We start from the raw sequence: 55,158 nt of genomic DNA on the forward strand, positions 1-55,158 counted from the left end.
GCATGGACTTCGGTGTCGTCCTCCAGACCAACCCGCCTGTCTGGCGGGTCGTCGACCTGGCGAAGCGGGCCGAGGCGTACGGCTTCGTGAGAGTGGCCTATAGGTCACTCTCAGCTTCACAACCCTGCGGACCATGTCGGTCCGACCGCTGGATACTGGTGCGGAGATCGCGCGTGCACTGCCACCATCTGCCGCATGGGAAAGGTTCATCCGCGCGTCGAGGGTCGCCTGCGAGAGTTCGTCGATCGTCAGGTCGTCTTCTTCGTAGCCACCGCGCCGCTGGCCGATGATGGCCACGTCAATGTGTCGCCGCGGGGCATCCCAGGCACCTTCGGGATGCTGGACGAGCTCACCTTCGCGTGGCTCGACGGCACCGGGAGCGGCAGCGAGACCATCGCGCACCTGCGCGAGAACGGCCGGATCACGGTGATGTTCTGCGCCTTCGACGGGGCGCCGAACATCGTCCGCTTCCACGGCCGTGGCCGGGTCGTCACCCGCTACGACGAGGAGTACGCCGCCCTGGCCGGCCGCTTCACCGAACTCCCCGGCGCCCGCGCGGTCGTCGTCGTGGACATCGAACGGGTCTCCGACTCCTGTGGCTACGCCGTCCCGCTGATGTCGTACGTCGGCGAGCGCGAGCTGCTCCCGGCGTACTTCGAGCGCAAAGGGGTGGACGGCTCCGCCGAGTACCGGCGCCGGAAGAACCCCGTCAGTCTCGACGGTCTCCCCGCCTTCGACTTCGACCCGGCGCCGGAGTAGTCACCGCTCGTCGTGTCGAAGTCGGCGTGCTCGCCGTCGGTGCGGCTCGACGCTCGCTCGCCACGGTGAATGCGGCGGCCTGCTGACCAGCGGTCACGGCGGTCGGCGAGAATGACGGCCGTGACCGACTTCTCCTATCCCGTGGGTGACCTCGTCGAGGCATGGCAGGCGCGGCCGTGGCCGGAGCCTGTGTCTCTGGAGGGCCGCTACGTCCGGGTCGCGCCGCTCTCGTCGGCGCAGTACTCGGACCTCTACGCCGCGGTCTGCGGATCCGGGGACGCCGACCTGTGGACCTACCGGCCGATCCCGATGCCCACCTCGCTGCAGGAGCTGTGGATGCACCTGGCGGGCCTCGTCGATGCCGACGATGTCGTGCCGTTCGCGTTCGTCCCGAAGGAGGGGGAGCGCGACGGCCGGGCGAGCGGCGTCGCGGGCTACCACGCCATCAACCCCGCACACGGGAGCATCGAGGTCGGCGGCGTGCTCTTCGGGCCGTCGCTGGCCCGGACGCGGATGGCGACCGAGGCGATCCACCTGCTCATGCGGCACGCGTTCGACACGCTGGGCTACCGGCGGTTCGAGTGGAAGCTCGACTCGTTCAACGAGCCGTCACGGCGGGCGGCGGAGCGACTGGGGTTCAGCTATGAGGGCCGGTTCCGCAACCACATGGTCGTCAAGGGCCGCAACCGGGACACCGACTGGTTCTCCGTCACCGCCGAGGAGTGGCCGGCCGTGCGGGAGCGGCACGAGCGCTGGCTCGATCCCGCGAACTTCGACGAGCACGGCCGCCAGCGCAGCTCGCTCCGGCCCTAGCAGGACTAGAGCGCGTCCACCGCCACGACGTGGTGGCGTCCCATCGGCAGCATGAGCGGCTTGGCCGAGACCGGGTCCTGGATGACCGTGCTGCGCATCCCGAAGACGTCCTGGACGAGCTCCGGCACCAAGACCTCATGGGGTCGGCCGGCCGAATGCAGGCGGCCGTCGTGCAGGGCGATGAGGTTGTCGGCGTAGCGCGCGGCGAGGTTGAGGTCGTGCAGCACCATCACGATCGTGGTGCCGGCGCTGCGGTTGAGGTCGGTCAGCAGGTCGAGCACCTCGACCTGATGGCTGATGTCGAGGAAGGTGGTGGGCTCGTCGAGGAGCAGCACCTCGGTCTCCTGCGCGAGCGCCATCGCGATCCAGACCCGCTGCCGCTGGCCACCGGAGAGCTCGTCGACGGAGCGACCGATCAGCTCCACGGTGTCCGTGGCACGAAGCGCCGCGGTCACCGCGCGGTCGTCCGCCTCCGACCAGCGAGTCATGACTCGCTGGTGCGGGTGCCGGCCACGGCCCACCAGCTCGCCGACGGTGATCCCCTCCGGCGCGATCGGCGACTGCGGCAGCAGGCCCATTCGCCGGGCGAGCTGCTTGGCCGGCGTCGCGTGCACCTCCTTGCCGTCCAGGAGCACGCGGCCGGTCCGGGGCGGCAGCAGCCGTGTCATCGAGCGAAGCAGCGTGGACTTGCCGCACGCGTTCGGACCGACGATGGCGGTGACCTCGCCCGGAGCGATGACGAGATCCAGATCGTGCACGACCTCCCGGTCGCCGTAGCCGAGAGTCAGCTTCTCGATCTCCAAGCGCGGCCGGCTGTTGGGCTGGTCAGCGGGCTTGTTGAGGGTCACAGGGTGCCTCCGACTCTGTTGACGCGGACGATGAGGTAGAGCAGGTACGGAGCGCCGAGGATGCCCGTGACCACGCCGACCGGCATCCGGGTGCCGAAGGCGTACTGGCCCGCGAAGTCGGCGACGAGGGTGAGGAGCGCGCCGACCAGGGCCGCCGGAACCAGGAGGGAGCCCCGGGAGCCGACGATCCGGGCGGCGATGGGCCCGGACAGCAGAGCGAGGAACGCGATCGGTCCGGATGCCGCCGTCGCCACGCACACCAGTCCGACCGCGGCGACGATCGTGAGCAGCCGCGTCCGTTCGATGCGTACGCCGAGGGCGGAGGCCGCATCGTCACCGAGCTGCGCCGCGGCGAGGGCACGCGTCTGGAGAAGCACGGCGCCGCCCAGCACGACGACCGCCGTGAGGACCACGAGGACGTCGCGCCACAGCGCTCCGTTCAGGCTGCCGGTGAGCCAGCGCAGCGCCTCGGCGAGCTGGAAGTTGGTGGCGCGCTCGAGCTGCCAGGAGATGACGCTCTGCATCATCGCGGCCATCCCGATGCCGATGAGGATCAGACGTGTACCGGCCGCGGTGCCGCGCCGATAGGCCAGCAGGTAGATGGTGAGTGCGACGCCCACCCCGGCCGTGACCGCGACCCAGGAGACGAGGAGGCCGCCGAGCGAGAAGCTGACGATGGCGACGGCCGCGGCAGCGCTCGCGCCCTCGGTCACGCCGATGACGTCAGGGCTCGCGAGCGGGTTGCGCAGCAGGGTCTGGAAGGTGACGCCCGCCAGGCCGAAGGCCATCCCCGCCACCAGCGCGAGGGTGGCCCGGGGCAACCGCAGCCGTCCGACGATGAACTCGGCACCACCGGCATCGTCGCCGAACACGGCCGAGGCCACCTCGCCGAGTCCGTAGGTGGTCGATCCCAGCATCAGGCTGCCGAGGTAGGCGGCTGCGACGAGTGTGGTCAGGAGGGCGATCAGCTGGCGACGCCTGCGCTCGCGGCCCCGGCGGGCGGCGACGACCAGGCGTAGGTCCGCGGCGGCGTCGGTGGCGTCGGCAGTGGACCCGATGACGTACGGAGATAGCGTCACAGCTCACGCACCTTGGCCTGGCGCACGACGGCGATGAGGACCGGTGCTCCGACGATGGCGGTGATGATCCCGACGTCCACCTCGGTCGGCGGGGCGACGACGCGTCCGAGGACGTCCGCGACCAACAGCAGCACCGCGCCGCCCATCACGCTGAAGGGCAGCAGCCAGCGGTGGTCGGTCCCGATCAGGAGGCGACCGACGTGCGGCACGACCAGCCCGACGAAGGCGATCGGTCCGGTGATCGCGGTGGTGGCCCCGGCGAGCGTGACGGCGCCGGCGGCTGCCAGCAGCCTGGTCCGGGTCACGTGCTCACCGAGCCCGGAGGCGAGGTCGTCGCCGAGCCCGAGCATGTTGAGTCCACGGGCGCACCAGACGCACAGCAGGGCGCCGACGAGGAGGAACGGTGCGACCAGCCACAGCTTGTCGTCGGTGGCTCCGCCGACGCCGCCGACCTGCCAGGAGACGACGTTCTCCGAGATGTCGGGTCTGGGCAGGACGACCGCGGTGACGAAGGACGACAGCGCGGCAGCGGTGGCGGCGCCGGCGAGGGTGAGCTTGAGCGGGGTGGCGCCCCCTCGGCCGAGAGACCCGACCGTCCACACGAACGCTGATGCGAGGGCCGCGCCGAGGATGGCGACCCAGATGTAGCTGATCGGGGAGACCAGGCCGAACCAGGCGATACCGGCGACGACGGCCAGCGATGAGCCCGTGTTGACCCCCAGGATTCCGGGGTCGGCCAGCGGATTGCGGGTGATGCCCTGCAACACCAGGCCCGACACGGCCAGCGCGGCTCCCGCGACGGCAGCCAGCACCGTTCGTGGCACCCGCTTGGCGACCGCGGCTTGGGCGAACCCCTCCGCCTGACCGGATACGCCGGCCCAGATGTCGGCCCAGGACGCCTCGCGCGAGCCCAGGACGATGGACGTGGCCGCGGCCGCCAGGACGGCGGCCGCGAGCACGAGCAGCGCCAGGCTCCGCGTCCGCCGGGTGCCGCGCAGCTGAGCTGCGGGGTCGGCGGGCGCGGAACCTGGGTGGCTGGTCAGAGACGTCGTCATCTCACGTCGATCTGTCGTCGTGCGACGGTCACTTGGTGGTGTACTCGGCCGCGTCGGCCAGCAGGCCGACATAGTCCTCCGCGAGGGCCGGAACCGACAGCGCGGTCGGGTTGGCCGCCGTGCCCATCGCCTCGGCACCGTCGAGGGTGACGATCGCCTTGTTCTTCACGGCCGGCAGTTGGGAGAGCACGGGGTCACCCTCGAGGGCGTCGATGAGCTCCTGGCCGCCGTAGGTGATGATGACGTCGACGTCGGCGAGCTCGTCGGCCCGCTCGGTGCTGATCGAGCCGGAGTAGTCGCCGCTGTCGCCGGTGGCCTCGATGATGCTCGGAGCGACCTCCATGCCGAGGTCGGCGAGGTACTTCGACCGCGTGTCAGCGGCGCTGTAGAAGTTGATCTCGCTCAGGTCGGCCGGGTCGACATGGGTCATGAACATGCCGGTCGTGCCCTCGAGCTCGGGTCGCGTCGCCGCGGCGTCGGCGATGGTCTGCTCCAGGTCGGCGACCAGTTCCTTGCCCTCGGACTCCATACCGAGGCCCTTGGCGTTCTGGAGGACGGAGTCGCGCCACTCGGTCGCCCACGGGTCGTCCGGGAAGGCGACCACCGGGGCGATCTCGCTGAGGGTGTTGTAGTCGTCCTCGGTCAGACCCGAGTAACCGGCGAGGATGACGTCGGGGTCCGTGCCGGCGACGGCCTCGAAGTCGTAGCCGTCGGTCTCGTCGAACAGCACAGGCGTCTCGGCGCCGAGCTCCTTCAGCTTGTCCTCGGTCCACTGCTGGACGCCGTCGCCGTCGTCGTCGCCCCAGGTCATCTTCGACATGCCCACGGGGACGATCCCGAGCGAGAGCGGGACCTCCTGGTTGGCGAAGTCGACGGTGGCCACCCGCTCGGGCTTCTCCTCGATGACCGTCTCACCGAAAGCGTGCTGCACGGTGACGGGCTTCCAGCTCCCACCCGCAGCGCTCTTCGAGGAACCTTCGGCGTCAGAACCACACGCCGCCAAGCCTGCCGCGACCGCGACCAGTGCGACGGGCACCGCCGCCTTCCGTGCGATGAACATCTCGTCCCGCCTTCTGTAGTTAGGTTAGCTATACCTTACTGTACGTCTTTACCCTACGCGGGATTGCGTAGCCCGTCCCCGCTTCTGAGCCGATGTGCCGGTGGCTCGGGCACAGCAGTCTGGAGGGCACACAGAGCCCAACAGATTGGACAGAACGATGAGCATCAACGAGACGATGGCAACCCTGGCCGTGACCGGCGACGGCTGGGGTCCGTGGCGCGAGACCGGCCCGTGGCACGACGGGGGAGGGCCGCCGGCGTTCTGGCCGATCTTCCCCCTCCTGTGGTTCCTCGTGATCGCGGCGATCATCACCGCGATCGTCGTCTTCGGCAGCAATCGGGCGGCCGAGGGGCCGCGGCGCGCGGGTGAGGCGAGGCTGGCCGAGAGGTACGCCGCGGGCGAGATCGACGAGAACGAGTACCGCGCCCGCCGCGACGTCCTGCGGCAGAAGCCGGGCCGCACGAAGGACGCCTGAACCCCGCTGGTCTGTGGCAGCCTTGGCTGCCATGGACCAGCGCATCAGCTTCATCACGCTCGCCGTCGCCGACGTCGCGGTGAGCCGGGCGTTCTACATCGACGGACTCGGCTGGGTCCCGGAGCTCGAGGCCGACGGGGTGCTCATGATCCGCGTCGGTGAGCACGTCATCCTCTCGTTGTGGGACCGGCGCGAGTTCGAGGAGGAGGTCGGCACGATCGCCGTCGCCGACGGCGTCGCGCCGTTCACCCTCGCCCACAACGTCGCCACCCGCGAGGAGGTCGACAGCGTCCTGGCGCTCGCCCGGTCGCTCGGGAGGGACGCCTCGACCGCCGAGGAACGAGCCTGGGGCGGCTACACCGGCTACTTCGCCGACCCTGACGGCGTGCGCTGGGAGATCGCCTACAACCCCGGCCCGGTGGGGCAGACCGTGCTGCCCTGACGCGGAGGACCCTCAGTCCGCGAACCCGGGCAGATGCTCCTCGAGGATCGACCGGAACGGCGCCTCCGCGTTGAGCTGCGCCAGCACGCCGAGCCCACCGAGCCAGACCCGGTGGATGAGCAGGTAGGACGGCGGCAGGTTGAGCTTGAGGCCGACCGTGTAGGCAGGGTCCTTGGGATCGTTGATCCGCTTGAACTCCTCCCGCATCCACTCCCGGGTGAACCGGAAACGCTCCTCCAGGGCCGGGGTCACGAACGGGGCCAGGTAGTCGAGCACGTGCTGCGGCTCGACCTTGATCCCGTCACGGATGAAGCCGACGTCGCGCAGACCCTCGACCAGAGCCTCGGCGTCGCCGGTCGAGGCGATCCGGATCAGTCGACCCATCGGCTCGGGGAAGCCACGCTCCGGGAGCCGGGCGGCGAGCCCGAAGTCGAGCACCGCCATGCGACCGCCGGGGAGGACCCGGAAGTTGCCGGGGTGCGGGTCGGCGTGGAGCATCCCGGTCAGCTCGGGCGCGGAGAACCAGAACCGGGCGAGCAGCTCGCCGTAGTGGTCGCGTTCCTCGGTGGTGCCCTCGGCGATCACCTTCGCGATCGAGCCCTGCGACTCCACCCACTCGGTGACGAGCACCGACGGGCCCACTGTGACGACATCAGGGACGTCGATCAGGGGATGGTCGGCGTACGCCTCGGCGAAGACGTGCTGGGCCTCGGCCTCCTTCGGGTAGTCGAGCTCCTCGATGACCCGCTCCTGCATCTCGGCGACGAGAGCCTTGACGTCCATGCCGGGCACGACCGCGTTGCCGATCGCTCCCAGCCGGCCGATCTGGCGCAGGTCGGCGCGCAGGGCCTCCTCCGAGCCGGGATACTGCACCTTCACCGCCACCTCGCGGCCGTCGACCCATCGGCCCCGGTGGACCTGTCCGATCGAGGCCGAGGCGGCCGGCTCCTCGGAGAGCTCGACCAGCCGCTCGGCCCAGTCCTTACCGAGGTCTCGGGCCAGCAGGCCGCGTACGATCCCGGTCGGCATCGGGGGAGCGGAGTCCTGGAGCCGGGTGAGCTGGTCTCGGTAGTGGGCCGCCTGCGACTCGGGCAGGGCCGCCTCCATCACCGAGAGCATCTGGCCGAACTTCATCGCGCCGCCCTTGAGCTCACCCAGGGTGCGGAACAGCTGGTCGGCCGTACGCTGGTGGACATCGGCCAGGACGGCCTCGGCGGGCTTGCCCCCGATCCGCTTCCCGAGCCCGAGCGCCTTGCGCCCGGCGTACCCCATCGGCAACGCGGCCAGCTTGGCCGTCCGTGTCGCCGCTCGCCGCGGCAGACCCTTCGACGACCCCTCCGCCTCATCCATGCCGCCATTGTGCCTGTCGCCTGCAACTCGCACATCGCGAAGTAGCCTTCCCGTATGAGTGAGCGCCAGCGAACGACGACAAGCGTCAGGCCACCGCATCCGTACTCTTTGCCCTGCCCTACGGAGGCGGTGGCATGACCTCTGAGCTGACGATCGTGACCCCGCTCGACCCTGCCGCCGAGGACCCGTTCGGCTGGCTGGAGGAGGTCGAGAGCGCAGACGCGCTGGCCTGGGTCCGGGCCCGCAACGAGGAGGCCCACGCGAGCGTCGGGGCCGATCCCGTGTTCGCCGAGATCGAGGCGCGCATCCTCGAGGTGCTCGACTCCGACGACCGGGTGCCCGAGGTCTCGCTTCTCGGCGAGCATCTCTACAACTTCTGGCGCGACGCCGACCACGAGCGTGGCATCTGGCGGCGCACCACGCCGGAGTCCTACCGGACCGATGATCCCGAGTGGGAGCTCCTGCTCGATCTCGACGCGCTCGCCGCCGAGGAGGGCGAGAGCTGGGTCTGGCACGGCGCCTCGGTGCTTCGGCCCGAGCCCGGCGAGCCGTGGCGCAAGGTGCTCGTCGACCTCTCCCCGGGTGGCTCGGACGCCGACGTGACCAGGGAGTTCGACCTGGTCGAGAAGGCGTTCGTGACACCTGCGGACGGTGGGTTCACCCGTGCCGTGGAGCAGGGCGGCGCCAAGGGCGGTCTCTCCTGGTGCGGCCCCGACGCCGTCTATGTCTTCACCGACTTCGGGCCGGGCTCGCTGACCCCGAGCGGCTACCCGCGCATCGTGAAGCTGTGGCGCCGCGGCACCCCGTTCGAGGACGCGGCGGTGGTCTACGAGGGCACCGACGAGGACATGTACATCTCCGCCCGCCGCATCCACACCCCCGGCTTCGAACGCGACCTGGTCAGCCGCTCGATCGCGTTCTACAAGTCCGAGACGTACGTCGCCACCGACCCCGGCACCCCCGAGCAGACCCTCACCAAGCTCGACATCCCCGACTCGGCCGAGGCCGGCTTCCACCGCGAATGGCTGGTCGTCGAGCTCCGCGAGGAGTGGGCGCCGAAGGAGCGGACGTACGCCGCAGGCTCGCTGCTCGCGATCGACGCCGACCGGTTCCTGGCCGGTGAGCGCGACCTCACCGTGCTCTTCGAGCCCACCCCGAGCACCTCGCTCGCCGGCGCTACCTGGACCCGCAACCATCTGGTCCTCAACGTCTTCGAGGACGTCAAGAACCGGCTGCACGTCCTGACGCCGCCGGCGTCGGGCCAGGGGGCGTGGACGCGCTCCGACTTCCCGGCGACCGACCCGGTGGCCGCGGTCGGCACGCGGGCGGTCGACGCGGTCGAGTCCGACGAGGTCTGGGTCGTCACCAGCGGCTACCTGACCCCGGCGACGTACGGCCTGACCGAGATCGGCGCGGAGACGATCGAGCCACTGAAGTCGGCGCCGGCCTGGTTCGAAACCGAGGGGCTGCGCGCCGAGCAGCGCTTCGCCACGTCGAAGGACGGCACCCGCGTGCCGTACTTCATCGTCGGCCCCGAGGCGGCGCTCGACGGCGCAGGCCCGGCCCCGACGCTGCTCTACGGCTACGGCGGCTTCGAGATCCCGATGACGCCGGGCTACTCCCCGGGGGTGGGCCGGAGCTGGCTCAGCGAGGGCGGGGTCTACGCCGTCGCCAACATCCGCGGGGGAGGGGAGTACGGCCCAGCCTGGCACCAGGCGGCGCTGAAGGAGAACCGGCACAAGGCCTACGAGGACTTCGCCGCGGTCGCCCGCCATCTCGCCGAGACCGGGGTGAGCGACGCGAGCCACCTCGGGATCCAGGGCGGATCCAACGGAGGCCTGCTGACCGGCAACATGCTCACGCTCTACCCGGAGCTGTTCGGTGCGGTCGTGATCCAGGTTCCGCTGCTGGACATGAAGCGCTACTCCCATCTCCTCGCCGGAGCGTCGTGGATGGCCGAGTACGGCGACCCCGACGTGCCGGAGGAGTGGGAGTACATCAAGACCTTCTCGCCCTACCACCTGCTCGACGGGTCGAGGACCTACCCGCCGGTCCTGCTCACCACCTCCACCAAGGACGACCGCGTGCACCCCGGCCACGCCCGCAAGATGGCCGCGCTGCTGGCCGCCGCCGGCAAGGACGTCACCTACTACGAGAACATCGAGGGCGGTCACGGCGGGGCGGCCAACAACGCCCAGTCGGCCCACCTCTCCGCCTTCGCCTGGACCTTCCTGCGGGAGCGGCTCGGACTGATCGAGTGACAGATACTGGGACGGTGATCTCAGATCATGGGACGACCGATAGGGTGTGGTGACACGGCGCGACACCTGGGGTTAACGTGTGAGCATGCTGAACAGCATTATCGTACTTATCAGGCGCGTCGCCTAGGAGCCACTGGCCCCAGACGACGCGTCTCCCTCCGTTGCCCGCCGGGCCGGAGGGTTTTTTGTTGCACGAGCAGCCCAAGCAGATAACCGAGCACAGCCCATGAGTAGAAGCTCCGATGAGTAGGACGGCGGACATGAGCGAGCAGATGACAGGCGCACAGAGCCTGATCAAGTCGCTGGAAGCAGCGGGGGCCGAGAACATCTTCGGCATTCCGGGAGGCGCGATCCTTCCGGCGTACGACCCGCTGATGGACTCGAAGATCCGCCACATCCTCGTACGCCACGAGCAGGGCGCCGGCCACGCCGCCCAGGGCTACGCCGCCGCGACCGGCAAGGTCGGCGTCTGCATGGCCACCTCCGGCCCCGGCGCGACCAACCTGGTCACCCCGCTCGCCGACGCCAACATGGACTCCGTGCCGATGGTGGCCATCACCGGCCAGGTCGGCGCGGCGATGATCGGCACCGACGCCTTCCAGGAGGCCGACATCCGCGGCATCACGATGCCGGTCACCAAGCACAGCTTCCTCATCACCGACCCGGCGGAGATCCCGCTCCGGGTCGCTGAGGCCTTCCACCTCGCCTCCTCCGGGAGGCCGGGTCCGGTCCTCGTCGACGTCACCAAGTCGGCGTTGCAGGCCACCACCACCTACCGGTGGCCGACCGAGCTCCACCTGCCGGGCTACCGCCCGGTGACCAGGCCGCACGCCAAGCAGATCCGCGAGGCGGCGCGCCTGATGCTGGAGGCCAAGAAGCCGGTCCTGTACGTCGGCGGCGGCACGATCCGCTCCGGTGCCCACCGCGAGCTCTTCCAGCTGGCCACGCTCACCGGGATCCCGGTGGTGACCACGCTGATGGCCCGCGGCGCCTTCCCGGACTCCCACCCGCAGCACCTCGGCATGCCGGGCATGCACGGCACCGTCCCCGCGGTCGCCGGCCTGCAGAAGTCCGACCTGATCATCAGCCTCGGCGCCCGGTTCGACGACCGCGTCACCGGCAACCTGGACTCCTTCGCCCCCAACGCCAAGGTGATCCACGCCGACATCGACCCGGCCGAGATCGGCAAGAACCGCTACGCCGACGTCCCGATCGTCGGCGACGTGCGCGAGGTCCTCACCGACTTGATCACGGTGCTCACCGCGGAGAAGGAAGCCGGCAAGGAGGGCGACTACGAAGGCTGGATCTCGTTCATGGCCGGGATCAAGAAGGCGTACCCGCTCGGCTACGACCTCCCCGCCGACGGCCTCGCGCCGCAGTACGTCATCGAGCGTCTCGGCGCGATCTCCGGCGACGAGACGATCTTCACCGCCGGAGTCGGCCAGCACCAGATGTGGGCTGCGCAGTTCATCGGCTACGAGCACCCGAACACCTGGATCAACTCCGGTGGCCTCGGCACGATGGGGTACTCCGTCCCGGCGGCGATGGGCGCGAAGGTCGGCTGCCCGGACGCCACGGTCTGGTCGATCGACGGCGACGGCTGCTTCCAGATGACCAACCAGGAGCTCGCCACCTGCGCGATCGAGGGCATCCCGATCAAGGTCGCGATCATCAACAACGACAACCTCGGCATGGTGCGCCAGTGGCAGACGCTCTTCTACGGCGAGCGCTACTCCAACACCAACCTGCAGTCCCACACTGAGCGCTCTGGTTTGGGCGCCAAGCGCATCCCTGACTTCCCCAAGCTGGCCGAGGCCATGGGCTGCGTCGGCCTGGCCTGCGACTCCGCCGACGACGTCGACGCCACCATCGCGAAGGCCATGGAGATCAACGACGCCCCTGTCGTCGTCGACTTCCGGGTCAACAAGGACGCCATGGTGTGGCCGATGGTCGCCGCCGGCTCCTCCAACGACGAGATCCAGTACGCGCGCGACCTCGCGCCCGAGTTCGACGAGGACGACCTCTGATGAGCATCCAGCCCGTGAAGACCGGCGGCAAGCACACGCTGAGCGTCCTGGTCGAGAACAAGCCCGGTGTCCTGGCCCGCGTGGCCGCGCTCTTCTCGCGCCGTGGCTTCAACATCGAGTCCCTCGCGGTCGGGCCGACCGAGCACGACGAGGTCTCCCGCATGACGGTCGTGGTCAATCTCGAGAACACCCCTCTCGAGCAGGTCACCAAGCAGCTCAACAAGCTGGTCGAGGTGATCAAGATCGTCGAGCTCGAGCCGGAGTCGCGCGTCCAGCGCGCCCTCATGCTGGTCAAGATCACCGCCACCACGGAGACCCGCAGCCAGGTGCTCGACACCATCCAGCTCTTCCGGGCCAAGGTCGTCGACGTGTCCACCGACACCGTCGTCGTCCAGCTCGCCGGCAACACCGGCAAGCTCAACGACTTCCTGCGAGTCATCGAGCCCTTCGGCATCCGTGAGCTCTCCCAGTCCGGCATGGTCGGCATGGGCCGCGGCTCCCGGTCGATCTCCGAGCGCAGCCTGCGATCCGTGGCTGTGCCCGCTCCGCCTCCCGCGGTCTGAACCAAACCACATCAATCACCACAGGTGGGTCTCGACAAGCTCGACCACCGAACGAAAAGGAGAAGCCCTCGTGGCTGAGATTTTCTACGACGACGACGCCGACCTCTCGCTGATCCAGGCGAAGAAGGTTGCGGTCATCGGCTACGGCAGCCAGGGCCATGCCCATGCGCTCAACCTGCGTGACTCCGGTGTGGACGTCCGCATCGGTCTGCAGCCCGGCTCGAAGTCGACCGCCAAGGCGGAGGAGGAGGGCCTCAAGGTCCTCACCCCGGCCGACGCCGCCGCGGAGGCGGACGTGATCGTCATCCTCGCCCCCGACCAGCACCAGCGTGGGCTCTACAACGACGAGCTCGCCCCGCACGTGACCGCCGGCAAGACCCTCGTCTTCGGCCACGGCTTCAACGTGCGCTTCGGCTACATCAAGGCTCCCGAGGGTGTCGACGTGATCCTGGTGGCCCCGAAGGCGCCGGGCCACACCGTCCGTCGTGAGTACGTCGCCGGCCGCGGCATCCCGGACATCATCGCCGTCGAGCAGGACGCCTCCGGCTCCGCCTGGGACATCGCCAAGGCGTACGCCAAGGGCATCGGCGGCACCCGCGCCGGGGTCATCAAGACGACCTTCACCGAGGAGACCGAGACCGACCTCTTCGGCGAGCAGGCCGTTCTCTGCGGTGGCGTGTCGCACCTCGTCCAGGCCGGTTTCGAGACGCTCACCGAGGCCGGCTACCAGCCCGAGATCGCCTACTTCGAGGTGCTTCACGAGCTCAAGCTCATCGTGGACCTGATGTGGGAGGGCGGCATCGCCAAGCAGCGCTGGTCGATCTCCGACACCGCTGAGTACGGCGACTACGTCTCCGGCCCGCGCGTCGTCGGCCCGCAGGTCAAGGAGACCATGCAGCAGGTGCTCGCCGAGATCCAGGACGGCTCCTTCGCCGCTCGGTTCATCGCCGACCAGGACAACGGTGCGACCGAGTTCCAGAAGCTGCGCGAGGAGGAGGCCGGTCACCCGATCGAGGCCACCGGCAAGGCCCTGCGCGCCCACTTCTCGTGGAGCCAGGCCGACGACGACTACACCGAGGGTTCAGCCGCCCGCTGATCCCCCAAGAGTGCCGAGTCGGCGCAAACTGACCGAAAACCATGCCGAGTCGGCGCGTTCTAACGCGCCGACTCGGCTGGATTTGTGGTCAGTTCGCGCCGACTCGGCGGATTACTTGACCTCGGACTTGAGGGTCAGGCGGAGGCCGATCAGAAGCGGGATCAGCAGCCAGAGGGCGGTGGCGGTGCCGAGCTGCGCCCAGGCCTCCCGGGTCATGTCGTCGTCGAAGAGGCGGGTGGAGGCCCAGTTGAGGTCGAGCCAGGCGCCGTGGTCGCGCCACCACTCGTTGACCATGACGAGCGCGTTGGAGATCGTCGGCAGGACCAAGGCGTAGACGAAGTAGCCGACGATCGCCGCCGGTGAGCTGCGGAAGAGCGTGCCGAGCATGAACCCCATCAGCATGCCGATGATCTGGGCCAGGACGATCTGGGCGAAGATGACCGCGGAGATGTCCCAGCCCGCGTCGACTCCGGCGATGGCGGTGCCGAGCAGGTTGCCCAGTGCCCCGATCCCGAGCGCGGCTGCCATCGAGACGACGCCAAGGGCGACAGTCAGGGCCGCCTTGGCACCGATCACCTTGCCGCGGCTGGGGACGAGGGTGAAGGTGGTCAGCGCCGTACGCGAGCTCCACTCGCTCGAGACCGACAGCACGGAGATCATCGGCAGGATCACGGCCATCGGGATGCCGATCGCCGTCGCGAACATGCTGTAGGTGAGCCCATCGTCGGCGGAGAAGACGATGATCGCCGCGGTGGCGATCACCGCGAGGATGCCGATGCTCGCCACCAGCCAGAAGCCGGAACGTGTGTCGAACATCTTGCGCAGCTCGACCGAGAGCACGCGCGTGAACGGGATCGGGGCGGGGACGGCCCGCGTGCGGCGGTGGGCCGCCTCCTGCTGGTGCCCTGCCGGGCTGGCCGGCTCTGGGGCGACGGTCGTGGTGGTCATGCTGCGGTCCCTTCCGGGGTCACGAGGTGGTCGCGCTGAGTAGAGGCGGTGAGCTGGAGGAACATCTCCTCCAGGCCGGCGCCGTCGGCGGCTCGGAGCTCGGTCAGCACCAGCCCGGCGTCGAAGGCGATCTGGCCGACGGCGGCGAGGTCGGCGTCGCTGAGGACGGCACGCTCGGTGGTGATCTCGGCGGTGTGGCCCGCACGCTGGAGCGCCCGGCCGAGGGCGGTGAGGTCGCTGGTACGGGCGTACGTCCCGCCGCCGGCGAGCAGCTCTTGCTTGGTGCCCTGCGCGACGATCCGGCCGTTGCCGATGACCACGATGTCGTCGGCGATGACCTCGATCTCGTGCAGCAGGTGGGACGAGAGCAGCACGGTGCCGCCGTCGTCGGCGAAGCCGCGCAGCAGGTCCCGCATCCAGCGGATGCCCGCGGGGTCGAGCCCGTTGGCCGGCTCGTCGAGGATCAGCACCTCCGGGTCCCCGATCAGGGCCGTCGCGATCCCGAGCCGCTGCCGCATCCCGAGGGAGTAGTTGCGTACGCGCCGTCCGGCCTCCTCCTCGGTCAGGCTGACCCGCTCGAGCGTCTCGGCCACGCGGGTCTTCGACAGGCCCATCGTGCGGGCGGCCAGGGTGAGGATCTCGCGGCCGGTGCGGCCGCCGTGCTGTGCGGAGGCGTCGAGGAGGACACCGACCTCGAGGCCGGGGTTGGGCAGCTGGGAGAAGTGGCGTCCCAGAAGATGCGCGCTGCCGGAGGACGGATCGGTGAGCCCGACCAGGATGCGCATGGTCGTGGACTTGCCGGCGCCGTTGGGGCCGAGGAAGCCGGTCACCCGGCCGGGCTCGGCATTGAAGGTCACGTTGTCGACGGCCGTGAACCCGCCGTACCTCTTGGAGAGGGCATCGATCTGGATCATGCATCGAGCCTCGCCCCAACCGACTCTCGGCCGCGTCCGGCAGATCCCTGGCGGGCTCCCGGACCTTCCCCTGGTCACCCCTGAGACCGTCTCAGGGGCCCTGCCCATCTGCTGCGGAATGTTTCGTACCGGACGAAACGTTCCCGCCACATGCGTATTGATGTCTGGTCCGACGTCGTCTGTCCCTGGTGCTACATCGGCAAGCGACACCTCGAGGAGGCCCTGGAGGGCTTCGAGCACAGCGACGACGTCGAGATCGTCTACCACTCCTTCGAGCTCGACCCGACCGCGCCGCAGGTGCCGGTCGAGACCACGGTCGAGGCGCTGTCGAAGAAGTTCGGTGCTTCAGTCGAGCAGACCCGCGAGATGATGAAGCAGGTCAGCGTCCCTGCCGCCGCTGCCGGTCTCGAGTTCAGCTACGAGGACACCCCGCACGCGCGCACCATCGACGCCCACCGGCTGATCCACCTGGCCAAGGCCGAGGGCAGGCAGGCCGCGCTCAAGGAGGAGCTGCTCGCTGCGTACTTCACCCGGGGCGAGTCGATGGGCGACCACGCCGTCCTGCGGCAGGCCGCGGTGAACGTCGGTCTCGACGCCGCGCGCGTCGACGAGGTGCTCGCCAGCGACGAGTTCGCGGCCGACGTACGGGCCGATGTCGACCAGGCCCGCGCCTACGGCGCGACCGGGGTGCCGTTCTATGTCGTCGAGGAGAAGTACGGCGTCTCCGGTGCACAGCCCACGAAGGTGTTCAGCCAGCTGTTGGAGCGGGTGCACGCCGAGAGCAAGCCGGCGCTGACGATCGTCGGCGACGGTGACGCCTGCGGTCCTGACGGCTGCGCCATCTGACCGTCGGGCCGGAGTCGATCTAGCGCTTGGTGGCGATCAGGACGCTGGTGTCGGGGGCCACCATGACCTCGACGGTGGTGAAGCGCTCGTCGGTGAGCCAGGACTCACGCAGGCTGTCGACCCGGCCGTAGACGATCGGCGGCCACAGGTCGGTGGGGATGAGGTCGTCGATGACGACGATGCCGCCCTCCTCGACCAGCTCGGCGAGCTGGTCGGGGGAGACCCCGCCGGGGGTCTCGGCGTCCAGGAAGAGCAGGGCGAACGGGCCGCGGTCGCGCAGGATGCCCCAGTCGGCGGCGATCACCTCGACGTGCCCGTCGTCAGCGAAGATCTCGGCGGCCTCCTTGGCGAGGTGCTCGTCGAGCTCGGCGGAGACGATGTGGGCCACATCGCCGCGTACGCCGCTGCGCAGCCAGGCGGTGCCGACACCGCATCCGGTCCCGAACTCCGCCATGGTGCCGCTCCGGGTGGCCGCGAGGGTCGCCAGAAGCCGTCCGGTCTCGTTGCGGCAGAACGAGACGTACCCCGCCCGACGGGAGACGTCGAAGGCGCGGGTCACGATGTCCGGAAGCTCTGGGGGTGCACTCACAGGGCCAGTCTTCCTGATGACGGGTGTGATCGCGCGCACGGGCGTCTCGGATGGCGGACCATTCGTCCAGATTCGCTCTCTCGAGGCGTCTGCCGGGTTAACGTCAGAACACCATGCGGAGCATTTTTCTCGTACTCGAGTGCCGCGACGGGGCCCGGCGGTAACGACCGCAGGAGAAGCCACCTCGTCGCGGTGGCTTCCGTCTTCCAAAGACCCCGGCTTCTCTCCCACACCCTCTGATTCCCTGACGTGTGAAGGAAGAAGCCATGTACGCGATGTACCCCGAGAGCCCGGCCGAATACGACAAGTGGGGCCGCGAGTGGGGCCCGGCGAGCCACGACCCGGACAACCCGCACAGCGTTGAGAACACCATCGCCGCGGTCCAGCAGGCGCTCGACCTGCGGGACAACGGCGGCCAGCTGCCCGACGACAACTAGTCTCGCCGTCATGTCTACGACCAACCTCGCAGTGATCCCCGGCGACGGCATCGGACCGGAGGTGACCGCCGAGGCCCTGAAGGTGCTCGAGGTCGCTGCCAACATCGCCTCGGGCTCCGCCTCGGCGGAGCCGGTGAAGTTCGAGCAGACCCGCTACGACCTCGGTGCCGAGCGCTATCTCGCCACCGGCGAGGTCCTGCCCGAGTCTGTTCTCGCCGAGATCAAGGAGCAGGACGCCATCCTGCTCGGAGCGGTCGGCGGCAAGCCCAACGACCCCAACCTGCCCCCGGGCATCCTGGAGCGCGGGCTGCTGCTCAAGCTCCGCTTCGAGCTCGACCACTACGTCAACCTGCGTCCGTCGCGACTCTTCCCGGGGGCGACCTCCCCGCTGTCGCCGGCGGTGCTGGACAAGGGCGAGATCGACTTCGTCGTGGTGCGTGAGGGCACCGAGGGCCTCTACACCGGCAACGGGGGCGCGATGCGGGTCGGAACCCCGCACGAGGTCGCCACCGAGACCTCGGTCAACACCGCCTACGGCGTGGAGCGGGTCGTCCGCGACGCCTTCGCCCGCGCCCAGGCGCGTCCGCGCAGGAAGCTGACCCTGGTCCACAAGACCAACGTGCTCGTCAACGCCGGCTCGCTGTGGTGGCGGATCACCCAGCAGGTCGCCGAGGAGTTCCCCGACGTCACCGTGGACTACCTCCACATCGACGCGGTGATGATCTTCCTCGCCACCGACCCGGCCCGCTTCGACGTGATCGTCACCGACAACATCTTCGGCGACATCATCACCGACCTCGCCGCTGCCATCACCGGCGGCATCGGCCTGGCCGCCTCCGGCAACATCAACTCCTCCCGCGAGTTCCCCTCGATGTTCGAGCCCGTCCACGGCTCCGCCCCCGACATCGCAGGTCAGCAGAAGGCGGACCCCACCGCGGCAATCCTGTCCGGGGCCCTTCTGCTCGAGCACCTCGGTCGCCCCGAGGCTGCCGCTGCCATCGACGCCGCCGTGCTCGCCGACCTCTCCGAGCGCGGTTCGGAGCCTCGTGCGACCTCCGAGGTCGGCGACGCGATCGCCGCGCGAGTAGTCGGCTAGACGCTCACCCTCGAAGGGCCGGGCGCAGATTCTCCTGCGTCCGGCCCTTTCTCTGTCCTCATCATTTACCCCGCCCGCGATAGCACAGCCCTCGCAGAACAGGACTAATCTCATGGTCATGGAGATCAGCACCACATTGTCGACCCAACCGGCCACCGACAAGCAGCGCGCGGAGGTCCTGGCGAACCCAGGCTTCGGCAACCATTTCACCGACCACATGCTCACCGTCGAGTGGACGCCCGAACAGGGCTGGCACAACGGTCGCATCGAGGCGTACGCACCGATCAGCCTGGACCCGTCGGCAGCCGTGCTGCACTACGCCCAGGAGATCTTCGAGGGCATGAAGGCCTACCGGCACGAGGACGGCTCGATCTGGTCGTTCCGGCCTGAGGCCAACGCCGCCCGGATGGCCCGCTCCAGCGAGCGCCTGGCTCTGCCCGTCCTCGAGATCGAGGACTTCGTGCAGACCGTCTTCGACCTGGTCAAGGTCGACCACCGCTGGGTCCCCGAGGCCTCGGAGAGCGACGAGAAGAGCCTCTACCTGCGGCCCTTCATGTTCGCCTCGGAGTCGTTCCTCGGTGTTCGTCCGGCCCAGCACGTGACCTACATGGTCATCGCCTCGCCCGCCGGCTCCTACTTCAAGGGCGGCGTGAAGCCGGTCCGGATCTGGCTCAGCGAGAACTACACCCGCGCGGGCCGCGGCGGCATGGGCGCGGCCAAGACCGGTGGCAACTACGCCTCCTCCCTGGTCGCCCAGGCCGAGGCCTCGGCCAACGGCTGCGACCAGGTCGTGTTCCTGGACGCGCAGGAGGGGAAGTACGTCGAGGAGCTCGGCGGCATGAACCTCTACTTCGTCCACGCCGACGGCCGGATCGTCACCCCCGAGACCGGCACCATCCTCGAGGGGATCACCCGCGCCTCCATCATCGAGCTCGCGGGCAAGCTCGGCTACACCGTCGAGGAGCGCAAGTTCACCATCGACGAGTGGAAGGCCGGCGTCGAGTCCGGTGAGATCACCGAGGTCTTCGCCTGCGGCACCGCCGCCGTGGTCACCCCGGTCGGCGAGCTCGTCCACGAGGGCGGCTCCATCGCCTCGGCCGGTGACGGCGAGGTCTGGCGGACCATCCGCAAGCAGCTGGTCGACATCCAGTTCGGCCGCGCCGAGGACACCTTCGGCTGGATGCGCCAGATCGTCTAGCGGAGACGTCGGCCGAGGCGTCAGCCCGGTCGGTCGAAGCGTCAGGTACGTAGGCCGAGGCGTCGCTCCCGTCGGTCGTGATGGCAACGGGTGACGCCTCGGCCGACGTAAGTGACGCCTCGGCCGACGTAGGTGACGCCTCGGCGGGGTGTCGGCTGTGGCGGATAAGGTTTGTCCCGTGACGACAGCCCCGCGCCTACCCCGGGTGAGCCGACGAGAGAGCGTCGGTGACTACGACCTGCTCTCCTTGCTGGGGCAGGGCGGGATGGGCCGGGTCCACCTGGCCGGCCACCGCGTGAGCGGCGAGCGGGTGGCGCTGAAGGTGCTGCGTACGCAGTTCGTCGGAGACGAGGAGGGGCGCCAGCGCCTGGCGCGCGAGGTCTCCTCGCTGCAGCGGGTGCGGAGCAGGTGGGTCGCCGGGGTGGTCGCTGCCGACCCGTGGGGCGAGGTGCCGTGGCTGGCGACCCGCTACGTCCCGGGGCCGACGCTGCACGACAAGATCGTCAACGAGGGCGTGCTCTCGCGCGACGACGTCGAGCAGCTGGCCAGCGACCTGGCCGAGGGTATCGCCGACTGTCACGCCGTCGGCGTCCTGCACCGCGACGTCAAGCCGGCCAACATCATCATGGAAGGACGTACGCCGATCCTGATCGACTTCGGGCTCGCCCGCGTCGCCGACGACCCGAAGATCACCGTGACCGGCCTGCTGATCGGCACACCCGGCTACCTGCCGCCCGAGATCGCCGTCGGCGACCCGGCCACTCCGGCCTCGGACGTTCACTCATGGGCCGCCGTGGTGGCGTACGCGGCGACCGGCCGCCCGCCCTTCGGCGAGGGCAACTCGATGAAGCTGATGGACCGGGCCCGGCGCGGTGAGCACGACCTGGAGGGCGTGCCGCAGCCGCTGCGCGGGCTGCTCGGCCAGGCGCTCTCGCCGGATCCCGCCGACCGCCCGACGCTGGACGAGGTGCGCGAGTGGCTGCGTACGCCGCGCCGACCGTTCGTGCACAAGCCGGTCGAGCAGCTCTCGCTCAGCGACCGGACCGAGCGTGAGAAGGCCACCACCCCGGCCGCGCCGTTCCCTCCGGCCGGCCAGCCGGGCCGGCCCGGCCCGCGGCCGAACAGCCGCCGCGACCGCGGCCTGGAGAAGCTGCGCCGCGGGGCGATCTGGCTCGGTCTGCTCGCCTTCACGGTCGGCCTGATCGCCGCGTTCCCGAGCGTCGGCTTCTGGACCGTGCTCGGCGCGGCGTGGCTGATCCGGGCCGGCACCCTGGCAGCCGGCGATCTGCGTCGCTGGCGTTGGTATCGCGGCCGCAAGTGGCATGACGCGCCCCGGCTCCTGCTCGGCGCTCCCTGGCGGCTGGTCCGCTCGCTCCCGAAGACGTTCGTGGTGGGCACGTGGGGTTTCGGGTTCGTGGTGGCGGCAGTGTTGATCGGCTTCGCCCTGCAGCTCTCCCTGCCGGCGGCTCTGGGTTTTGCAGGGCTGGCGTTCGTGGTCGCGCTGTGGACCGGCTCCGGACGCGACCGGATGTGTGACCCGGTGACCAAGGTGGTCCGACGGGTCTCGGAGCGATGGGTCCCGTGGATCCTCGGGTTCGCGGTGGTCCTCACTCTGGCTCTCTTCCCGATCCAGACCCTGACCGAGGACGGTCCGCAGTTCTCCGGCGGCGACGAGTCGTGGTGGGTCGAGCTCCTCGGCTGGTGAGACGCCCGTCCCACTGAGGGAGATTTCGTGGCAGGATCAGGGCCATGACGACCTTTGTCATCATCATTCGCTAGCGCGCCGAGCTCCGCTCGACGCGCCACCCTCTCGTACCCGAGAGGGTTTTTTGTTGCCCAGTCACCGCCCCTGACCGCAGATCCAGCCCAGCCCGAGGACAGAAGAGCCATGGAATTCCACGTCTACGACACCACCCTGCGCGACGGTGCGCAGCAGGAGGGCCTCAACCTCAGCGTCGCCGACAAGCTCGCGATCGCTCGGCATCTCGATGGCTTGGGCGTCGGGTTCGTCGAGGGCGGCTGGCCCGGGGCGAACCCGAAGGACACCGAGTTCTTCAAACGAGCCGTCTCCGAGCTCGACCTCAAGCACGCGCGGCTGGCTGCGTTCGGGTCGACCCGCAGGGCCGGGGTGAGGGCTGCAGACGACCCCCAGGTCGCCGCGCTCCGCGACTCCGGGGCCTCGGTCGTCACCTTGGTGGCGAAGTCCCACGACCGCCACGTCGAGCTCGCGCTGCGCACCACGCTCGCGGAGAACCTCGCGATGATCCGCGACACCGTCTCCCACCTGCGCGAGGATGGCCAGCAGGTCTTCCTCGACGCCGAGCACTTCTTCGACGGCTACCGGGCCAACCGTGACTACGCGATGGAGGTCCTCAGGACGGCCTACGAGGCAGGCGCCGAGGTCGTCGCACTGTGCGACACCAACGGCGGAATGCTGCCGAGCTGGGTCTCCGACGTCGTCCACGACGTCCGCGAGACCACCCAGGGCGCTGTCGGGATCCACTGCCACAACGACACCGGGTGCGCGGTCGCCAACTCGCTGGCCGCCGTGGAGGCGGGCGCGATGCACGTCCAGGGCTGCATCAACGGCTATGGGGAGCGTACGGGCAACGCCGATCTGGTCTCCGTGGTCGCCAACCTGCAGCTCAAGCTCGGGCGGGAGGTGCTCCCGGCCGGTCTGCTGGCCGATGCGACCCGCGTCGCCCATGCGGTCGCCGAGGTGACCAACGTGCCGCCCGCGGGGCGGCAGCCCTACGTCGGCGCCTCCGCTTTCACCCACAAGGCCGGCCTGCACGCCTCCGCGATCAAGGTCGACCCCGACCTCTACCAGCACATGGACCCGGCGGGCGTCGGCAACGACATGCGGCTGCTGGTCTCGGACATGGCCGGCCGGGCCTCGATCGAGCTCAAGGGGCGTGAGCTCGGCTACGACCTCTCCGACGACCGCGACCTGGTGACCCGGGTGACCGAGCGGGTCAAGGAGGCCGAGCAGCGCGGCTACACCTTCGAGGCGGCCGACGCCTCCTTCGAGCTGCTCCTGATCGAGGAGGTCGAGGGCGCGCGCCCTGCCTACTTCGAGGTCGAGTCCTGGCGGGTCATCTCCGAGGCCCGCGGTGGTGGCTCGGAGGCGGCTTCGACGACCGAGGCGATCGTGAAGATCCATGCCGACGGCGTACGCCACGTCTCGACCGGCGAGGGCAACGGCCCGGTCAACGCACTGGACCAGGCGCTGCGGGCAGCGATCACGCGTGCCTTCCCCGTCGTCGCCGACTTCGACCTGATCGACTTCAAGGTGCGGATCTTTGACCAGGGTCACGGCACCGATGCGAAGACCCGGGTGCTGATCGAGACCTCTGACGGGGTGACCTCTTGGACGACCGTGGGCGTCGGCTCGAACGTGATCGAGGCGTCCTGGGAGGCGCTGGTCGACGGGCTCACCTTCGGACTGCGACGCAATGTGAGCAGGGCCACATCCGCAGCGGTAGTCGCCGCGGAATGAATCTCCGCCGGGAGGGCGTTGGACAGTTCAACATTGAACTTTCCGCGTCATTCGAGGAGAACCCGTGTCCGACACCCGCATCGCCGTACTCGTTGGCAGCCTGCGCGCCGAGTCCACCAACCGCAAGCTCGCCGAGAAGCTCGCCGCCGGGGCGCCCGAGGGCGTCACCCTGGAGATCGTCGAGGGCCTGGGCGAGCTGCCGTTCTTCAACGAGGACCTCGAGGCCGACCCGGGCGAGGCCGTGACTCAGCTCCGCAAGACGATCACCGAGGCCGACCGCGTGCTGATCGTGACGCCGGAGTACAACGCCACCATCCCGGGCGTGCTCAAGAACGCGATCGACTGGCTCTCCCGTCCGTACGCTGCGGGTGCCATCAAGGGCAAGGTCGTCTCCGTCGTCGGCGTGACCCCGACCCCTTACGGCGGCAAGTGGGCGCACGCCGATGCCGCTCGCTCCGTCGGCATCGCCGGCGCGATCGTCGTCGAGGACGCGATCGTCTCCCAGCCGGCCCACGAGATCGACGTGTTCGCCGACGCCGAGGTGCAGGCGCGCTTCGCGGCTGCCGTCGAGAAGCTCGCGGGCTTCGCGCCCGCTGCCGTCTGATTCCCCAGCCTGCGGCACCAGAAGGTCAGGTCTCCCGGGGGGAGACCTGACCTTCGTCATTTATCGCGTGCGCTTGCGGGCCTTAGGCCGTACGTTGCGGCCATGAGTGGACCCGTGAAGCAGCTTCGTGTGGTGGTCGAGGCGAAGGACTACGAAGAAGCGGTGGCGTTCTACCGCGACACCCTCGGGCTGCCCGAGCAGGCCGCCATCTCCGGCCCCGACGGTGCCGAGGTGATCATCCTCGACGCCGGCCGAGCCACGCTCGAGCTCGCGAACCCGGCCCAGCACGCCTATATCGACGAGGTCGAGGTCGGACGCCCGGTGGCCGGGCACGTACGGATGGCGTTCGAGGTCGACGACTCCGCCGCGGTCACCGACCGGCTCGTCGAGGGTGGCGCGGCACTCGTGGCCTCACCCACCCGCACCCCGTGGGAGTCGCTCAACGCGCGTCTCGACGGGCCCGCCGACCTGCACCTGAGTCTCTTTCAGGAGCTCGCCGAGCCCGCCCTGGCGCCGGAGTACCCGATCAGGACCGAGCGGTTGGCGCTGCGGCCGATCGACGTCGAGCGCGATCTCGAGGACCTGCACGCCTATCTCTCGCTCGAGGACGTGTGCCGCTATACCCCGTTGATGCCGCGCGATCGCGACCAGCTGCGGAAGGCGTACGTCCCAGAGAGGCGTCTTTCCGTCCTGCGCCGCGAAGGTGAGGTGCTCTCTCTCGCGGTCGAGCACGAGGGCAGGCTGATCGGTGACGTCGTGCTCTTCTGGCACAGCAAGGAGCAGCGATCGGGGGAGATCGGGTATGCCTTCAACCCCGAGTTCCAGGGGCGCGGATTCGCCACCGAGACGGCTCGGGCGCTGCTCGGGCTGGCGTTCGACGAGCTCGGTCTGCACCGGGTGATCGCCAAGGTCGACGAGCGCAACGCCGCCTCCGCGCGGGTGGTCGAGCGGCTCGGGATGCGTAAGGAGGCGGTCGAGCGTGACGCGAAATGGACCAAGGGCGAGTGGGCGACACTGGTGAGCTACGCGATGCTCGAGGACGAGTGGCGGCTAGCCTGAGGGAGTGGCCGAGCTTCATGATCTGACCGCCCTGGAACAGGGAGAGCTGCTGCATCGATGCGAGATCTCCCCGGGAGAGCTGGCCGAGCACTATCTCGACCGGATCGCCAGGCTCGACGATGTCGGAGCCTTCGTCACCGTGGCCGAGGAGCGGATCTCGACCTGCGCCCGCGAGCTCGTGGTCAAGCCGGTCGGCGCCTCACCGCTGTGGGGAGTCCCGACGGCGATCAAGGACCTCAATCTGACCCGCGGGGTGCGCACGACCTTCGGGTCGGCGGTCTTCGCCGACTTCGTGCCGGACGTCTCCGACAACGTCACCTTGTCGATCGAGGCGGCCGGGATGATCTCGCTCGGGAAGACCAACACCCCCGAGTTCGGCTCTCCCTGCTACACCGAGCCGGATGTGGCCCCGCCCGCCGTCACCCCCTGGGACCGTACGCGGATCGCCGGTGGCTCCTCCGGAGGTGCGGCCGCTGCCGTGGCTGCCGGGCTCGTGCCGGTCGCGCAGGGCTCCGACGGCGGCGGCTCGATCCGGATCCCGGCCTCCTGCTGCGGGCTGGTCGGTCTGAAGCCGACCCGCGGTCGGATCTCCCCGTCGCCGATGTACGGCGACGCGGCGGGGCTCTCCACCGCCGGCCCGATCGCTCGGTCGGTGCGGGATACGGCGGCTTTTCTCGATGTGCTCGCGGGGCGGCGTACGGGTGATCCCTTCTGGGCGCCCGAGGAGCAGCTCCCCTTCCTGGACGCGTGCGAGCGGCCGCCGGGACGGCTGCGCATCGCCCGGTTCATCGAGCCGCTGATCGCGGAGACCGCCGTCGATGCCGAGTGCGTCGCCGCGTGGGAGAACGCCTCGACGCTGCTGGCGTCGCTGGGTCACGAGATCGTGGACATCCCTCGTCCGATGCCGGTCGAGGCGGTCGCCGTCTTCGAGACGGTCTGGGCCGTCGGCACCGCGATGTCGGTGGTCAACCTCGCCCCGGACCAGCGATCCCGGATCCGGCCGCTGACCCGCTGGCTCACCGAGCGGGGAGAGGCGGTCAGCGGACCCGAGTTCGGGCTGGCGGTCGCGGAGCTGCGCCGGTACGCCGCCGCGACCCTGGAGGCGCTCGCCCCCTATGACGCCGTCCTCACCCCGACCCTGGCCACTCCGCCGCCCCTCGTCGGCGCGATCCGGAATGACGCCGATCCCGCGGCCGACTTCCAGGCGCAGAAGGAGTTCACCCCCTGGACCTCGGCCTGGAACGTCACTGGCATGCCAGCGATCTCCCTGCCCCTCCACTGGACCCCCTCCGGCCTCCCAGTCGGCGTCATGCTCGCCGCCCGCCCCGCCCAGGAGTCCCTGCTGCTCTCGCTCTCCGCCCAGATCGAGGCCGCCGCCCTCTGGGACCACCGCCTTCCGCCCGGCTGGTAGCCCCCTCGCGCCGAGACCGTAGAAGTGGCGCGCCGAATCTGTAGTTGTGGGTGACGAAAGTCGACTTTCGTCGCCCACAACTACAGATTCGGCCCGCCAGAACTACCGATTCGGCTGGGGGTCAGTCGGCTGGGGGTCAGTCGCCTAGGCCGCGGGCCTTGAGGGCATCCCCGGTCTCGTGGGCGCGGGCGACGACTCGGATGACGAAGGGGGAGAGGTACGCCCGGGGGGAGCGGCCGAGGCCGCGAGCTCGGGCGGCGTCGCGGGTCTCCTGAGCCAGGGTGAGAGTGCCTGGAAGGGCCTGGATCGCCATCGAGATGGTGAGGGCGACCCGCTCCGGGTCGAGCCCGAAGCGCTGCAGGGGCCGGATCCAGCGTACGACGGCGTCGAGGGTCTCGGTGGTCGGCGTGGTCGAGGTCAGGGTGAGTGCCAGCAGGCCGAGGGAGACGAGGTCGAGCAGGGACTCCACCGCCCGGTCGAAGGTGAACAGCCACCACTGCAGGAGCGCGATCACGAGTGCGATGACGAGTACGGCGCGCAGCGCCCGTGCGGTGGACGGCAGGTCGAGCCGGCCGATCAGGGCGAGGACGATGGCGACGCCGAGGAAACCGAGCGAGAGCAGCGGGCCGCGCAGCGCCACGATGGCGACGCTGAGCACCGCCAGACCGAGCATCTTGGCGCCCACCGGAAGCCTGTGGAGCACGGTGTCGCCGGCGCGGTAGAGCCCGATGGTCATGCTCATTCGGCGCCCACCGTCCTGACGTAGTGCTTGACGGCGGCGTCGGCCTCGCCGTCGTAGCAGACCCGGCCGTCCTCGACGACGAGGACCCGCTCGCAGCGGCGTACGAGGTCGAGGTCGTGGGTGACGAGGACGAGCTGCTGGGGGAGTGAGAAGAGCAGGTCGCCGACCATCCGGGTGTTGCGCAGGTCGAGCAGCGTGGTCGGCTCGTCGGTGACGATCACCTCCGGCTCGGTGGCGAGCACGCCGGCCAGCGCGAGCAGCTGGCGCTGGCCTCCGGAGAGAGCGTGAACACTGACCTCGGCTCGCTCGGATAGCCCGAACCGGGCCAGCGTCTCGAGGGCGACCTGCTTGCGGCGTACGCGGTCCTTCACGGTCCTGCGCAGGGACAGCTCGACGTCCTCGACGCAGGTCGGCATCACCAGCTGGGCGGCGGGGTCGGTGAAGGTGAACCCGACGCGCCGGCGCACGGCGGCCCCCTTGCGGTCCACGTCGAGGCCGTCGACGGTGACGCTCCCGGACGTCGGGGTGACCAGGCCGTTGATCATCCGGGCCAACGTCGACTTGCCCGACCCGTTGCTGCCGATGACACCGATCCGCTGCTCGGTCAGGGCGAGGGTCGTGGGGTGGAGGATGGTGCGCTCGCCGTCGAGCTCCGGGGACTCGACCCGGACCTCGGCGGCCTCGAAGCGGATCTCAGGCACGTCGGGCGAGCAGCTTAGGGAAGGCGCGGTGGACCTGCGAGGCGACGACTGCGGCGACCGCCGCCTTGATGAAGTCGCCGATCCAGTAGGGAGCGTCGAAGGCCGCAGCTTCCAGCAGGCCGACACGGAGCACGACGGCCATGCCGATGATGCCGCCGACGTGGTTGATGACGACGCCGACGACGCAGACGGCGAAGACGAGGACCGGGTTGGTGCGGCGTCCTCGCAGGACGTACTTCACCAGTAGGCCGACCACGAGCACCATGAGCGGGAACGACCACAGGTAGCCGGCGGTCACGCCGACGAAGACCCCCGGGCCGGCCGCGTGGCCCGCGAAGACGGGGAGACCGGCGATCCCGAGGATGAGATAGAGCACCACCGCGGCGGTGCCGCGCAGCGGGCCCAGCAGAGCGCCCGTCAGCAGGAGGGCGAAGCCCTGCAGCGTCAGCGGGACGCCGGCGCCGCCGATCGGGATGGCGGCGAGATAGGAGCAGACCGCGATCAGGGCCGCGAACGCGGCGATCAGCGCGAGGTCGGTGGCGTCGAGGCGCGGCGACCTCGCCGTGGGGGTCTCGGCGGCGGTCGTGGGGGACTCGGTCATAATCGCTCCTGCGTACTCAGACCTGAACCGTGGTCAGGTGAACGGTGTTCAGGTTAAGGTCGGTGTACGTCTTCGTCCACTTCGTCCCACCACCTGGCCCCTGGGGAGCACCATGCGATACCGCCGTGAGGACGTCGTCGCGCGTGCGCTGCAGGTCCTCGACGACTACGGCCTCGCCGACCTGACCATGCGCCGTCTCGGCACCGAGCTCGGCGTACGCCCCAGCGCCCTCTACCACCACTTCGCCAACAAGCAGTCGCTGCTGGCCGCGGTGGCCGACGAGATCCTGCTCCGCGGCCGGCACCAGCCGTCGGGAGCCTGGGACGTACGCGTCACCGCCATCTGCAGCGACCTGCGCGACTCGCTGCTGGCCTACCGCGACGGAGCCGAGGTCGTCGCCACCGTGTGGGCCTTCGGGCTCGGCGCGACCCAGCCTTACGACGACCTCGTCGCCGCCCTGAAGGACGGCGGCCTCGGCGATCTCGCCCCCGTCGCGGCCCGCACCCTGCTCCACTTCGTCTACGGCCATGCCGTCGACGAGCAGACCCACCTCCAGGCAGCCGCCGCGGGCGCCATCGAGGACGACGTCCGCGACACCGACGACTTCGTCACCGGCCTCGGTCTGGTCGCCGCGGGCATCTCCATGGCCAAGGCCGTCAGAGAGGCCTCGTCCGGCCGCTGAGGTCGCAGCGGTCAGCCCGCGTCGACCTCGGCGCCGTGCAGCTCGGCGAGCATCACGGCACCGGCGAGGTCGAGCCTCGTCCCGCGCAGCGAAGCCGTGGTCAGATCGGCACGGTCGAGATCGGCGCCGCGGAGGTCGGCCCCGTGCAGGGTGGTCTCCTGGAGCGTGGCTCCGCCGAGGCGGGCATCTCGCAGGACCGCGTCGGTGAGGTCGGCCAGCGAGAGGTCGGCCTCGCGCAGGTCCAGCCCGGACAGGTCGAGCCGGGCGAGGTTCGCGCCCCGCAGCGAGACGCCGCGCCACACGCCGCCGCTCACCTTCAGCGGCCGCAGGATGCACCCGGAGAACTCGGTCCCACTGAGCTTGCAGCCCTCGAACGTCGAGTCGAAGAAGTTCGTACGCCGGAAGTCGCAGCCGACGAACGCCGAGCCGACATGGGTTGAGGCGTTGAAGCGGCCGCCGTGGAACGTGCACCTCTCGAAGAGCGCCGCCGACGTGGTCGCCTCGGTGAGGTCGACATCGGTGAAGACGCAGTCGACGAACCGCGCTCCGGTGAGGTCGGCTCCGTACCAGTCCTCGTTGCGGAAGTGCTCGTCGTTCGCCTCGGTGGGTGGGTTCGCCATGGCGCACACCTTGCCAGCCCGCACCGACAACCAGCTCGGTCCTTCCGGCTCAGTCGTTCTGATTGAACCACTCGTCGAGGAGAGGCCAGGTGGTGTCGCGGGCGGCGCGACCGGTGAGCAGGCCGAGATGGCCGCCCGGGACGATCTCGAAGCGGAGCTCCTCGGCGCCGGTGAGCAGGTCGACCAACGGCTTGACTGCGGCGACGGGTCCGATGCCGTCGTTGGCGCCGGCGACGACGAGCGTGGGCTGCTTGACGTCGCGCAGGTAGACGGAGTGGTCGGCACTGAGGTCGATCTGCCCGCTGAACAGCGCGTTGGTGCGGAAGAAGTGGTGGTAGAGCTGTCCGAACGTCCGCCCCGGGTAGGCGATGATGTTGTCGGTGAACCGGTCGACGGCCTCGAGCTGGGCGAGGAACTCGCGGTCGGCCAGGTTGGACAGCTTCGCGACCGGCTTGGTGAACATCTTGTCGACCGAGGAGATCTGGAAAGCCCATCTGACCAGCGGCTTCGGGGCGCCTCCGAGGGCGCGCGAGGCGGTGGTGACCAGGTTGCCCGGCGGCAGGTTGAGCAGCGGTCGCAGCGGCGCGATCAGCGGCACCTGACGTACGTCGCAGGGCGAGCCGAGCACCGCGATCGAGGCGATCGGGAGGTCAGGGGAGTCGGCGGCGGTGAGCATCGTGAAGATCCCGCCCAGCGACCAGCCGACCACATGCACCGGCCGCCCGCCGGCGTGCTCGGAGACCGACCTGATCGCCTCCGGGACGACGTGCTCGATCCAGTGCTCGATGCCGAGGCTGCGGTCGGAGAAGTTCACCTCGCCGTACTCGACCAGATAGGTCGGCCGGTTCGTCTCCACCAGATGCTCGACGACCGAGCAGCCGCGCCGAAGGTCGTAGCAGATCGCCGGCGCCGCCAGCGGCGTCACCAGCAGCACCGGGTCGCCCTCCGGGGTCGTCCCCGCCAGCGGCCGGTAGTGGTAGAGCTCGCGTCGGTTGCCGTCGTCGATCAACGTACGCGGCATCGGCCGTAGGTCGGCCAGCCCGCCGTAGAGCAGCGAGTGCGCGACGTTCCCTGCGGCGGCGCCGACCGTGGTGGCGATCGAGGCGGCAGCTTTTCGGGGGTGGGGAAGGAGGGCCATCGTGGGACTAACGTAACCCGGCTCTGCGAGTCACGTGTGGTACCCGTCACGACGACATGTGTGAGTGCACAATGAATCCCAAAACGGTATGATGATGGTATGAGCGTTCAGATCACCGTCCGGCTCCCCGATGAGCTGGCTGCGTACGTCGATGAGCTCGTACGCGCCGGCAACGGTCCGAGAGCAGCGATCGTGTGTGACGCTTTGAGCCTCTACCAGCAGCATCGTCGCGCCGAGGAGGATGCCCGGATCCTCGAAGAGTCGGGTGACTACGACGACTTCGACGACCTGGTGAAGTTCGCAGCACTCGATGCGTGACATCCACATCGCTCACCTGGACAAGGCGCGACCGGTTCTCGTGCTGACTCGCGAACCGGTGCGAGCCGCGATGCGCCGGGTCACGGTCGCCCCGATCACCTCCACGATCAAGGGTCTGAGCACCGAGGTCGAGGTCGGCCCGGAGAACGGCCTCGATCAGGCGTGCGTGGTCAGCTGCGACAACATCATCACCATCGACAAGTCAGCCCTGGGCCGCCATGTGGGTTTCTTCTTCGATCGCCAGGAGCCGGCCCTGGCGACCGGCATCGTCAACGCGTTCGCTCTCCGGGCGGGCGGCCGCGCCTAGATGCGTTGACGCGCTCTGGAGCTCGAGTGGTTGTCACCGGAGCTGGCGGGTACCGGACGACCCACGGATCCAGTCGAGAGGATGAGGCCAGTGCGAGATACCGACGAAAACGCCAGCCACGGATCAGACCCGGGTGCCCGGTCTGACCAGCGGAGGATGTATCTGCGGTTCGGGGCCATGATCGCGACGTCGACGATGGTGATGTACGCGCTCACCTACACCAACCTCTTCTCGTTCGCTCACGCGCGTTGGAGCGAGGAGCGGGTCTACATGGCTGTGCTGATGGGTTCGGCCATGGCGATCGTGATGCTCGGGTTCATGTGGGGGCGCATGTACAAGAACACCGTGGTCAACGTGGTGATCATGGTCGCCGCCCTCGTGATCGGCGGTACGGCGTACGCCCTCTCGCAGTCCCAGACGCTGGTCGGCGACGAGGCCTACATGAGGGCGATGACGCCGCACCACTCCATCGCGATCCTGACCAGCGAGCGGGCGAACCTCGAGGACGTCCGGGTACGTGAGCTCGCCGACGGGATCAGCAAGACCCAGGTGGAGGAGATCAGGGAGATGGACTGGCTGCTCGACGACATCGCCGAGAACGGCAAGGCCACCACCGCTCGGGAAGCCGCCGAACGACCAGTGCCGGACTTCTCAGACGAGGCCGGACGGTGGCTGGACCATCCTCGATGGCTCCTCTGGCCGCAGTCCGCCGCCCGCGTCGGATCGGCTCGCTGACGTCCTGGCCAACAGCTGGTCACACACTGCGATGAGCCGCTCCCGGAGCGGCGCGGCCCGCTCGGCGAAGGCGCGCTGAGCGGCGGCGTACTCCGCCTTCCCGGCGGCCGTCTCGATCCGGATCGGGTCGAGACCGAGCTCGGCGAGGTCGTAGGGGGCGGCCTTCATGTCCATCGTGCGGATGTCCCAGGCGAGCTCGAAGCAGTCGGCGACCATGTCGGAGGAGACCAGCGGCGAGAGCCGGAAGGCGTGCTTGTAGAGGTCCATCTACCATCCAACTGCGTACACCAACTGTCGGTGCCACCGACAGGTCGCCGTTGACAGAACAAAGACGAAGTTGTCGTGCTCTACCATCATTCCTCTGAACAGTCAAGAGTTTCAATCTCTCAGTCTTGAGAGGTTGAGTCCTTGAAGGTCGAGGAAGGGAGAACAGGACACCACTTGAGCAACATCGAAGTGACCATCTATGTACGCCTTTCAGAGGATGCCCAGGGCAACGAACTGGGCATCGAGAGGCAGGAGAAGGAGTGCAGAGAGTACGCCGCGGCACGCGGCTGGATCGTCCGTGAGGTCATCGCGGACAACGACCTGAGCGCAACATCAGGCATCATCCGTCCGGGCTTTGAGAGGCTCCTGGACAGCGACCCCGAGGCGATCCTGTGCTGGCACCTCGACCGGCTTCTGAGGATCTCGGAAGACCTTGAGCGGGTCATCCGGCTGAACATCAACGTGTTCAGCAAGGAGGCCGGCTGGTTCGACCTGAGCAGTCCGGCAGGCCGAGCCGTGGCGCGAACGGTCACGGCATGGAACACCTACGAGGGCGAGCAGAAGGCGATCCGTCAGAAGGCTCAGCATCGTCAGAGGATCGAGAACGGCGGACTGACCAAGACCGGTCGTCCTTGGTGGCCGACGAGGCCGCTCGGCTTCAACATGGACGGCTCGCTTCACGAAGTTGAAGCGCCAGCGCTGAAGCAGATCTACTACGACATTCTCGGGGGAGGATCGCTCAACGGTGCTGCGCGATACCTCAACTCGCTCGGAGTAGTGACGGGCCGAAGCGGCAAGCCGTGGACGGTCACTCACCTGAGGCCGGTCCTGATGCACGCTCGGAACGCTGGGATCTACGTCAAGATCGAGCGCCAGAAGCACACCCATCGGAGGGGTGAAAGCGACTGGGGGAACCGATGTCCTGAGGACTGCAAGGCGACGTACGACCAAAGGCGCACCGAGGTCGGAGAGGCCGCATGGGAACCCATCGTCGATGAGGAAGTGTTTCGCGCCGTCGTACGCATCCTGAGCGATCCGAGTCGGCGGATGTATCCGGCAGGGACGCGGGTGGGTTTTGGGAGGCGTGAGAACCTCCTGACGGGCTTTGCGAAGTGCTCCAAGTGCGAGGGCCCGATGAGGGCGGCATGGAGGCACAAGAACGGCAAGCGTCACCTGAAGGTCTACGTCTGTGGGGGATCGTGCCACGGGACGACCCTTCCTGCCGAGTGGGCCGACAGCATGGTTCTGGTTCAGGTGATCGAGCGCGTCTACATGTGGGAAGAGATGCTTCAGAAGGCTCCAGCGGGTGGCGGCGAGGACATCGGCGCTCTCAAGGCGAGACTAAAGGCGCACGAGGAGAACCGCGCCGAGCTGATCGAGGATAAGGCCCTCGGGCTCATCACTCGGGAAGACCTGCGGATCGGCCTTGCGAGGATCGACAGGGAGATTGTCAGGCTGACGGACCAGATCAACGATGCGGTCACGGAGACGGATGGGATGCCGTGGTCCTTCTCCGATGTCATCAAGTGGGCGCACATGGACGACTCCAACGAGCCAGACCACATCGGCAAGCCCGATGTCGAGAAGATGACTCCCGTCCTCCGGCGAGTGTGTGAGTCGATCATGCTCACAGGTCCGGGGAAGGGTCGCAAGATCGGTTCCGAAGGTGCCCAGCCTGACGACCTGGTGAAGATCAAGTGGCTGGTTCCGTAGCAACCTCTCACTGAGTTGAGAGGTTGAACTGTCGGTGCCGTTGCGGCCCAACGCTGCGATGGCACCGACACCTTCGGCCAGCCTGATACGTCTGGCCCAACAGGGTAGAGAGCACGGCACTCCGTCATCGAGCCGCAAGCGCGGCTGAGCGTCGAACGGTTCGGCGCTCTATCAAGTCATGCCCGAAGGAGGGCTATGGAGAAGGAGGAAGATTGAGCGTCCGCTATGGGGTGGACCCCCAAGCATGGGTCGACACTGCAAGGGAGGCTGAGGCAGGAATGGACAAGGTGTTAGGGGCCCTTGCTCTTCGTGCCAACGAGACCGGAACAGCGCATGCGCCTACTTCCGACCTTCTGAATGAGGTCGACGTGTCGAAAGCCACGCTTGAGCGTCAACTGTCGAAGCTTCAAAAGGGTGGGTGGGTCGCACGCCGGAGCGTCAACTGTCTCGCGTTGACTTATCCCCATGGTCGCATCGAGCCGATCAAGGTTCAGTGTGAGGCAGGAACGGACAAGGTGTCAGGGCACCAAGTGCGCCTACGTCGAGCGGTCTACCGGAAGCATCGGCTCAAGGTCTGGGCGGTCGACCACGACACGCTTGTTCTCTGGATCATGCAGGAGGCTCGCGCAGCGGAGGACTACCCGCCAACAGGCAGAGCGGGGGACTGGTATGGCGAGATCCTTAACCATGTGTCGTTCTACGGAGTCGTGGTCGCCAAGCAGATTGCGAGGCTTTGCGGCGAAGCCGTGAGCGTCAACGTTCCGCGGGAGAGCCTTGCCCGTGCCGTGAGTCGTAAGGATCAGACGGGGTATGTGTCCTTCACCCAGCGAGGTGTTCGCGTCCTGGAAGAGTCCGGCTGGCTCTCTGTTGTGACGGTCGGCGCTGGCGCTGGTGCCGAGACGACATACAAGCTCACGACGGGCGAACGGACATACGCCTACGCGTGGGCCAGTTCGAACGTCCTAGAGGCCCGTTACGAAGCCCTCGCAGGGTGAGTGAGGTAGGAACGGACAAGGTGTTCCGTCGGGGTCGCCTACCGGCTCGCCTCCTCCGCTCCGACTGGTTCGCAAGCACAGGTTCGCCCTTCGGGCTCACCTGCCGCGAACAGGTCTTTGTGATCCACCGGAGGAAAGATCCGGAAGGACATCGAGTCTCTCACCGGGGCTCCGCCCCGGCTGATGCTCATGGGGGCCGAAGGCCCCACAGAGTCTCTTCGATCCCTTCCTTCTTCCGATGCTCTTGCCCAAGCCGGCCCGTAAGGGCCGGTCTATCCGTCAATCATGAAGGGAAGACACTTGGCATACGTAAGAGAACGGGACAGGCACCTCTATGAGCCGATCTGTCCCTGGCCGACTCCCGAAGGACGCAGTTCGGAGACCGGACTTTGGCCCGGCGAAGCGCCAGAGAAGTTCAGCACCATTCGTATGGCTTACCCTCCGGGGCCCGGACGCAAGAAGGGACGACGGAACAACAGGCTTCGAGACTGGAAGGGAGAGCGTTACGGCTCCGTCGTGACGTTGGGGCGAGACTTCGAACGTAGTAGGTCGAAGACGCTCTACGTCCATGCTCTCTGTGACTGTGGAACCTTCTTCTCGGTTCGTGTCTCGTCCCTCCGGCGACGGAAGAGCCCCACGTGCGGGTGTGGCCCGAAGGGTCGCTCAAAGGGGGTCGCGAATGGCGAAGGTGGCCTGAAGCTCACAACGGCGGAGATGGAAAGACTCATGAACGAGCCCAAGGCATCTCCGGCGAAGTCCAAGGCAGACGCCGATGATTGGCGCTTGTTCTCGGAGAACTATGGGACCTTCGCTGAGTCAGAACCTGAGGAAGTCGATCTCTCCCTTGAAGGGGTTAGGGCATGGATGCATGAGGCGCTCGCGGGAGGTGAGACGGAATAGGTGCGGATCTAACGATTGTAACTATGTAAGGATCTTGAGCAAGAGAACTCCCCTTTAGGTCTTACCTCCTGTTCTCCCTAAAGGGTCGAGCCATTCGATGCCCTGTCACATCGAATGCGATCGACGAAGCCCTGAGTCCCAAGGATCACTCCTCCCTGGGAATCAGGGCTTCGTCATGTCTGAGAACAGGGCAACGGCTTTCAACCTCTCAGTGCTGAGAGGTTCTATCGCAATCCACGAAAGGGGGTCGAACGTGACCTATCGAGTACATAACCCCAACATGCCGCGAACCGTCTTCGTGACCGAGAACAAGGTCCGAGGGGAAACGCTGGTGCGAAACGAGTTGGTCCGCCAAGGGCGTATCGCAGAAGCAAAGGAACAGGGAGATCGAGCCAGGGCGCTTGCTGAGGCTTCTCAAGCGCCATACGACCCTCCCGAGTGGCTTATCCCCGACGAAGCAGTGCAAGCAGCTCAGAAGGCTGCTGAGGCCCGACTACGGCTCTTTATGGGGCTAGAAGGTGATGCAGCGTGATCCCACTCGGCGCGGTGTACGGCACGGATACGGGGTTCGTAACCGTAGAACAAATGTTGCACGACGGATCGCGTCGTCTGATCGTCGCATGCGAACGGGGACACGGCTCTTTCAAGAAGCGGACTTACTTCGATCTTCCGCTGACCCAGCGAATGGAACGTCTGTCGTGCCCGAAGTGCGAGCACGACCCTCTCAACAACGAATAGGAGCAACAAGGCATGATCAAGAACACGCTCTCGCCGCGCATGGCGAAGGCCAAGGCCGACTTCATCAACGGCGGGCCCCTCTCGCGCGATGAACTCATCAACATCTACTTCACTGAGATCCTCGACGAGTGGCTAGTGGAGCGCACCGCCAAGGAGCTGGCCGCTCGCGATGCCGAGATGGACTCGTGGACGACGGAGATCGCTGACTTTGTCGTCGCGGTCCTGGAGAGCGCTGAGGGTCTGAGCATCCCCCGTGCAGCTGTCATCACCACTGACCCGGAGCAGATCAAAGACGGCAACCCTGCCGTTCTGGTGAAGCCGCACGGTGCCGCCGAGCACACCGGGGGCGGCTACGCCAAGGGCGGTGCGTGGCTGGAGTTCTACGGCGGCGTGCAGCCGACTCGCGACGAGGTGAAGTCGCTGTTCGAGTCTCACTCGATGCGGAAGGTCTCGTCGTTCACTGTCCCCTCGTTCAAGTACCAGGGCAAGGGTTTCAAGCAGCCGGGGCTGGGGTTCTCGTCCGATGGCTGGATCCTGTCCAACCCGTACATCGCTCACCCGTCCGCCGCCAGCCTCGCTCGTGTGATCGGCCGGGGACTGGACGCCATGGCCGAGTCGTATGACCCGGCGAGCGGTGCCTTTGTGAAGACGCTCGGTGTCTACGTCCAGCACGAGATCGGCGCATCGGAGGTTGTGAGTGTCGACGGTGACACGGTAGTCCTTCGCGGTCATCTGGCGGTGCACAGCCGGTCGACTCACCCATCTGTGTCTCCTTTCTCGATCAACGAACTGAAGGACAAGGCTGATGGCGTGTGCGCCGAGATCGCCCAGCGTGGCGGCTTCGTCCAGAGCGTCGGCTTCGTGAAGGGGGCCAAGGTCGTCCAGGCTGAGCCCCTCTCGGTCGAGTTGGCGAACGGTCGGGCCATCGGTCTCGGTCTTGAGTTCGAGATCACCGCGACCGCCAACTACGGCACCTCCGTTTCGAAGGAGGCGTGATGCAAGACCGAGTTCGAGCCGTAATTCAGCGTCTCGATGCTCCCCCTGCGTCGTGGGAGGAAGAGGACGAAGAGTCCCTTCGCCTTGAAGGTGGACTCAACCCGAAGGGCGAGCGCGGGACGCTCGACCCGCGCGCACTGGCTCAGAAGTACGGGCCGCGGCGCTGACGCTCTTCCGAGCATGGACCGAGAGCCTCTGAGGACCGCTCCGAGGCCCTAGCACAGCCCGTAGACGTCCTGACTCCGCTAGGGACGTCTACGGGCTTCCTTGTGCCCTTCCGAGGGCTTCCAGCATCGAGAATAGGAGACTCCATGGCTGTATCCATCCCAAGTGCCAAGAAGGTAGCCACAACGCTTCTCTTGGGCACTCTCGCCGCCGTCGCGGTGCTCGCTTTCGTCGCCGTTCTGCCTGCGGCTCTCGCGGCGGCGGAGAGTATCCATCTACCTACCTACGCCGCATGGGCATACGCGCTTCTCGCTGACGTAGGAACCGTCACGGGCATCCTTGGTGCTCTGATCCTCTCCGACAAGAAGGGGAGGCGGTTCGCCGTCACGTCCGTTGCGATCTTCGCTCTCATGAGTGGTTCCATGAATGTCGCGCACGCTCTCAACGTCGTCGGAGACAAGGTTCCTGCCTGGCTTCTTGTGGCCTATGGGCTTCTCGGCACTCTGGCGCTGTACCTGAGCACGGAGACGGCTTCTCGCGTTGCCGTTGCCCTCACTCCTGAGCTCGAGGGTCACCCGTTGCCCAAAAAGGCGGCAACCTCTCACCCTGCTGAGAGGTTCGTCGGCAAGCCGGCTGGAGGCAGCAAGGCGAAGAACACAAGGCGAGCACCGACTAGGACCGATGACGTTCTCATCGCACAAGGTGTCGAGGTCGCTCGTCGACGCAAGGCCCAGGGGAAGCCTGTGACCATTACGGCTCTGAAGGATGAGCTTCGCACGTCATGGGATCGAGCAAAGGCCGTTCACGCGGTGATCGAGGCGAACGACTCATCTCAGGAGGTAGCAGCGTGAGCGGGAAACGAAGGTATCAACCCATTCGCGAGGGCGAGGTGTTCGGCAAGCTGACTGTCGTTGGTGATGCTGGCTACGACGGTGGTCACCGGCTCATGCAGTGCCGGTGCGAGTGTGGCGGCGAGACGAAGACACGGGAGAGCGCACTCCGCAACAAAGTTCGCTCCTGTGGCTGCACTTCTGGCAGGCCGATCAAGCACGATGGCATCGACCGAGGGTATGAGCGTCAACATGCACGAGCACGCAAGGCATACGGGCCCGCGAGCGAAAGGAAGTGCATCGACTGTGGTGACTGGGCTGTGCACTGGTCCTACGTCGGCCCGTGTCGTGATGAGACGCGAGACAAGAATGGTCACCTTCCGTACTGCGAGCACCTGGAGCACTACCAACCACGATGCCGAGACTGTCACGGCCGCCTTGACGCATCTGTAGCGCGTGGGATGCCGACAGTGAGAGCCACACGCGCAAGAGCAATCACATACCTGTGACATAGACCCCCTCCCTGCCTGGATAAGGGCTCGGAGGGGGTTTTTATGTGTTTATGCCACGGTAAGTCGTCGACTTCTAAACAGTGGCGGGATCTTTGCCGCTGTGACATGCCGGTCCCTGCGATCGTCGCGAAGGGGTCATGCCCCCTATTCCTGTCGACTTGCTCGACTTTCGGTGCGTCGGTCTAAATGCATTCGTCAGGCATGGCGAGCGCCAATCTGTGAGCCCTATAGAGGGCGAGGCGGAGGTGGCTCCGGGTGTCCTCTGAAAGGCGCTCAGGTCAACGCTCAGGGCCATCGATGACGTCGGCGAAAGGGTCGCCTCAAACTTTCTTTGTGGTCTTGACCTGCGCTTATCCGTGCACTCGCAAAGAAGTTTGCATTCAGGGTTGCTTTGGATGGATCCATCCATGTTATGGTTCTTCTCGTTCGGCCAGCAAGGCGAACAAGGGCAGGGCTGAAAGCGGATCTGGATAGGACGCTCGAAACTGCATCGCATGACACTTGATAACTCAATAGCGGCTGAGAAGTAGCGATAGCAGAGCGCGCCACAGTGCGACATGGCTCTAACGCTCCCTGTGTCATTCGGCACGGATACCGGATCTGTAGCGGTTCACGCCCTCCGGTGGGTAGGCGATAGGTAAGCGTGCGACGGCTGGCAGGGGAGATACCCCTTTTGGGTGGTTAGCGGCAACGTCAGGTCTCAGATGAATGAAAGCACCGGGGAAGGTGTGAGTGACGCGATGAGATGAGCGCGCCGAAGGATCTTGCATCCTGCATCGTCCCCCGTTGCTGGATACCTTCATGTGAGTGAAGGTATCCAGTGGTGAGTTGCCAAGGAATGAGTGGATGGATCCATCCGAAGAAAGCGGGTCATGAGCATCGACACAAAGGACGTTCTCCGTATCGCTACTGCGAAAAGGGATGACTTGAAGTTCGGCACTACGGGACTCACGCTCTGGCGAGTGAATACGGGAGACGGTTACGACCCTTCCGAACTTGCCGAACGTCTCGGTATCCGACTCTGACAGCGGACGAAACTCCCGACACTGGGAGTCGCACGAAAGGAACGTGCCTGACGAGTCCGTCAGAAACTGCAACCTCTCAGGAATGAGAGTTTGAGAAGAGGAAAGCGCGAATGTCCATCCTTACCAAGATCGAAAACCTGACCGACGCGCAGAAGGCGCGCATCGTCAAGTTGCTGAAGCAGGCTGATGGTACGTCCGTCATCGCGGAGGCTGGGACCTTCCGCAGTAAGGCGTACGCCCTTGCCGAGGTCACCCAGGCGGACGTGACGCTCTCGTGGGAGACCGTGGGTCGTGGCAAGTCCGCGAAGGACGTTCTTACGGTCACGCTCTCCGAGAAGGCTCGGAAGGCTCAGGAGGAAGAGAGTGCCGATGCCCTGACTCGCTCGCTGCGGAGTGCAGCGGAAGGTCTCGCGGTGGCTGCGGTGTCCTTCGCGGAGGCGGTTCGGGCGCTCCTGGCAGCCGTCGACGAGGCGCAGAAGGCGGGAGACTTCTACAAGGCTCTTGGCTTCAAGTCCTGGACTGCCTACATCTGCGATGTCTTCAAGGACATCCCGGCCCTTCACGAGCTTCCCAAGGATCAGAAGATGCAGGTCTTCGAGATCCTTTGGCTTCAGGGGATGTCTCAGCCTGTGCTTGCAAAGATGTTCGGCATCTCCAGCGGCACGGCAGCCAACTGGTCAAAGAAGGTCGACCCGAAGAAGGCAGAGGGTCGGATGTCGCTCGGCACGGATGGCAAGACTCGGCGCACGCCAAAGGCCAAGGTGAAGGCCGAGAAGGTCGAGGACTCGGGCGAGGCCGAAGGCGAGGGTGCAGACGCTCCCAAGGCGACGGAGGACAACCCCTTCGAGGGGCTCACGGTCGCTCAGATCATGGCTGCCATCGCAGATCTAACCCGCATGGGGTCGATGCCGAATGTTGACCGCGAGTCGGTCTCTGCTGCGCTCCACTGGGCTTCTGAGGCGATCCTCACGGCTCCGTCTGAGCCTGTCGCGGCTGCTGCCTGATCGGGCGCTCTATCTCGGGCTTGGCCCTTCTCTGGCGAGGGCGTCAATCGGCGCTGAGGGTTCGACTCCTTTAGGGCCACCAACCTCTCAACCGACTGAGAGGTTCTCGAAGTCTGATAACTGTCGGATGATAGATAATGAGGAAGGCCGGAAAGTGGCAGAGGGTATGTCCGCACACATGGACGAGTTGCTCGCCGATGTCGCGAGCAAAGGAGTGACCTACTCCAAGGTTGTTGACGTGCTCGGGACGCTTGGAGAGGCGAACCTTCCTGGCATCGCCAGTGAGACGTTGGACTACGCCACGATGCAGGCTCAGACGGATCTGATCCTGAGTGTGTTGGAGTTTGCCGAAGCGTTCTCGGCGTGGTCGAGCCTGGAGCAGTCCATCGAGAGGATGGAGGCCGGCGATGAGGCGGCTTGAGCTGGAGCGGTGCGTTATGACAAGGCACTTCACCCTTCGACGGATCGAGAGGGACGTTCCGTGGGATGTGATCCAGCGGACGCTCAGCGAGCCTCAAGTGACCGAAGAGGTGGGAACGCACGCTCGATACATCAGAGATGGTCTGGCAATCGTCGTAGGAGACATGGACCAGCAGTACCCCGTACTGGTCACGATCCTGCTGAGGCGGCGTGAGGTCTGGCGAGACGTGGATGTAGCCAAACACGTGCGCCGATAGACCCTGAGGCGTGAGAGTGGCTCTCGGTCAACTGGTACTTGTCCGAGAGCCGTTCCCAACCCTACAGGGGCTGGAGAGAAGGAGGATGCATGGCGGTTGCCGTTGGTGGGATGATACGGCGCGTGGCGACGAAGGACACGCGGACGTACGACGAACGTAAGGCCGTTGGGCAGGATTCCGAGGCCCTGCGTAGACACCCCCGAAGGGCCGTACCGGCACCCGTTGAGCTGTGGGAGTTGGTCGAAGCTCATGTTCGGGCGGAGGCACGCGAGGAACTGTCGGACCGTGAGTTGGGCAAGCGCGTCAACGCATGGGTGCGTGCGCGCATGGCCGACGGTGTCGGGCGGCCGGATCTGGCAAAGACTGAGGAGGACAAGTGAGCATCAAGAGTGCCGAGATCATGACCGAGGATCCGCTCTGGCAGGAGTGGCTGGAGGTCACCTACAAGCGCGGAGTGAAGTTGGGCCAGATCGAGCCGAACGCTGAGGTTGAGGCGATGCTGAAAGCCGAGACGAAGTGAGTCTGGAACTGACGGAGGACCGTTCCCCCGCGTATCAGCGTGAGTCCTTTCACTGCCCTCACTGCGGCGTCTATGCGTTACAGGACTGGTCTGACATGAGGATGTTCGGGAAGGAGGGGCTGAGCACGGTCGACGGCTTCGATATCGCGCAGTGCACGGCGACAAAGTGTCTGAAGTTCAGCATCTGGCATCATGAAACGATGGTGTTCCCACTGAACCGGCAGGGCGAGAAGCCGCATCCTGACATGCCTGGCGACGTGCTGGCGATCTACAACGAAGCGAGAGAAGTTGCGCCTGTCTCGCGTAAGAGCGCGGCTGGTCTGCTCAGGCTGGCGCTCCAGATGCTCGTAGATGAGTTGGAGCCAGGCAGGGGCAAGATTGACACGAAGATCGGCGCACTGGTCCAGAAGAGGCTGGACCCACAGGTTCAGCAAGCGATGGACGTGCTCCGGATTGTCGGGAATGAGTCGGTGCATCCGGGGGAGATCAACCTCGACGAGGATGATGACTTGCTTCCGGCGCTGTTCAACCTTGTGAACATCATCGTCGATCAGGTGATCGCTAGGCCGAAGCATATCGGCGGACTGTTCGCGAAGCTGCCTGAGGCCAAACTGGCTGCGATTGAGCGTCGCGACAACTCGAAGTAGCGCTCACCGAGGATCGTGACCAGCCGCGCCGATACCGACTACGCCGGGTCGAGTCGAACTGCGTCCGGATGCTCGATCGCCCAGGCAAGCCTCATGCGCTGGCTTGGGTCCATAGTGAGCCCAAGAACGTCTGACCGTGGGACCCATTCGACCCGGGGGCTCTCGGGGCTGACAGTCGGCTCTCCGGCGAGGTACTCGGCGCGGTAGACGATGGCGAACTGCTGACGTACCTCGCCGTTGTCGTACTCGATGCGGTGGAGCGGATCAGTGAAGACGCCGACCATGCCGGTGCACTGGATCTGGATGCCAGTCTCTTCCAGCGTTTCCCGGACTACGCAGGTGGTCAGGCTCTCGCCGTACTCCATCGTGCCGCCAGGCATGGACCACTTGCCGTTGTCGCTGCGTTGAATTAGGAGAACCTCGTCATCGCGTTCGACGAAGACGGCTGCTGCTGGCTTCAGGCTGTTCACTGGTGGGGCTGCTGGGTCGTCGTGCCAGTCGGTCCGAGGCATGTCCTCAAGCCTATTCAGTGCATCGAGCGCTGGACCAGACGCGATCGAACGCGCCCATGTAGTAACTGTGCAGATGACCGCCAGGCACATCAGCCAACTCGAGAACCGGCGAGTCCTTCGCCGGAAGTCCGTGGCTATGGACGTTGACCAGCAGGGTCTGATCGAACCGGTACAGGGAGGCGTGCAACGCCGTGTCATGTAGGCGGATCTCGACGCCCGGCAGGGACGCCGAGGCGGCGAGGAACTCGAATGCGGATGCGGCCCTTCCGGGGACGTTCGGCATCCCTTCGTCACGTCCACGCTGCACTAGGACGTCGCTCGTTGGATCGCCCAAGAGGATGCGCGCCTTGCCTCCAGCCTTGCTCAGGCGGGCGAGCGTCTCGGGTAGGCGATACGTGTCGGTGAGGAACATGGCGGCATAGACGAGCAGGTCGACGTGCTCTCGTGCGTTATCCAGGTGCCTCTGCCACACGTCCGAGGGCACAGATGAGCGTGTGGGCCAGACTCTGGTGATCTCCGACGTAGTAGGACTGACGGCATGGTCAGTGCCCAGAAGGACGGGCCAGAAGTAGGTTTCATCCTTGCCTAGCTCCGCGGCGACCCGGGCTCGTGCTTTAGGTCGAGGGATCCGGTCTTGAGTGATCCAGCGCTCGACGGTCTTGGCGTCGACATCGACCAGAGCGCCGAGGCGTGCCGGTGAGAGTCCGAGCGCGTTCATCGCGCTGCGTAGGCGGATGTTCCCCATGGCTGAACTCTGTCACGAGTGTCCCTGAATGTCCCTGTAGCGAGGTGTTGGCGTCCCCGCGAGTCGGATGAGACTGGCAGGACCCGGGGCACCGAAGGGTTTCCTAAAACTTGCGGCGGTGCCCTGGGACCCAATCTCGCCAACCACCTGCGACGGAGAACCATGAGTTCCGCAGACGACCGACGCCCTCGCCCTGGACGACCACGGCACACCCCCGGGCAGGAGAGCAGCCTCTCTCCCCGTGAACAGATCCTCGATGTGTGCGCATGGCTGTTCGTGCAGCGTGGGTTTGCCGCCACGTCGACGCGGGAGATTGCCGACAACGTTGGCATCCGTCAGGCGTCGCTCTACTACCACTTCCCTTCCGGCAAGGACGAGATCCTCGGAGAGCTTCTAGAACAATCGGTACGACCTACTGTGGACAAGGCGGCGCAGATCGAAGGCATGTGCCCGCCAGAGGCGCCTGAGACCGCGCTGTACGTCCTACTGCTGCTGGATGTCCGCACGCTGGCGTCGCTCCCTCACAACACGGGGTTTCTGGCCCGCCTGCCAGAGGTGACCAGATCACCCGCGTATGAGCCGTACGACAAGATCCGTCGAGGGCTAGGAGACGCATACGAGCGGCTGGGCCGTCAGGTCGTGCACGCTCGCGTAGTCGTGCCAGGAACGACGGGGGAGTGGTTTATCAATCATGCGGAGACCGTGATCTTGATGCGCAGGTCGGGAGACATGCTCGGCGGAGCCGCTCAGGCCGCTATCGCTGCCTCTGGGCTGCGGATGTGCGGAGCCAGTCAGGACCAAATCGACACAGCGGCGCGACAGGCTGATCAGATCCTCAACGGACTGTGAGGGTCAGCAGCCGCTCGCACTCGGAGATAAGTTGTAGGCGGATGGGGTGCGCGCGTTCGGCGAAGGCTTTCTGAGCCTCTGCATACTCGCGCTTCCCTTCCGCCGTTTCGATCTTGACGGGGGTCCATCCCTCGTCAAGGTCACTCAAGTCATACGGCGCGGCTCGCATGTCGAGCCACCGTATGTCCCACGCCAACTCAAACGCATCGGCCACAAGGTCTGAGCAGATGAGAGGCGACAACCTGCACGCAACTCGTCCGTAGAGGTCCATGTTGCCGTGGAGGCAGCCCGGCTGCTCGAAGGCGGCCCGGTCGTCGGATCGCGGCGAGAGGGTGTTGAGCGGCGCCGCCGGGGGAGTGAAGAAGCGGTACGCGTCGAAGTGGCTGCACGCGATCCGGTGGGACTCCACCACGCGGTCGGTGCCGGTGGCACCCAGGCGCAGCGGCCAGTCGGTGTGGCGTACCTGTTCTGGGGTCAGCTGGTAGACCATGGCCCACTCGTGGAGGCCGAAGCAGCCGAAGTTGGCCTCGCGAGAGGCGGTCGCCCGCAGCAGCTTCAGCAGCGTCTCGATGAGCAGGCGTTTGTCGGCGAGGAACTTCGCGGTGACGGTGCCGTCGGCGTAGCCGCGCAACGCCTCGTACTCCGCCGCGTCCTCCAGGGCCACCCCGAAGCCCGGGTGCCAGCGCAGGAGCTGGGCGGGACGGTAGGAATAGTAGGTGAAGAGGAAGTCGTTGACCGGGTGCTTGACCCGGGCGCCGCGGCGGGCGAGGTGGGGCTCGACGTAGGGCGCCAGGCGCGCGCGGTGCGCCTCCGCCTTAGTGGTCCACTCCTCACGAGACAGCTGCACACGTTCAGCGTAATTGGGGTCTCGACAATCTCGACCACCGGTGGGAGGGGCAGGCTCGACCATCGGTGCGCGGAGTTCTGCGGATAGGCTCAGGGTGTGCGTATCGCCAGATTCACTACCAAGGGTGGCGAGCCCCAGTTCGGCGTCGTCCACGGGGAACTCGACGGCTACGGCCAGCTCAGCGAGGACGGAGGAGTGGTCGCCCTCCAGGGCGACCCGCTGTTCTCCGGGGTCAACCTCACCGACCAGGTCCACAAGTTCGACGACGTCAAGCTGCTCGCGCCGGTCATCCCACGCAGCAAGGTGGTCGCGGTCGCCCGCAACTACGCCAAGCACGCCGCGGAGCTGGGCAACGAGGTGCCGGCCGAACCGCTCTTCTTCATCAAGCCCAACACCTCGGTGTGCGGGCCGAACGACGCGATCCAGCGGCCGAGCGGCGTCGAGGACCTGCACTTCGAGGGCGAGCTCGCGATCGTGATCGGCCGGATCTGCCGCGACGTCCCCGAGGAGAAGGTGAAGGACGTCATCCACGGGATGACGGTCGCCAACGACGTGACCGCGCGCGACACCCAGCGCCGGCTGAACCACTTCTCCCAGGCGAAGGGCTACGACACCTTCTGCCCGCTCGGCCCCTGGATCGAGACCGACGTCGAGCTCGAGCAGCTGGCCGCCGGCGTACGCATCCAGACATTCCTCAACGGTGACGTCGTCCAGGACGGGTCCACGAAGGACCTCGTCCACGGCATCCCGAAGCTGATCGCCCACATCAGCAGTGTCATGACGCTGCTGCCGGGCGATGTGATCCTCACCGGCACCCCCGAGGGTGTCGGTCCCATGGAGCCCGGCGACGAGATCGAGATCTTCGTCGAGGGGCTCGGAGCTCTGACGAACAAGGTGGCACAGCGTTGACTGACAGCGGGTTGAACAACACACTCGAGCCGAAGGACTATCGGGTCCGGATGGCGCCCTCGCCGACCGGGTCGCCCCACGTCGGCCTGGTCCGCACCGCCCTGTTCAACTGGGCCTTCGCGCGCCACCACGGCGGCACCTTCGTCTTCCGCATCGAGGACACCGACAAGGCGCGCAACACCGAGGAGTCCTACGACGGGCTCATCGACCTGATGCGCTGGCTCAAGCTCGACTGGGACGAGGGCGTCGAGGTCGGCGGCCCCTACGGCCCCTACCGCCAGTCGGAGCGCTCGGAGATCTACGCCGACGCGCTCGCGCGGCTGCGCGCCTCCTCCCATGTCTACGAGTGCTACTGCACCGGCGAGGAGACCACCGCCCGCTACGAGGAGCGTCTGGCCGCCTACAAGGCCGCGAAGGCCGAGGGGATCAAGGGCGAGGCCCCGGCCCAGGGCTACGACAACCACTGCCGCGACCTGAGCGAGGACCAGATCAAGGCGTACGAGGCGGAGGGTCGCACCTCGGTGCCGCGTTTCCGCATGCCCGACGGCTCGATCACCTTCAACGACCTCGTCCGCGGCGACGTGACCTTCGAGACCAAACACGTCCCCGACTACGCGCTCGCGCGCGCCAACGGCGACCCGCTCTACACGCTCACCGCGCCGGTCGACGACGCCACGATGAACATCACGCACGTCTTCCGTGGCGAGGATCTGCTCTCCTCGACCCCGCGCCAGATCGCGCTCTTCGACGCCTTCATCGAGGTCGGGCTGGCCGAGCGTGCACCGGAGTTCGGCCACCTTCCCTACGTCATGGGCCAGGGCAACAAGAAGCTCTCCAAGCGCGACCCGGAGGCCCACGCGCTGAAGTATCGCGAGGAGGGGTTCCTGCCCGAGGGGCTGCTCAACTACGTGGCGCTGCTCGGCTGGGCGATCGCCGCCGACCGCGACATCTTCACCATGGAGGAGATGGTCGAGGCCTTCGAGATCCACGACGTGGTCAAGAACCCGGCCCGCTTCGACGTCAAGAAGGCCGAGGCGATCAACGCCTCCCACATGCGGCTGCTGCCCGTCGAGGAGATCACCCACCGGGTGATTCCCTACCTCAAGGCCGACGGCGTGGTCTCGGACCCGGTCTCGGACCCCGACGCGCAGATGCTGGAGCAGGCGATGCCGCTGGTCGCCGAGCGGATCAACAAGCTCGGCGAGGCCTCCGGCATGCTGCGGTTCCTCTTCGTCCCCGAGGCCGGCTTCGCTCTCGACGAGGAGGACGCCGCCAAGCTGCTCGACGAGGCGGGCCTGGAGGTGGTCCAGGCTTCGTACGACGCCCTGAACGGTCTCTCCACCTGGTCGACGGCCGAGATCCAGGACGCGCTGACCGCGGCCCTGATCGACGGACTCGAGCTCAAGCCGCGCAAGGCGTACGGCCCGGTGCGGGTCGCGGTGACCGGGAAACGGATCAGCCCGCCGCTGTTCGAATCCATGGAGCTGCTCGGCCGGGAGCGTACGCTTGGGCGCCTCAAGGCGGTTCTCGGGAAGTAGGTTCGGACAGGATGAGTACGGTCGTGGAACCGCCCTCGGGACTGGCGTACTACCAGGTGCAGCGCAGTGGGCGCAGCGGCTGGGGGCGGCCGCTGGTCGGACTCATCCTGATCGGACTGTGCGTCTTCTTCGTCTCGCCGGCGGTGGTGCTGGCCGGGTTCGAGGTCTTCTTCGTGCTCGCCGGCGACGACGTCTCCGACGGGATGCTCCGGGTCGCCGACGTGGAGAACGTCACGCCGGAGTCGCTGGCGTTCCTGCTGCTGTCGCTGGCCGGGGCCATTCCGGCGGCCATGCTGTTGTGCTGGGCGCTGCACGGGCTGCGGCCGGGATGGCTGGCGTCGGTCGAACGACGGATCCGGTGGCGGTGGCTGCTGCAGTGTCTCGGGATCGCGGCGATCACGATGGTAGTCACCGTCATCATCGCCTCCCGGCTGCCGATCCCGGGGGAGGACCTCGGGCCCGGCACCCTCAATCCCTGGACGACCACGATGCGCGACTTCGTGCTCGTGATCGTGCTCCTCACCCCGCTGCAGGCGGCGGGGGAGGAATACCTCTTCCGCGGCTACATCTTCCAGACCTTCGGGTCGCTCTTCGGCGGGATGCTGGGCGCGCGTACCGTCGCGGTGACGATCACTGCGCTGCTGTTCGCCTTCGCCCACGGATCCCAGGACCTGCCGCTCTTCCTGGACCGGTTCGCCTTCGGGATCGTCGCCGGGATCTGTGTCATCGCCACCGGAGGCATCGAGGCCGGCATCGCGATGCATGTCCTCAACAACTTCGTCAGCCTCGGGATGGCGGTCGCCTTCGGTGACATCTCGACGGTGCTCAACACCTCCGAGGCATCGTGGTGGCGGATCCCGGTCACGCTGGTCCAGTCGGGCGTCTTCCTGGCGCTGACCGTGTGGGCTGCCCGATCGGCAGGTCTATCGACCACGACCAAGAGGCTTTAGAAGACCTTTAGGGCGTGCCGATTTCGTAGCCCGGGGACGTCCCCGGTAATGTTTCCTCTCGGTTCGAGGGAGCAATTCCGAGGGCCGTGTCGCACTTGTTGGCGGCCTCTTCCGAGGTTAAGTCAACAAAAACGATGGGCTATGGTGTAATTGGCAACACGACTGGTTCTGGTCCAGTTATTCTAGGTTCGAGTCCTAGTAGCCCAGCGGATCCTCAGCTGAGGATTTGGGAGAGAACGAAGCGATTCGCTAATGTTTCTCCCGCTGAAACGGATGAAAATCCGCGGAAGCAGTGCAAGCCCCCGTCGTCTAGCGGCCTAGGACGTCGCCCTCTCACGGCGGTAACGCCGGTTCAAATCCGGTCGGGGGTACAACGCACGAAGGGCCCCGAGTCACTGACTCGGGGCCCTTCTTCATCTCCGTTGCGCATGGCGATGCGGTCGGTATCGGCAGGGTGGTGCCGATGTGGGGGATCGCCAGGGCATCCGGTAATGTTTCTCCTGCCCGCGGGGCCGAAAGGTCGGCGCGGGACGTGCAAGCCCCCGTCGTCTAGCGGCCTAGGACGTCGCCCTCTCACGGCGGTAACGCCGGTTCAAATCCGGTCGGGGGTACAACGCACCGGAAGCCCCGAGTCACTGACTCGGGGCTTCCTGGTTCTCCGGGTCGAGTTCGAGCTGCATCCAGGCGACGTCGTGCCAGGCGTCGAACTTCCAGCCGATGTTCTTGTACGTCCCGACATCGGTGAAACCGAAGGACCGGTGGATCCCGATGCTGGCGTCGTTGGGGAGGGCGATCCCGGCCAGGGCCCGGCGGTAGCCGCGCTCCTTCAGGATCGGGAAGAGGGCTGCGTACAGGGCCTTGCCGGCGCCCTTGCCGCGGCGCTCCTGATCGAGGTAGATCGACACGTCACAGGCCCAGCGGTAGGCGGCGCGGGTGCGGTGCTGGGTGGCGTACGCATAGCCGATCACCTCCGGGCCGGTCTCGCCCTCGGTCTCCAGGACGAGCCAAGCGTGCTCGGCCAGGGACGCCTCGATGCGGCGGGCCATCTCCTCGGCCGTGGGTGGCTCGGTCTCGAAGGAGACCAGGGTGTCGGTGACGTACGGGGCGTAGATCCGGGCGCAGGCGGCGGCGTCGTCCGTGGTGGCTGGCCTGATGCTCATCGCGGCTGTCCGTCCTTCCAGACCTTGTGGGTGAGGGGCGTTCCGGGGCGGTAGGCGAGGTGCCTGGCCGTGGGTGCGTCGAGGGCGTGCAGGTCGGCGCGGCCGCCGACGGCGATGCGGCCGACGGCGTCGTCGGTCCCGTCGCGGCCCAGGGCCTTCGCGCCGCCGACGGTGGCCGCCCAGAGCGCTTCCTCGAGGGTGAGGTGCTGCTGCAGGACCGCGGTCGCGACGCAGAACGCCATCGAGGTGGTGAAGCTCGAACCCGGGTTGCAGTTGGACGCGATCGCAACCGTGGCGCCGGCGTCGAGAAGGGCCCGGGCGGGCGGGAACGGCTGCCTGGTCGACAGGTCGCAGGCGGGCAGGAGCGTGGCGACGGTGGTGGATCCGGCCAGCGCGTCGACGTCGGCCGGAGCGAGGTGGTTGCAGTGGTCGACGCTGGTGGCGCCCAGCTCGACGGCCAGCTGGACCCCACCGGACTCGCCCAGCTGGTTGCCGTGGACCTTCAGGCCGAGCCCGGCCGCGCGCCCGGCCTCGAGGACCTCGCGAGACTCCTCGACGCCGAAGGCGCCCTGCTCACAGAAGACGTCGACGTAGTCGGCGTGCGGCGCGACGGCCGTCAGCATCGGGCCGGTCACGAGGTCGAGATAGTCACGGCGATCCGTCCCCGCGGGGACCACGTGAGCACCCAGGTAGGTGACCACGCCTGCGTGCTCGGCGCTGATCCGAGCCAGCCTCTCCTCGGTCTCGACATCGAGGCCGTACCCGGTCTTGGCCTCGATCGTCGTGGTGCCGCCGCGGTAGGCCTCGTCCCGCAGCCAGCCCGCCCGGGCCCGGAGCTCGTCGTCGGTGGCTGCTCGCGTGGCCTCGACCGTACGCATGATCCCGCCGGCCTCGTAGGGCCGGCCGGCCATCCGGTCGATGAACTCCTCGGCGCGGTCGCCCATCGAGACCAGGTGGGTGTGAGAGTCGACCCAGCCCGGGAGCACCGCGCGCCCGCCGAGGTCCTCTCGCGCGTCGGCCGTGGGGGCCTTGGCCGCGGAGCCGATCCAGGCGATGCGGCCGTGCTCGATCACCAGTGCCGCGTCGTGGACGGTGCCGTGCTCGTCGGTGTGAGTGGTCAGCTCGCCGATGTCGGTCAGCAGCACGCTCATGGGAGCTCCTTCAGGGCTTCGGTCAACAAAGTGGCCGGGTCGCGGCCGTCGGTCAAGCGGCCGTCCTCGGCCACCACCCGGCCGCCGACCAGGACCTTGGCGACGTCGGTGGCGGTCGCAACCAGGGCGAGCTGGTCGAGGCAGGCACCGGTGGTGCGTACGGAATCGGGGTGGATCTCCACCAGGTCGGCGCGGGCTCCGACCCGGAGGCCGCCAAGAAGACCGGCGGCGGCGTAGCCGGTGCTCGTTCGGGCGGACTCGAGCTCGGTGGGGGAGAAGCGGCCGCGCCGGCAGCTGCGGAGGCGCTCGCCGGCCTCGAGCCCGCGCACCTCGAGCCAGGGGTCGATGACGGCGTTCTGGTCGGACCCGAGGGCGATCCGCACCCCGGCGTCGGCGAGCTCCCGGGCTGGGCCGATGCCGTCGCCGAGGTCGGCCTCGGTGGTCGGGCACATCACCACTCCGGCTCCGCTGTCCGCGATGAGCGCCATGTCGTCGTCGGTCAGATGGGTGGCATGGACGAGCCAGGTGCGCGGCGTGAGCGCGCCGGCGTCGGCGAGCACCCGGGTGGGTGTGCGTCCGTACGCTGCGAGCGACTGCTCGTTCTCAGCCGGCTGCTCGGAGACGTGGACGTGGAGCGGCGCCTCGGCGGGAAGCCGTTCGGCGACGAGCGCGATGTCGTCGGGGGAGACGGCGCGCACGGAGTGGATGGCCGCCCCGACGACAGTGGCTTCGTCGGGCTCGTGGGCGTCGTGGAGGCGCTGCCAGCGGTCGAGCCAGGTCGCGGCGGTGCCGTCCCCGAAGCGGCTCTGCTCCGGGAGCAAGGGCTCGCCGGGGGCGCTGGTCAGGTAGAGGGTGTCGAGCAGCGTCAGCCGGATGCCGACGCCGGTGGCCGCCCTGGCGAGCGCGCTGCCGAACGCGTTGGGGTCCTCGTACGGTGTCCCGTCGGGACGGTGGTGGACGTAGTGGAACTCCGCGACCGACGTCCAGCCGGTCACCAGCATCTCTGCGAAGACGGCCTCGGCCAGACGCTCGTAGGAGTCGGGGGTGAGGCGGTCGGCCACGGCGTACATCTGCTGACGCCAGCGCCAGAAGTCGCCTCCCTGATCGTGTGTCCGGCCGCGTAGTGCCCGGTGGAAGGCGTGGGAGTGCGCGTTGCCGGCGCCCGTGAGCACGGTGTCGAGACGCAGGTCGGCGAGGTCGGGCGAGGCGCCTACGGCGAGGTCGGCGATGTCGCCCGCAGTATCGACCTCGATGAGGAGGTCGTGCACCTCCTGTCCGTCGACGAGCGCCCGGGCGGCATGGAATCGCGTCGAGCCGGTCATCGGGGGTCGCTCGCCAGGGTGCGGACCACGTCGGTCAGGGCCTTCGCCCCGGCGCGGCAGTCTTCGTCGGTGGCGCCCTCGAAGGGGGAGTGGGAGACGCCGGTGGGGTTGCGGGTGAAGAGCATCGCCGTGGGGATCTCGGCGGCGAGGATGCCGGCATCGTGGCCGGCTCCGGTGGAAAGCACCGGCACCTCGCCGAGCGATCCGCTGAGCGCGTCGAGGAGGCGTCGGCGCAGGTCGGCGTCGAAGTGGACGCTGGAGACGTAGGACTCCTCGACCACCTCCAGGGTGCAGCCGTGCTCCTCGGCGGCCGCGTGGGCGGCCTGCAGGATCTCCTCGAGGAGGGCGCGGGTCTGCGGGTCGGTGTCGCCGCGTACGTCGAGCCAGGCATCCACCCGGGACGCGATGACGTTGGTGCCGCCGGGGATCGGGGTGAGGCGGCCGATGGTGGCCCGGGCGGCGTCGGACCCGTCGTGGGCCGACGCGATGCGCTGAGCGGCCAGGACGGCCGCGGCCATCGCGGCCACCGGGTCCCGACGGTCGCGCATCCGGGTCGCGCCGGCGTGGTTGCCCTCGCCGGAGAAGACCAGCTTCCAGCGGCCGTGGGCCAGGATCGAGGAAGCCACCGCGACCGGGGCGTCCAGGTCGGCGAGCCCGATGCCCTGCTCCACATGGAGCTCCACGAACGCCGCCAGGCTCGCCAGCCGCTCCTCGTCACGGCCGAGCCCGGCAGGGTCGATGTCGTCGGCACGGCAGGCCTCGGCGTACGTCACTCCGGCCTCGTCGACGAGCGCCGCGACCTTGGGGCCCGGGAGCGTCCCGGCCATCAGCTTCGACCCCAGGCAGGCGATGCCGAACCGGGATCCCTCCTCCTCACCGAACGCGGCGATGGTCACCGGCCGGGCAGGTACGAAGCCTTCGGCCATGAGCACCGAGACCGCGGCCAGGGAGGAGGCGACGCCGAGCGGACCGTCGTAGGCGCCGCCGCCCGGCACCGAGTCGAGGTGGGACCCGATCGCGATCGTCCCGGCTCCCCGCGGACCCCAGTGGGCCCAGATGTTGCCGTTGCGGTCGGTCTCGACCTCGAGGCCGAGAGAAGTCGAAGTACGCCGGAACCACTCGCGCAGTTCCAGCTCGGCAGGTTCGTAGACATGCCGGGAGTAGCCGCCGCGTACAGGATCGCGCCCGATCTCGGCGATCTCACGGAGCAGCTCGACGACATCCAAACTCACAGTCATTCCTCTACGTCTCTGCCGAGTCGGCTCGTTCTGACGATGTTCGTTGACGAGTCGGCTCGTCATGACGAGCCGACTCGGCGGGTTTTTCGGTCAGAACGAGCCGACTCGGCGGGGGGTTGGTCAGGAGTCGAGCATCGGGACGTTGAGGCCGCGGTCGCGCGCGACGTCGCGGGCGTGCTCGTAGCCGGCATCGACGTGGCGCATGACGCCGGTCCCGGGGTCGTTGGTCAGGACCCGCTCGATCTTCTCCGCGGCCAGCGGGGTGCCGTCGGCGACACAGACCTGGCCGGCGTGGATGGAGCGGCCGATGCCGACACCCCCGCCGTGGTGGATGCTCACCCAGCTAGCGCCGGAGGCGGTGTTGAGCAGGGCGTTGAGCAGCGGCCAGTCGGCGATCGCGTCGGATCCGTCCAACATCTGCTCGGTCTCGCGGTAGGGCGAGGCCACCGAGCCGGAGTCGAGGTGGTCGCGGCCGATGACGACCGGGGCCGAGAGCTCCCCGCTCGCCACCATCTCGTTGAACTTCAGCCCGGCGAGGTGGCGCTCCTGGTAGCCCAGCCAGCAGATCCGCGCCGGCAGGCCCTCGAAGTGCACCTTCTCGCCCGCCTGGGTGATCCAGCGCTTGAGGCCCTCGTTCTCCGGGAAGAGCTCGACGATCGCCCGGTCGGTCTTGGC

57 protein-coding genes and 3 tRNA genes (1 of these 60 only partly in view) are annotated in these 55,158 nt (G+C 67.5%); 38 read left to right on the forward strand and 22 right to left on the reverse strand.

Annotation, left to right across the window (positions count from 1 at the left end):
* Positions 1-195: 195 nt before the first annotated feature.
* Both ABZZ22_RS15090 and ABZZ22_RS15095 read left to right on the forward strand, forming a co-directional pair.
* Positions 196-759: a pyridoxamine 5'-phosphate oxidase family protein gene (locus tag ABZZ22_RS15090; RefSeq protein ID WP_354932674.1), complete on the forward strand. Its 564-nt coding sequence runs from the start codon at positions 196-198 to the stop codon at positions 757-759.
* Between the two features lie 120 nt (positions 760-879).
* The gene (locus ABZZ22_RS15095) at positions 880-1,572 is read left to right on the forward strand and encodes a GNAT family protein (protein WP_354932676.1); all 693 of its coding nucleotides are present in this window, start codon (positions 880-882) and stop codon (positions 1,570-1,572) included.
* Between the two features lie 5 nt (positions 1,573-1,577).
* Here the strand turns inward: ABZZ22_RS15095 and ABZZ22_RS15100 are convergent, their stop codons facing one another.
* The 4 genes from ABZZ22_RS15100 to ABZZ22_RS15115 are packed head-to-tail and all read right to left on the reverse strand — an operon-like array spanning position 1,578 to position 5,614.
* Positions 1,578-2,420: an ABC transporter ATP-binding protein gene (locus ABZZ22_RS15100; protein ID WP_354932678.1), complete on the reverse strand. Its 843-nt coding sequence runs from the start codon at positions 2,418-2,420 to the stop codon at positions 1,578-1,580.
* Positions 2,417-3,499: an iron chelate uptake ABC transporter family permease subunit gene (locus ABZZ22_RS15105; RefSeq protein ID WP_354932680.1), complete on the reverse strand. Its 1,083-nt coding sequence runs from the start codon at positions 3,497-3,499 to the stop codon at positions 2,417-2,419. The genes ABZZ22_RS15100 and ABZZ22_RS15105 overlap by 4 nt, the downstream gene beginning before the upstream one ends.
* Positions 3,496-4,554 carry an iron ABC transporter permease gene (locus ABZZ22_RS15110; protein WP_354932682.1) on the reverse strand — a complete coding sequence of 353 codons (1,059 nt, stop codon included), beginning with the start codon at positions 4,552-4,554 and terminating at the stop codon, positions 3,496-3,498. Before ABZZ22_RS15110 ends, ABZZ22_RS15105 begins: the two co-directional genes overlap by 4 nt.
* 28 nt (positions 4,555-4,582) lie before the next feature.
* Positions 4,583-5,614 carry an iron-siderophore ABC transporter substrate-binding protein gene (locus ABZZ22_RS15115; protein WP_354932684.1) on the reverse strand — a complete coding sequence of 344 codons (1,032 nt, stop codon included), beginning with the start codon at positions 5,612-5,614 and terminating at the stop codon, positions 4,583-4,585.
* A 157-nt stretch (positions 5,615-5,771) separates the two neighbouring features.
* Between ABZZ22_RS15115 and ABZZ22_RS15120 the strand changes: the two genes are divergently transcribed.
* Together ABZZ22_RS15120 and ABZZ22_RS15125 are read left to right on the forward strand one after the other, a co-directional pair.
* Positions 5,772-6,089, forward strand: coding sequence for an SHOCT domain-containing protein (locus ABZZ22_RS15120; protein WP_354932686.1), 318 nt, complete (start codon positions 5,772-5,774; stop codon positions 6,087-6,089).
* Positions 6,090-6,120: 31 nt separating this feature from the next.
* Positions 6,121-6,531 carry a VOC family protein gene (locus ABZZ22_RS15125; RefSeq protein WP_354932688.1) on the forward strand — a complete coding sequence of 137 codons (411 nt, stop codon included), beginning with the start codon at positions 6,121-6,123 and terminating at the stop codon, positions 6,529-6,531.
* Positions 6,532-6,543: 12 nt separating this feature from the next.
* Here the strand turns inward: ABZZ22_RS15125 and ABZZ22_RS15130 are convergent, their stop codons facing one another.
* A complete protein-coding gene (locus tag ABZZ22_RS15130; RefSeq protein ID WP_354932690.1) occupies positions 6,544-7,881 on the reverse strand; it encodes an AarF/ABC1/UbiB kinase family protein in 1,338 nt (445 codons plus the stop codon).
* A 134-nt stretch (positions 7,882-8,015) separates the two neighbouring features.
* Here ABZZ22_RS15130 and ABZZ22_RS15135 point away from each other — a divergent pair, with 134 nt between their 5' ends.
* The 4 genes from ABZZ22_RS15135 to ilvC all read left to right on the forward strand — a co-directional run bounded on the left by ABZZ22_RS15135 (position 8,016) and on the right by ilvC (position 13,828).
* Positions 8,016-10,142 (forward strand): prolyl oligopeptidase family serine peptidase, encoded by a 2,127-nt coding sequence (locus ABZZ22_RS15135; RefSeq protein WP_354932692.1) that lies wholly within the window; start codon positions 8,016-8,018, stop codon positions 10,140-10,142.
* A 260-nt stretch (positions 10,143-10,402) separates the two neighbouring features.
* The gene (locus tag ABZZ22_RS15140) at positions 10,403-12,169 is read left to right on the forward strand and encodes an acetolactate synthase large subunit (RefSeq protein ID WP_354932694.1); all 1,767 of its coding nucleotides are present in this window, start codon (positions 10,403-10,405) and stop codon (positions 12,167-12,169) included.
* Entirely contained in the window at positions 12,169-12,732 is a 564-nt protein-coding gene (gene ilvN / locus ABZZ22_RS15145) for an acetolactate synthase small subunit (RefSeq protein WP_354932696.1), read from the forward strand. The genes ABZZ22_RS15140 and ilvN overlap by 1 nt, the downstream gene beginning before the upstream one ends.
* 70 nt (positions 12,733-12,802) lie before the next feature.
* The gene (gene ilvC / locus ABZZ22_RS15150; RefSeq protein WP_354932698.1) at positions 12,803-13,828 is read left to right on the forward strand and encodes a ketol-acid reductoisomerase; all 1,026 of its coding nucleotides are present in this window, start codon (positions 12,803-12,805) and stop codon (positions 13,826-13,828) included.
* 111 nt (positions 13,829-13,939) lie between these two features.
* On the opposite strand, the gene ABZZ22_RS15155 is transcribed toward ilvC, so the two are convergent.
* Positions 13,940-14,776: an ABC transporter permease gene (locus ABZZ22_RS15155; protein ID WP_354932700.1), complete on the reverse strand. Its 837-nt coding sequence runs from the start codon at positions 14,774-14,776 to the stop codon at positions 13,940-13,942.
* Complete coding sequence (locus ABZZ22_RS15160; RefSeq protein WP_354932702.1) at positions 14,773-15,690, reverse strand: ATP-binding cassette domain-containing protein; 918 nt, start codon at positions 15,688-15,690, stop codon at positions 14,773-14,775. The genes ABZZ22_RS15155 and ABZZ22_RS15160 overlap by 4 nt, the downstream gene beginning before the upstream one ends.
* A gap of 150 nt (positions 15,691-15,840) precedes the next feature.
* Between ABZZ22_RS15160 and ABZZ22_RS15165 the strand changes: the two genes are divergently transcribed.
* Positions 15,841-16,536: a DsbA family oxidoreductase gene (locus ABZZ22_RS15165; RefSeq protein ID WP_354932704.1), complete on the forward strand. Its 696-nt coding sequence runs from the start codon at positions 15,841-15,843 to the stop codon at positions 16,534-16,536.
* 19 nt (positions 16,537-16,555) lie between these two features.
* Here ABZZ22_RS15165 and ABZZ22_RS15170 read toward each other — a convergent pair whose 3' ends face one another.
* Positions 16,556-17,125, reverse strand: a complete 570-nt coding sequence (locus ABZZ22_RS15170) for a class I SAM-dependent methyltransferase (protein ID WP_354932706.1) — start codon at positions 17,123-17,125, stop codon at positions 16,556-16,558.
* A 266-nt stretch (positions 17,126-17,391) separates the two neighbouring features.
* Between ABZZ22_RS15170 and ABZZ22_RS15175 the strand changes: the two genes are divergently transcribed.
* The 8 genes from ABZZ22_RS15175 (at position 17,392) to ABZZ22_RS15210 (ending at position 26,429) form a co-directional block, all read left to right on the forward strand.
* On the forward strand, positions 17,392-17,562 hold the full coding sequence (locus tag ABZZ22_RS15175; RefSeq protein WP_354932708.1) for a hypothetical protein: 171 nt from the start codon (positions 17,392-17,394) through the stop codon (positions 17,560-17,562).
* 10 nt (positions 17,563-17,572) lie between these two features.
* Entirely contained in the window at positions 17,573-18,658 is a 1,086-nt protein-coding gene (locus tag ABZZ22_RS15180; protein WP_354932710.1) for a 3-isopropylmalate dehydrogenase, read from the forward strand.
* A 112-nt stretch (positions 18,659-18,770) separates the two neighbouring features.
* The gene (locus tag ABZZ22_RS15185; protein ID WP_354932712.1) at positions 18,771-19,856 is read left to right on the forward strand and encodes a branched-chain amino acid aminotransferase; all 1,086 of its coding nucleotides are present in this window, start codon (positions 18,771-18,773) and stop codon (positions 19,854-19,856) included.
* A 178-nt stretch (positions 19,857-20,034) separates the two neighbouring features.
* A complete protein-coding gene (locus tag ABZZ22_RS15190; RefSeq protein WP_354932714.1) occupies positions 20,035-21,561 on the forward strand; it encodes a serine/threonine-protein kinase in 1,527 nt (508 codons plus the stop codon).
* A gap of 183 nt (positions 21,562-21,744) precedes the next feature.
* The gene (gene cimA / locus ABZZ22_RS15195; protein ID WP_354932716.1) at positions 21,745-23,355 is read left to right on the forward strand and encodes a citramalate synthase; all 1,611 of its coding nucleotides are present in this window, start codon (positions 21,745-21,747) and stop codon (positions 23,353-23,355) included.
* Positions 23,356-23,419: 64 nt separating this feature from the next.
* A complete protein-coding gene (locus ABZZ22_RS15200; protein ID WP_354932718.1) occupies positions 23,420-23,959 on the forward strand; it encodes an NAD(P)H-dependent oxidoreductase in 540 nt (179 codons plus the stop codon).
* A gap of 102 nt (positions 23,960-24,061) precedes the next feature.
* Positions 24,062-25,018 (forward strand): GNAT family N-acetyltransferase, encoded by a 957-nt coding sequence (locus ABZZ22_RS15205; protein ID WP_354932720.1) that lies wholly within the window; start codon positions 24,062-24,064, stop codon positions 25,016-25,018.
* Between the two features lie 4 nt (positions 25,019-25,022).
* Positions 25,023-26,429, forward strand: coding sequence for an amidase (locus ABZZ22_RS15210; protein ID WP_354932722.1), 1,407 nt, complete (start codon positions 25,023-25,025; stop codon positions 26,427-26,429).
* A gap of 136 nt (positions 26,430-26,565) precedes the next feature.
* On the opposite strand, the gene ABZZ22_RS15215 is transcribed toward ABZZ22_RS15210, so the two are convergent.
* From ABZZ22_RS15215 to ABZZ22_RS15225, 3 genes are read right to left on the reverse strand one after another with little or no spacing between them, the layout of a single operon-like run.
* The gene (locus tag ABZZ22_RS15215) at positions 26,566-27,171 is read right to left on the reverse strand and encodes an energy-coupling factor transporter transmembrane protein EcfT (protein ID WP_354932724.1); all 606 of its coding nucleotides are present in this window, start codon (positions 27,169-27,171) and stop codon (positions 26,566-26,568) included.
* On the reverse strand, positions 27,168-27,872 hold the full coding sequence (locus ABZZ22_RS15220; protein ID WP_354932726.1) for an ABC transporter ATP-binding protein: 705 nt from the start codon (positions 27,870-27,872) through the stop codon (positions 27,168-27,170). The genes ABZZ22_RS15215 and ABZZ22_RS15220 overlap by 4 nt, the downstream gene beginning before the upstream one ends.
* Complete coding sequence (locus ABZZ22_RS15225; RefSeq protein WP_354932728.1) at positions 27,865-28,473, reverse strand: biotin transporter BioY; 609 nt, start codon at positions 28,471-28,473, stop codon at positions 27,865-27,867. Before ABZZ22_RS15225 ends, ABZZ22_RS15220 begins: the two co-directional genes overlap by 8 nt.
* 112 nt (positions 28,474-28,585) lie before the next feature.
* Between ABZZ22_RS15225 and ABZZ22_RS15230 the strand changes: the two genes are divergently transcribed.
* Positions 28,586-29,155 (forward strand): TetR/AcrR family transcriptional regulator C-terminal domain-containing protein, encoded by a 570-nt coding sequence (locus ABZZ22_RS15230; protein ID WP_354932730.1) that lies wholly within the window; start codon positions 28,586-28,588, stop codon positions 29,153-29,155.
* Between the two features lie 11 nt (positions 29,156-29,166).
* Here the strand turns inward: ABZZ22_RS15230 and ABZZ22_RS15235 are convergent, their stop codons facing one another.
* On the reverse strand, positions 29,167-29,775 hold the full coding sequence (locus ABZZ22_RS15235; protein ID WP_354932732.1) for a pentapeptide repeat-containing protein: 609 nt from the start codon (positions 29,773-29,775) through the stop codon (positions 29,167-29,169).
* A gap of 49 nt (positions 29,776-29,824) precedes the next feature.
* Positions 29,825-30,913 (reverse strand): alpha/beta fold hydrolase, encoded by a 1,089-nt coding sequence (locus ABZZ22_RS15240; protein WP_354932734.1) that lies wholly within the window; start codon positions 30,911-30,913, stop codon positions 29,825-29,827.
* Between the two features lie 99 nt (positions 30,914-31,012).
* Here ABZZ22_RS15240 and ABZZ22_RS15245 point away from each other — a divergent pair, with 99 nt between their 5' ends.
* From ABZZ22_RS15245 to ABZZ22_RS15255, 3 genes are all read left to right on the forward strand, one after another.
* Entirely contained in the window at positions 31,013-31,231 is a 219-nt protein-coding gene (locus tag ABZZ22_RS15245; RefSeq protein ID WP_354932736.1) for a ribbon-helix-helix protein, CopG family, read from the forward strand.
* A complete protein-coding gene (locus ABZZ22_RS15250) occupies positions 31,224-31,538 on the forward strand; it encodes a type II toxin-antitoxin system PemK/MazF family toxin (RefSeq protein WP_354932738.1) in 315 nt (104 codons plus the stop codon). The genes ABZZ22_RS15245 and ABZZ22_RS15250 overlap by 8 nt, the downstream gene beginning before the upstream one ends.
* 177 nt (positions 31,539-31,715) lie before the next feature.
* Positions 31,716-32,273, forward strand: a complete 558-nt coding sequence (locus ABZZ22_RS15255; protein WP_354932740.1) for a DUF305 domain-containing protein — start codon at positions 31,716-31,718, stop codon at positions 32,271-32,273.
* Here the strand turns inward: ABZZ22_RS15255 and ABZZ22_RS15260 are convergent.
* Positions 32,190-32,540 (reverse strand): hypothetical protein, encoded by a 351-nt coding sequence (locus ABZZ22_RS15260; protein WP_354932742.1) that lies wholly within the window; start codon positions 32,538-32,540, stop codon positions 32,190-32,192. The two genes, ABZZ22_RS15255 and ABZZ22_RS15260, sit on opposite strands and share 84 nt — an antisense overlap.
* A 141-nt stretch (positions 32,541-32,681) precedes the next feature.
* On the opposite strand from ABZZ22_RS15260, the gene ABZZ22_RS15265 reads away from it, so the two are divergent.
* From ABZZ22_RS15265 to ABZZ22_RS15310, 10 genes are all read left to right on the forward strand, one after another.
* Positions 32,682-34,253 carry a recombinase family protein gene (locus ABZZ22_RS15265; RefSeq protein ID WP_354932744.1) on the forward strand — a complete coding sequence of 524 codons (1,572 nt, stop codon included), beginning with the start codon at positions 32,682-32,684 and terminating at the stop codon, positions 34,251-34,253.
* A gap of 212 nt (positions 34,254-34,465) precedes the next feature.
* Positions 34,466-35,248, forward strand: coding sequence for a hypothetical protein (locus ABZZ22_RS15270; protein WP_354932746.1), 783 nt, complete (start codon positions 34,466-34,468; stop codon positions 35,246-35,248).
* A gap of 726 nt (positions 35,249-35,974) precedes the next feature.
* On the forward strand, positions 35,975-36,148 hold the full coding sequence (locus ABZZ22_RS15275; protein ID WP_354932748.1) for a hypothetical protein: 174 nt from the start codon (positions 35,975-35,977) through the stop codon (positions 36,146-36,148).
* Positions 36,149-36,898: 750 nt separating this feature from the next.
* Positions 36,899-37,882: a hypothetical protein gene (locus ABZZ22_RS15280; RefSeq protein WP_354932750.1), complete on the forward strand. Its 984-nt coding sequence runs from the start codon at positions 36,899-36,901 to the stop codon at positions 37,880-37,882.
* Positions 37,883-38,193: 311 nt separating this feature from the next.
* Positions 38,194-38,898, forward strand: coding sequence for a hypothetical protein (locus ABZZ22_RS15285; protein WP_354932752.1), 705 nt, complete (start codon positions 38,194-38,196; stop codon positions 38,896-38,898).
* Between the two features lie 1,626 nt (positions 38,899-40,524).
* On the forward strand, positions 40,525-41,418 hold the full coding sequence (locus tag ABZZ22_RS15290; protein ID WP_354932754.1) for a hypothetical protein: 894 nt from the start codon (positions 40,525-40,527) through the stop codon (positions 41,416-41,418).
* 178 nt (positions 41,419-41,596) lie between these two features.
* Positions 41,597-41,839, forward strand: a complete 243-nt coding sequence (locus tag ABZZ22_RS15295; protein ID WP_354932756.1) for a hypothetical protein — start codon at positions 41,597-41,599, stop codon at positions 41,837-41,839.
* Between the two features lie 345 nt (positions 41,840-42,184).
* A complete protein-coding gene (locus ABZZ22_RS15300) occupies positions 42,185-42,475 on the forward strand; it encodes a hypothetical protein (protein WP_354932758.1) in 291 nt (96 codons plus the stop codon).
* A complete protein-coding gene (locus tag ABZZ22_RS15305) occupies positions 42,472-42,615 on the forward strand; it encodes a hypothetical protein (protein ID WP_354932760.1) in 144 nt (47 codons plus the stop codon). The genes ABZZ22_RS15300 and ABZZ22_RS15305 overlap by 4 nt, the downstream gene beginning before the upstream one ends.
* Positions 42,616-42,710: 95 nt before the next feature.
* A complete protein-coding gene (locus ABZZ22_RS15310; RefSeq protein WP_354932762.1) occupies positions 42,711-43,262 on the forward strand; it encodes a DUF4145 domain-containing protein in 552 nt (183 codons plus the stop codon).
* Positions 43,263-43,300: 38 nt separating this feature from the next.
* On the opposite strand, the gene ABZZ22_RS15315 is transcribed toward ABZZ22_RS15310, so the two are convergent.
* On the reverse strand, positions 43,301-43,774 hold the full coding sequence (locus ABZZ22_RS15315; protein ID WP_354932764.1) for an NUDIX domain-containing protein: 474 nt from the start codon (positions 43,772-43,774) through the stop codon (positions 43,301-43,303).
* 10 nt (positions 43,775-43,784) lie between these two features.
* Entirely contained in the window at positions 43,785-44,519 is a 735-nt protein-coding gene (locus ABZZ22_RS15320; RefSeq protein ID WP_354932766.1) for a helix-turn-helix transcriptional regulator, read from the reverse strand.
* 162 nt (positions 44,520-44,681) lie between these two features.
* Here ABZZ22_RS15320 and ABZZ22_RS15325 point away from each other — a divergent pair, with 162 nt between their 5' ends.
* The gene (locus ABZZ22_RS15325; protein WP_354932768.1) at positions 44,682-45,368 is read left to right on the forward strand and encodes a TetR/AcrR family transcriptional regulator; all 687 of its coding nucleotides are present in this window, start codon (positions 44,682-44,684) and stop codon (positions 45,366-45,368) included.
* On the opposite strand, the gene ABZZ22_RS15330 is transcribed toward ABZZ22_RS15325, so the two are convergent.
* Positions 45,355-46,215, reverse strand: coding sequence for a 3-methyladenine DNA glycosylase (locus tag ABZZ22_RS15330; RefSeq protein WP_354932770.1), 861 nt, complete (start codon positions 46,213-46,215; stop codon positions 45,355-45,357). The two genes, ABZZ22_RS15325 and ABZZ22_RS15330, sit on opposite strands and share 14 nt — an antisense overlap.
* A gap of 96 nt (positions 46,216-46,311) precedes the next feature.
* Between ABZZ22_RS15330 and ABZZ22_RS15335 the strand changes: the two genes are divergently transcribed.
* From ABZZ22_RS15335 to ABZZ22_RS15360, 6 genes are all read left to right on the forward strand, one after another.
* Positions 46,312-47,124 (forward strand): fumarylacetoacetate hydrolase family protein, encoded by an 813-nt coding sequence (locus tag ABZZ22_RS15335; RefSeq protein WP_354932772.1) that lies wholly within the window; start codon positions 46,312-46,314, stop codon positions 47,122-47,124.
* 11 nt (positions 47,125-47,135) lie between these two features.
* A complete protein-coding gene (gene gltX / locus ABZZ22_RS15340; RefSeq protein WP_354932774.1) occupies positions 47,136-48,662 on the forward strand; it encodes a glutamate--tRNA ligase in 1,527 nt (508 codons plus the stop codon).
* An 11-nt stretch (positions 48,663-48,673) separates the two neighbouring features.
* A complete protein-coding gene (locus ABZZ22_RS15345) occupies positions 48,674-49,612 on the forward strand; it encodes a CPBP family intramembrane glutamic endopeptidase (protein ID WP_354932776.1) in 939 nt (312 codons plus the stop codon).
* A 135-nt stretch (positions 49,613-49,747) separates the two neighbouring features.
* Positions 49,748-49,819, forward strand: a tRNA-Gln gene (locus ABZZ22_RS15350).
* 91 nt (positions 49,820-49,910) lie between these two features.
* Positions 49,911-49,983 (forward strand) — tRNA-Glu (locus tag ABZZ22_RS15355).
* A gap of 167 nt (positions 49,984-50,150) precedes the next feature.
* A tRNA-Glu gene (locus ABZZ22_RS15360) sits at positions 50,151-50,223 on the forward strand.
* A 21-nt stretch (positions 50,224-50,244) separates the two neighbouring features.
* Here the strand turns inward: ABZZ22_RS15360 and ABZZ22_RS15365 are convergent.
* The 5 genes from ABZZ22_RS15365 to hutU form a co-directional block, all read right to left on the reverse strand.
* Complete coding sequence (locus tag ABZZ22_RS15365) at positions 50,245-50,772, reverse strand: arsinothricin resistance N-acetyltransferase ArsN1 family B (RefSeq protein WP_354932778.1); 528 nt, start codon at positions 50,770-50,772, stop codon at positions 50,245-50,247.
* Entirely contained in the window at positions 50,769-51,923 is a 1,155-nt protein-coding gene (gene hutI / locus ABZZ22_RS15370; RefSeq protein ID WP_354932780.1) for an imidazolonepropionase, read from the reverse strand. The genes ABZZ22_RS15365 and hutI overlap by 4 nt, the downstream gene beginning before the upstream one ends.
* Positions 51,920-53,245, reverse strand: a complete 1,326-nt coding sequence (locus ABZZ22_RS15375; RefSeq protein ID WP_354932782.1) for a formimidoylglutamate deiminase — start codon at positions 53,243-53,245, stop codon at positions 51,920-51,922. The genes hutI and ABZZ22_RS15375 overlap by 4 nt, the downstream gene beginning before the upstream one ends.
* Positions 53,242-54,483, reverse strand: a complete 1,242-nt coding sequence (locus ABZZ22_RS15380; RefSeq protein WP_354932784.1) for an allantoate amidohydrolase — start codon at positions 54,481-54,483, stop codon at positions 53,242-53,244. Before ABZZ22_RS15380 ends, ABZZ22_RS15375 begins: the two co-directional genes overlap by 4 nt.
* A 120-nt stretch (positions 54,484-54,603) precedes the next feature.
* Positions 54,604-55,158 carry the end of a urocanate hydratase gene (gene hutU, locus ABZZ22_RS15385; RefSeq protein ID WP_354932786.1) on the reverse strand. Its footprint extends 1,101 nt past the window's final position, so 555 of the gene's 1,656 nt are visible here — the last part of the coding sequence; its start codon lies beyond the right edge, outside the window; it ends in the stop codon at positions 54,604-54,606.

The sequence above is a fragment of the Nocardioides sp. NPDC006273 genome (assembly GCF_040613495.1).
In the GTDB taxonomy this organism is placed as follows: domain Bacteria; phylum Actinomycetota; class Actinomycetes; order Propionibacteriales; family Nocardioidaceae; genus Nocardioides.

Coding starts and splice junctions, on each gene's coding strand:
- ABZZ22_RS15090 (WP_354932674.1), top strand. CDS start 196: ATGGGAAAGGTTCATCCGCGCGTCGAGGGTCGCCTGCGAGAGTTCGTC.
- ABZZ22_RS15110 (WP_354932682.1), bottom strand. CDS start 4,554: ATGACGACGTCTCTGACCAGCCACCCAGGTTCCGCGCCCGCCGACCCC.
- ABZZ22_RS15115 (WP_354932684.1), bottom strand. CDS start 5,614: ATGTTCATCGCACGGAAGGCGGCGGTGCCCGTCGCACTGGTCGCGGTC.
- ABZZ22_RS15120 (WP_354932686.1), top strand. CDS start 5,772: ATGAGCATCAACGAGACGATGGCAACCCTGGCCGTGACCGGCGACGGC.
- ABZZ22_RS15125 (WP_354932688.1), top strand. CDS start 6,121: ATGGACCAGCGCATCAGCTTCATCACGCTCGCCGTCGCCGACGTCGCG.
- ABZZ22_RS15130 (WP_354932690.1), bottom strand. CDS start 7,881: ATGGATGAGGCGGAGGGGTCGTCGAAGGGTCTGCCGCGGCGAGCGGCG.
- ABZZ22_RS15135 (WP_354932692.1), top strand. CDS start 8,016: ATGACCTCTGAGCTGACGATCGTGACCCCGCTCGACCCTGCCGCCGAG.
- ABZZ22_RS15140 (WP_354932694.1), top strand. CDS start 10,403: ATGAGCGAGCAGATGACAGGCGCACAGAGCCTGATCAAGTCGCTGGAA.
- ilvN (WP_354932696.1), top strand. CDS start 12,169: ATGAGCATCCAGCCCGTGAAGACCGGCGGCAAGCACACGCTGAGCGTC.
- ABZZ22_RS15155 (WP_354932700.1), bottom strand. CDS start 14,776: ATGACCACCACGACCGTCGCCCCAGAGCCGGCCAGCCCGGCAGGGCAC.
- ABZZ22_RS15160 (WP_354932702.1), bottom strand. CDS start 15,690: ATGATCCAGATCGATGCCCTCTCCAAGAGGTACGGCGGGTTCACGGCC.
- ABZZ22_RS15165 (WP_354932704.1), top strand. CDS start 15,841: ATGCGTATTGATGTCTGGTCCGACGTCGTCTGTCCCTGGTGCTACATC.
- ABZZ22_RS15175 (WP_354932708.1), top strand. CDS start 17,392: ATGTACGCGATGTACCCCGAGAGCCCGGCCGAATACGACAAGTGGGGC.
- ABZZ22_RS15180 (WP_354932710.1), top strand. CDS start 17,573: ATGTCTACGACCAACCTCGCAGTGATCCCCGGCGACGGCATCGGACCG.
- ABZZ22_RS15185 (WP_354932712.1), top strand. CDS start 18,771: ATGGTCATGGAGATCAGCACCACATTGTCGACCCAACCGGCCACCGAC.
- cimA (WP_354932716.1), top strand. CDS start 21,745: ATGGAATTCCACGTCTACGACACCACCCTGCGCGACGGTGCGCAGCAG.
- ABZZ22_RS15205 (WP_354932720.1), top strand. CDS start 24,062: ATGAGTGGACCCGTGAAGCAGCTTCGTGTGGTGGTCGAGGCGAAGGAC.
- ABZZ22_RS15215 (WP_354932724.1), bottom strand. CDS start 27,171: ATGAGCATGACCATCGGGCTCTACCGCGCCGGCGACACCGTGCTCCAC.
- ABZZ22_RS15225 (WP_354932728.1), bottom strand. CDS start 28,473: ATGACCGAGTCCCCCACGACCGCCGCCGAGACCCCCACGGCGAGGTCG.
- ABZZ22_RS15230 (WP_354932730.1), top strand. CDS start 28,586: ATGCGATACCGCCGTGAGGACGTCGTCGCGCGTGCGCTGCAGGTCCTC.
- ABZZ22_RS15235 (WP_354932732.1), bottom strand. CDS start 29,775: ATGGCGAACCCACCCACCGAGGCGAACGACGAGCACTTCCGCAACGAG.
- ABZZ22_RS15240 (WP_354932734.1), bottom strand. CDS start 30,913: ATGGCCCTCCTTCCCCACCCCCGAAAAGCTGCCGCCTCGATCGCCACC.
- ABZZ22_RS15245 (WP_354932736.1), top strand. CDS start 31,013: ATGAGCGTTCAGATCACCGTCCGGCTCCCCGATGAGCTGGCTGCGTAC.
- ABZZ22_RS15250 (WP_354932738.1), top strand. CDS start 31,224: ATGCGTGACATCCACATCGCTCACCTGGACAAGGCGCGACCGGTTCTC.
- ABZZ22_RS15255 (WP_354932740.1), top strand. CDS start 31,716: ATGATCGCGACGTCGACGATGGTGATGTACGCGCTCACCTACACCAAC.
- ABZZ22_RS15260 (WP_354932742.1), bottom strand. CDS start 32,540: ATGGACCTCTACAAGCACGCCTTCCGGCTCTCGCCGCTGGTCTCCTCC.
- ABZZ22_RS15275 (WP_354932748.1), top strand. CDS start 35,975: ATGAACGAGCCCAAGGCATCTCCGGCGAAGTCCAAGGCAGACGCCGAT.
- ABZZ22_RS15280 (WP_354932750.1), top strand. CDS start 36,899: ATGATCAAGAACACGCTCTCGCCGCGCATGGCGAAGGCCAAGGCCGAC.
- ABZZ22_RS15285 (WP_354932752.1), top strand. CDS start 38,194: ATGGCTGTATCCATCCCAAGTGCCAAGAAGGTAGCCACAACGCTTCTC.
- ABZZ22_RS15290 (WP_354932754.1), top strand. CDS start 40,525: ATGTCCATCCTTACCAAGATCGAAAACCTGACCGACGCGCAGAAGGCG.
- ABZZ22_RS15295 (WP_354932756.1), top strand. CDS start 41,597: ATGGACGAGTTGCTCGCCGATGTCGCGAGCAAAGGAGTGACCTACTCC.
- ABZZ22_RS15300 (WP_354932758.1), top strand. CDS start 42,185: ATGGCGGTTGCCGTTGGTGGGATGATACGGCGCGTGGCGACGAAGGAC.
- ABZZ22_RS15310 (WP_354932762.1), top strand. CDS start 42,711: ATGAGGATGTTCGGGAAGGAGGGGCTGAGCACGGTCGACGGCTTCGAT.
- ABZZ22_RS15315 (WP_354932764.1), bottom strand. CDS start 43,774: ATGCCTCGGACCGACTGGCACGACGACCCAGCAGCCCCACCAGTGAAC.
- ABZZ22_RS15320 (WP_354932766.1), bottom strand. CDS start 44,519: ATGGGGAACATCCGCCTACGCAGCGCGATGAACGCGCTCGGACTCTCA.
- ABZZ22_RS15325 (WP_354932768.1), top strand. CDS start 44,682: ATGAGTTCCGCAGACGACCGACGCCCTCGCCCTGGACGACCACGGCAC.
- ABZZ22_RS15345 (WP_354932776.1), top strand. CDS start 48,674: ATGAGTACGGTCGTGGAACCGCCCTCGGGACTGGCGTACTACCAGGTG.
- ABZZ22_RS15365 (WP_354932778.1), bottom strand. CDS start 50,772: ATGAGCATCAGGCCAGCCACCACGGACGACGCCGCCGCCTGCGCCCGG.
- hutI (WP_354932780.1), bottom strand. CDS start 51,923: ATGAGCGTGCTGCTGACCGACATCGGCGAGCTGACCACTCACACCGAC.
- ABZZ22_RS15375 (WP_354932782.1), bottom strand. CDS start 53,245: ATGACCGGCTCGACGCGATTCCATGCCGCCCGGGCGCTCGTCGACGGA.
- ABZZ22_RS15380 (WP_354932784.1), bottom strand. CDS start 54,483: ATGACTGTGAGTTTGGATGTCGTCGAGCTGCTCCGTGAGATCGCCGAG.